Raw genomic sequence first — 55933 nt, forward strand, 5'->3', positions numbered from 1 at the left:
ATGGCCTCGTTTTCGCCGACGGCGACCTCTCGGGTTTCAGGTTCGGAGTCGGATTCGGATGCAACCCCACCGATCTCGAACGTCGCCTCCCCCTCGAGCACGACGAACACCTCCTCCTGATCCGCGTGAGCGTGGACGGAGCCGCTGAACCGCTCGCCGGGTTCGAGAACGTACCGGACGATCGCGACGTGGTCGGCGTTCAGCGGCGCGGCGATATCGCGCCGGTCAGTGTGCAACTCCTCGTCGTCGGGCTCGGGCTCGAGGTCGTCGATCGAGACGGTCTCCATAGGCGGCGTTCACCGTCGCCGCGCAAAGTCGTTCGGCCGCCGGAACGCTGCCGACGCCGCTGGAAGGTTTATTGACGGGGGTATCGACGACCCTACATGGCGATGTCACCGCGAACGAACGTACTCCGACAGACCCTCGAGGCCGACGAGGTCGCGCTCGGCGTCCTCGAGAACACCTACTCCCCGACGCTGGTCGAGTTCTACGGCGAACTCGGCCTCGATTTCGTCTGGATCGACCTCGAGCACGCCGGCCCGAGTCCGTTCGACGGCGGGCGCATGGAGGAGTTGCTCCGAGCGGCGGACGTTTCCGGCACGGAACTGCTCGTGCGCCTGCCCGAGCCCGATCCGGGGATGGTCCGGAAGACGCTGGACGCGGGCGCCCGAAACGTGTTCGTCTCGCGGATCGAGACGGCCGAGGAGGTCCGGCGGGCCGTCGAGGCCGCGCGGTTCACCTACGACGGCGAACCCGGCAAGCGCGGCTTCGCCGCGCCCCGCGCGAGTCGGTGGGGGACGACCGACGATTACGCGGCGACGGAAGACGAGGAGATCGTCGTCGGCGTCACGATCGAGAACCCGACGGCGGTCGAGAACCTCGAGGAGATTCTGTCGGTCCCCGAACTCGGCTTCGTCTTCGCCGGCCCGCTCGACCTCGCGGTCTCGACGGGCCATCCCGGCGAGCCGACCCACGACGACGTCGAGGAACACGTCGACGAGATCCGCGAGCGGGCGCTCGAGGCCGGCGTCCCCCTCGGCGGGCTCGGATTCGGCATGGACGACGTCAACGAGAAGGCCGAAGCGGGCTACCAGATCCTGAATCTGGGGAGCACGACTGGCGCGCTGCAGGGCGTCGTCCGTTCGTGGTTCAACGAGTACGAGGGCGAACGGTAGCGGGCGGTCGCCGGACGACGGCGAATCGGACTCGAGCGCTCGAGCGGTCCCGTCACGCCTTTTCCCGTTCGGAGACTCACACTCGGATATGCTCCACGGCGAGGGGTTCTGGCTCGTCCGCTTCCTGTTCCAGCGGGGACTCGCCCTGCTGTACCTGCTGGCCTTCCTCGTCGCCGCCTTCCAGTTCCGGCCGCTGGCCGGCGAGAACGGCCTGCTGCCCCTCGAGCGGTACGTCGAGGGCGTCTCGTTCCGGGATCGGCCGAGCCTCTTCTATTTTTATCCGAGCGACCGGGTCATCGGTCTCGCGGCCTGGACCGGCGTCGCGCTCTCTGTGCTGGCGCTGCTGGCCGCGCCGTACTGGCCGATCGTGCCCGACGCCTACGCGACGCCCGCCTCGATGGTGCTGTGGGCCGCGCTGTGGGCGCTGTACCTCTCGTTCGTCAACGCCGGGCAGGTCTTCTACGGCTACGGCTGGGAGTCGATGCTGCTCGAGACCGGCTTCCTGGCGGTCTTTCTGGGCGCCGGGAGCGCGGCGCCGCCGGTCGTCGTGCTCGTCCTCCTCCAGTGGGTGCTCTTTCGCAATATGTTCGGCGCGGGGCTGATCAAGCTCCGCGGGGACGAGTGCTGGCGCGACCTGAGTTGCATGGACTACCACTACGAGACTCAGCCGATTCCGAACCCACTCAGCTGGTTCGCCCACCACCTTCCGGATCGGTTCCACCGCGTAGAGACGTTCGGGAACCACGTCGTCGAGCTCCTGATCCCGTTTCTCTACTTCGCGCCCCAGCCCTGGTCGTCCGTTGCGGGCGCCGCAACGATCGGCTTCATGGGCTGGCTCGTGCTCACCGGTAACTTCGCGTGGCTGAACGCGCTCACGATCGTCCTCGCCGTCGCGACCTTCAGCGACGGCGTCCTCGAGGCCGTGTTCCTACTCCAGCAGCCGATCGCCGCACCCGAGGCGACCGCGACGCCCCTGTACCTCGAGGTGCTTTCGATCCTGCTCGCGGTGTTCGTCCTCGCGCTGAGCGTGCGACCGGCGCGGAACATGCTCTCGCGGAGCCAGACGATGAACACGGCGTTCGATCCGCTGCATTTGGTCAACACCTACGGCGCGTTCGGCTCGATCACCCGCGACCGCTACGAGGTCGTGATCGAGGGGACGACCGACGACGAAATTAGCGAGGACACCGAGTGGCGCGAGTATCGGTTCAAGGGGAAGCCGACCGACCCCGAGCGCCGGCCGCCTCAGATCGCCCCCTACCACCTGCGGCTCGACTGGCAGCTCTGGTTCGCCGCGATGAGCCCGTCGCCGCGGCGCCCGTGGTTTCTGCGCCTGCTCGAGAAGCTGCTCGAGGGCGACGACGCCGTACGGGGACTACTCGCCGCGGATCCGTTCGCGGAGACGGGCGAGACGCCCGAATACGTGCGCGCAATTCGCTACCGCTATCGGTACACGACGCCCGAGGAACGGGCCGAAACCGGACGCTGGTGGCACCGAGAGCGCGTCGGCATCTACGTCTCCGCGGTTTCGTCGTCCGAGGTGCGACTGCGCCGACGGCCGCTTCGGTGATCGGCGAGCGTCGTTCGCAGCGTGTCGCGACTCGAGCCGCCTCGAGACCCGGAATCGTCATCGAATCTACGTGTAGGTCCGAATTGATACCCGACAGTAGAGCGCTAAGGCGCAGCGGCGTCGAGCACCGGTAGTGTGCGGTTGAACGGGACTGCAAAGCGGGCCGCTACGGAACGTAGCCATCGAGTATCAGGCCGGTGAAACGCACCGGAAAATCGTACAGGCGGCTTATCAGTCGGCAACGCGCCCATTTCTTACATTGTGAGTTGCCGTATCGACGGGTCGGATGAAACGACGACGCGTCGTACAACTGACAGCATTGGGCGGACTCACACTCCCGCTGGCCGGCTGCACCAACGAAGCGGCCGAGGACGACGGGAACGAAACGGACAACGAGACCGACACCGACACGGAGACGTCCGCGGACGGAAACGGCGATAGCGAGGATGACGAGGATGGGGAGGACGACGAGTCCACGGACGAACCCGAGGATCAGGAGTTCTCCGGGAGCGGGAACGAGGCCATCGAGGACGTCTCCATCGAGGGCGGCCTCACCGTCATCGACGCAACGTACGAGCGCAGTAGTGACGAAGGCGATGATGGGGAGGCCGATGATAACGAGAGCGAGGACGGTGACGACGAGTTCGAAGTCCGGCTCATTCCCGAAGAACGCCTCGCCGAAGACGATCAAGACGGCTCCGATACCGACGACGAGCGAAACGCGACGGACGACGAGGCGGAAACCGATACCGACGACGCGGAGGCCGCGGACGACGAATCTGAAGACGAGCCGGAGCCCGTCGTGTTCGTCAAATCGGAGTTCGTCGACTCGTCGGGCGAGTACGAGGGGCAGACGGCCCACCCCGTCGTCGAGGGGACGTACGTCCTCAGCGTCGTCGCCGACGGCGATTGGGAAGTGACGATCAGCCAGCCGCGCGACGAGAGCGGCGAGGAGCCGCCGATCTCCGTCGACGGCTCCGGCAACGAAGTCCACGGGCCGTTCGAATTCGACGGTTCGCACCAGCCGTCCGGCGAGTACGACGGGGAGCGGGTCATCGCCGATATCTACCCGATATCGGACGATCCCATCTTCGTGTTCCACGAGAACAGCATCGAGAACCCCTCCGAGTTCGAGTTCGAGGGCGTCGGCTACCTCTCGGTCAAGTCCGACGGCGAGTGGACGGTCGAGATCGAGTAGCCGCTATACCTACTCGAGGCCATTTTTTGGGTGTGCGCTCGAGTGTAGACCGGAAGGTAGACCGATCCACCGGGAGTCACCGCTCGTCGTTCGATTCGGACTCCGACTCCCGCCTCGCCGGCGGCGTCTTCGAGACGAGACGGCCCCACAGATCGCGGTTGTCCGCGACCCAGCGGTAGCCGGTCTCGCGGAGACGGCCGTAATCCTCGAAGTTGCGGACGAAATCGATTACGTCGCGGACGCCGCCGCCTTCGACGCGGGCGAGCGTCTCCTCGATCGAGGCGCCACAGGAGTAGACGCCCTCGTCGGTCACCAGGTGCGAACACGCCTCGTAGTGTTCGGGCAGTTGCTCGCGCAGTTCGGGCGTGAGGTCGCTGAAGCCGACGATACGGATGTCGTTCGTTCGGTCGTCGAAGTACTCGGCCCACCACGTACAGAAGCCGCAGTCGTCGTCGTAGACGAGCGTTGCTTCGGCATCGGATTCGGCCATGGGCGGATACACGGGCCGCGGACACAAACGCTTGACTTCGATTTAACGAGTCCCGACGCGTTCACCGACCGGACCACCGACCTACTTGGACCGCCCTCGAGAAGGCACTCGTATGGAGCGGTTCGTGCAGTTGATCGTCGCCGGCGGGCTCGCCCTGGTCGCCGGCCTCTGGCTCGCTGCGCTTTTCGCTCGCGGCTCGGCCGTCTGGATTTCGGGAGTCGGTCTCGCGCTACTCGGCGCCGCGAGCGTCTTCGCCGGAATCGGCAGCGAACTCGAGTACGGGTGAGCGTTCGATTGAGTAAGTGGCCCGGTGCCCTCAGCCGCCGGGCCGTCTGAACGTGTAGCTCACGTCGTCGCCCTCGACCGTGAGCGAGCCCGCTTCGTGGTCGACGACGAGGTCGACCGGTCCGTCTCGCTCGAAGTCGTGTAACGGCATGCTGGTGCTGACGCGTCCAGTCCGGGAAATTTCGACGTGTGCGGATCCGAATTCGACCCGGATTCGCTCGCCGTCGGCGGTCACGTCGCCGGGTTCGCCGAACCGACGCAGCTGCTCGCGGACGGCGTCCCAATCGCTGAGGTGTACGCGCACTCCCATATGGACCGAGACGATGCGTGGAGACAATAATCCCCGATGCCCGACGGAGAGGAGTCTCGGCCGACTCCGAACCGATCTGCCGCCGGAACATTATTGTGCGGTGTGACGAATCGAGGAGCCATGAGCAGCGCGGCCCGGTCGCTGTCGGAACCGCAAGTGCTGGCCCACACCAAGCGGCGGCTCTTCCCGGACGATACCGACGACGCGGCGCCCTCGTACGTCGTCGCTGACACGCAGTTCTCGCAGAACGAGTGGCTGCCCGGCCAACCCATCGAACCGGCGATCCGCGACCGGCTCGCTCCGTTCAACCACGTCGAGATCGGCGGCGGCTTTCCCGATCTCGTTGGCGTGCGCGACCTCGAGTCCGAACTGGTCGCCGTCGAGCGGGTCGGCGACGAGCCGCCGCTGATCGCCATCGAGGCGAAAGGCGACACCAGCAGCGGCGTCGACACGGAACTCGGGATCGTACAGGCGTACGATCGGCTCCACGAGGCCAACGCGGCGTACTTCGCCGCACCGATCGACACGATCGCGGAGACGGACCGTACGCTCGCGCGGGAACTGAACGTCGGCGTGCTCGGCGTCGACGCGACCGGCGAGGTCGAGGTGCTCGAGACCGCGCGGGTGGTCGGCAATCGGACGTCGACCGAGGCGACGGCGCTTCGCTTCCAGGCCGGCGCGCAGGGCGTGGCCGACGCCTCGTTCGGGCTGAACCATCCGAAGAACTACCTCGGCTATCCGCTGGCGCACTACGCCGACGGCGATACCGCGGGGTTGCTGTCGGCGTACGACGTCGTGAGCGCGGTCGACGCGGCCAAGCAGGGGGCCGCGTTTCTGGGACTGATCGAGGACGGCCCGCGCGTCGAACTGACCTCGCTCGGCCAGGAGGTCGTCCGGTTCGCGACGGCCCGCTACGGATCCGTCGAGTCGGCGCTCGCGGAGTTCGAGGAGTGGTACGGATCGCCGAAGCGGTTCGTCGACCTCGCGCCGCAGTGGGGACAGCTCGCCCGACGCGTCGTGTTCGAGTATCCGGCCACGGAGCTGCTGGTGACGGAACTGCAGCACATGCACGAGGACGGGATTCCGGAGCCGTCGCTCGTGGACGTCGTCGAGTACCTCCACGAATTACATCCGACCTTCACCGTCGAACTGTTCGTCCGCGGCGACGACGATGTTCGAAGCCGCGTGCTGACCGAAGACGGGGAGTTGCGGCGGGCGGCGCTCGAGGACGGCGCGGTCTACCACTCGCCGACGGTGTTCCAGTTGAAGGCGATGCTGTACCACACCGGCATTTTGACGGAGCGCGGGAAGGAGCCCAGTCGGCTCGAGCCGCTCGAGGACGCGTGGGCGCTTCGGGAGCCGGTGTAGTCCGGTCCGATCCAGCATCCGACGAGAGCCAGGGAGCTACTCGAATCCGTGTCGTTCTCGGTGTGCAGCGAGGAATGCTGCGTGCGGGCGTTTATCCTCGTCGGCGGGGAGTTGCAGCGGCTCGTCCTCGAGCGCGGCGAACTCCTCGTAGCCCTCGAGGTCCGGCCGGTCGGCGACCAGTACGCGGTAGTCGTCCGCAATCGCCAGCCAGCCGGCGTCGAACGCCCAGTGGTGGAGCCGACAGAGGGCGAGTCCGTTCCGGACGGCGTCGCGGCCGTTCTCGCGCTTCGGGTAGATGTGCGCGGCCTCGATATCGCGCGTGCCGTCCGGTGCCTCTCGCGAGGTGCCGCAGATCGCACAGCGGTGCTCGTACGCTGATTTGACTTCAGTTCGGAAGGCGCTCGAGCGGACGCGCCGTTGAACGGTCGTATACTCCTCGTCGTCGTCAGTCAGCGGCGGTTCATCGGTATCGTCGTCCACGTCTTCGGTGACCGATTCCGTAAGCGCCTCGAACGCTGCCGGGTGCTCGAGGTCGAGCCGTTCCATCGTGAACTCGTATACCATGCGGCCGTCTCGAGAGACGTACTCGGCGTCGACGACGTCGACCAGGCCCTCGTATCGGAGTTCGTCGCGGTCCGCGGGGTGGTAGAAGAAGTAGACGGGGACGGTCGATCGATCGGCTTGCTCGACGAGCGCGTTGTTCGCGGCCGTCGGGCGCTGGTCGCCCTTTTCGGGCAGTCCCTCACCGATGTAGGTGAACCGCTCGTCGGCGAGGTCGTCGCCGTACGGCCCATCTTCGCGGGCTTTGACGACGATGAATTCGAGGTCGCCGTTCTCGTCCGTTCGGGGGTTGATTCCCTTGATGTACGCGCCGAAGTTCGTACCGAGCGCCGCCTCGAGTTCGGACTGCGTGTAGAACTCGCCGCGCTCGAGATCGGGAGCGTCGGCCGTACGACGGCGGGCCAGTTCTCGCCCGGCGTCGGTGAGCGAGTTCAGGCCGTCGGATCGGTCGACGTAGCCGAGGCTCTGCAGCCAGCCGCGGTGTTGTGCGGGGCCGGAGGAATCGTTCCAGTCGACCTCGGCGTGCTCGGATTCGATCGCGTCACCCAACTCGGCGTCCGTCTCCGGGCCGTCGAGGAGTTCCTCGAGAAGCGTGTCGAACCCGCGAACGTGCTCCGCGAGGAGTTCGTAGAGCACCGCGGGATCAGTCTCGGAGAGCCACGCCATGCCGCGCTGGGTGAGTCGAACGCGGTCGGGGTCGCGCTCGATCTCGAGCAGTTCGATGCCCTCGAGAAACGTGAGTCGGCGCCGAATCCCGTCGTCGCTGGTCGCCCGTGTGTTCGATTCGAGCCAGTCGATCGCCGCCGCTTCGGACGGGGATTCCGCGAGGACGAATTTGCAGAAGCGCTCGAGGACGTCGGTGTAGTTCCCCGCGCCGCCGAAGAATCGAACCGCGATGGTGCGTTTTCCTCCTCCCATCCGTGTTGATACTCGTCCCGTGTGTGGGGGTTCGTATAAAATACGTGGTAACTAGCGAGGGGAGACTGATTTGGAGTGATGAGAGTGGAGTGGTGAGAGGATGAGAGTGGAGTGGTGAGAGATCGAACCGCCGTGCACCGCCTCCAATCGTCGCTTGTGAGAACACACCACCGCTGCAAGTGAATTGTGATTCAGACACAAATACACAAGTACGCGCGACCGATCCCCACCACTCGTTCATGTGAACGACCCACACCACCGATGCACGTGAAACTCGAGTCGAGTCCGCGCGGGGGGAACGCGGTCCGTCCTCGAGTCCGATTGACTCGAGACGGGGAACTCAGCCTCGAGACGTGGAAATTCGGTGCATCGAGACCCCTTCGGAGACACCACTGTTGCAAGTGAAGACCGAAGACAGCGTGGCAGTACGTCCCGTTCACTCGAAAGAGTGGTGTGGCAACGGGGCCGACTCAGGCGACCCCGTTCATCCGGGCGATGTCGCGAATCGTCTCGATCTCGTCGTCGAGGTAGAGCACGTCCGCCATCGCGTCCACGGCGCTCGAGAAGGGAACGTCGAGTTCGTAGCTGTAGTAGTTGCCCCGAGAGCCGCTGCGATTTTCCTTCGCGGAGAGGATGCCGAGCATCCGGAGGTCCGAGAGGTGGTTGTGCACCGAGCGCTGGGCGAGCGAGTCAGTGCCGGAGGACTCGCAGAGCGTCTCGTACTCCTGATAGAGTTCCCGCGTCCGGCAGGGCGTCGACTCCTTGGCCGCCTTCGAGACGACCGCCAGCAGGGCGAGGCGACCGTGGGTCGTCAGTTCCCGCATCCCCTCCTCGACGCGTTCCTGCTCGAGTTTGGAGCGGGCCTGATCGACGTGGTCCTCGCGGATGATCTCGTCGTCGTTGTTCTCCGCGACTTCGCCCGCGAGCCGGAGCAAGTCGAGCGCCTGCCGTGCGCTCCCGCTGTCGCGGGCCGCGAGTGCGGCACAGAGATTGAGGACGCCGGTCTCACAGGCGTCCTCGGCGATGGCGACCTCGGCTCGAGACTCGAGGATGTTGGTCAGTTCGTCGGCCTCGTAGGGCGGAAACTGCAGTTCGCGCTCGCAGAGGGTGTCCTGCACCCGCGGATCGAGCTGCTCGCGGAACTTGAAGTCGTTGCTGATCCCGATGAGGCCGACCTTCGTCGCCTCGAGGTAGCCGTTCGAGCGGGCGCGGGGGAGTTCGTAGAGCAGTTCGTCGCGGTCGCCGATCGAGTCGATCTCGTCCAAGACGATGACGACCGTGCCGCCGAGCGCCTCGAGTTCGCTGTAGAGTTTCTTGAAGACGGTCTGTTGGGGGTAGCCCGTCGTACTGATTTCGGCGCCGTCGGGGCGGAGGGTGTTGACGAGTTCGATCGCGACCTGGTAGGAGGAGTTCAGGGTCTTGCAGTTGACGCTAAGAACGGAGAGATCGACGTCGTCGTACTCGGTGACGTCCTCCTGCAGAACGTCGAGGAGGTATTCGGTGACCGCGGTCTTCCCGACGCCGGTGTTCCCGTAGAGAAAGATGTTGTTCGGTTCCCAGCCGTCGATGATGGGCTGGAGCGCGTCCATGTAGGCCTCGATCTCCTCGTCCCGTTCTTCGATCCGTTCGGGCTGATACGACTCCCCCAGGGCGTCCTTGTTTCTGAAGATGTTCTGCTTCCGCTCGAACCGAGGCATACCCCTACCAAGAGAGAAGTACTATTTAAAACCACTTTTTCATCTGATGCAAGTGAACTCAGACACACCACTGTTTCACGTGAAGCTAGTATTCGAGGGACTAGAAGGAAGAGCAGTCCACGATTTCATCTAAAACGCTGACAAATCCTCGAGAGTGGCCAAACTGTCGAATTAGGCCATACTGGCGCCATATCGTGGCCTTCACCAGTTTCGATAGATCGTCGACCGACCGTCGAACTACCGTCTCCCCCGCTCCCCTACCCACCGTCACACAGTTTCACTTGCAACGGTGGTGTGTCTGGGATGGTTAGTACTCGAGCGGATCCCCGCTCCTGCTAGATCCTTACTCCCGCCGGGGAACCTCGTGGCGACCGAAGCCGTACCGGAGCCGACTCGCCAGACGCCGCGAGAAGCGCCCGTCGTCGGCCCGCGAGCCGAACCGTTCGGCGAGGGCGGTGTAGATCAGCGGCAGCGGCACCTCCTGCTCTAAGGCCTCCTGGACGGTCCAGGTGCCGGTCGAGCCGCCCTCGACCCGGTCGGCGACGGTGCCGAGATCCGACCCCTCCTCGCGGAACGCCTCCTCGCAGAGTTCCAGCAGCCACGAGCGGATGACCGCGCCGTTGTTCCAGACGGAGGCGACCGACTCGAGGTCCAGATCGTACCGCCCCTCGTGCAGCAGTTCGAACCCCTCGCCGTAGGCTTGCATCAGCGCGTACTCGACGCCGTTGTGGATCATCTTGACGTAGTGACCCGAGCCCGCGGGTCCCATGCGCTCGTGGCCGTCCGGCCCCGTCGCGACGGCGTCGAAGACCGGCTCGAGTTCCGCGTAGGCCCACTCGGGGCCGCCGACCATCAGCGAGAAGCCAAGTTCCGCCCCCGCGGGGCCGCCGGAGGTCCCGCAGTCGAGATAGGCTGCGGGGCAGGACTCGGCGCGGCGCACGGAGTCCTCGAAGTAGGAGTTGCCGCCGTCGACGACCACGTCGTCGCCGTCGAGGTGGGGCTCGAGTTCCTCGAGCGTCGCGTCGACCGCCTCGCCGGCGGGGACCATCAGCCAGATGCGCTTGTCCTCGCCGAGGCGGTCCGTGAGGTCCTCGATGGAGTCGGCCGGCTCCGCGCCCGCATCGGCCGCTGTCGCGACGGCTTCCGCGTCGAGGTCGAAGGCGACGACGTCGTGGCCCGCCTCGAGCGTGCGATCGACCACGATCTGTCCCATGCGTCCGAGTCCGATTACGCCCAGTTGCATGGGAGGAGTTCCGCGGGGGTGAGTGGTAGTGGTTGTGATTCCGCGTTCGCAAGCCGTCGGTCGGAACCTCGAGGAACTGCACACGAGAAAGAGAGAAGAACTGACGGCTACGAACGGAGCCCGAACGGAATTCCGCAGAACGGTCGCCACCGAACGCGTGCGGACACCCGGCTACCGGACTACTGCAGCGGTTCCTGCAACCGCGCCCAGCCGATCGCGTCGAGCACGACGATCTGATCCTTGTAGTGAACGTAGACGCCGTTGTACTCGTGGCCGCTTCCGTCGTAGTACGGCAGCGAACCGCGAATTCGGTCGACGACCGACCAGGCGCCGTCCTGCTCGAGGGTCACGTGCTCCCACTCGTCGGCGGCGTCGTTGCGAACGGCCCGCTGGAGCGCGCGTCGTGCGCCCGGAATCTCGTCGAGCTGGCGGGACGACGCGTCGACGATGGTTGCACCGTCGGGCACCTCGCTGGGCCCGACGATCCGCGCGCCGAGGTCGGCCTTCGACCGCGCGGCGCCCGTCTGTGATCGCTCGGATTGAAGCACGTAGCCGGCGACCGCGGCCGTCCCGACCGCGAGCAGCGACAGTGCGATTTCTTTGCCCCTGAACATCATGGGAGTACGTTACAGTAACCGACTAAGTATCTTTCGCAAGAATGTTTGATAGCTGTTGAACAGATCGTGCGGAATCCACCGGGCGGTCAGTTCGCTGTCGGACGGTCGTTCGTCGTCCGACGATCGTTTGAACGACTGGCGAACGACTGCCCCAATGTTCGGACCGTGTCCCGGAGCGTTAGAGAGACGCTGCAACGCCCGACGTGATCACGCCCGCGACCACGAGGAGCGCGATCCCGACGACGGCCGCCACGCGGTAGAGCCCCAGCACGTTGGCGGCGGGCTCGCGCAGTTTCTTCCCGTTGAGTCCCGACTCGAGGCGCTTCCCGCCGACTTCGACGAGACCGGTCAGGACCAGCCAGAGGCCGACCATCACGAGCACGAGCCGGCCGTTCGTCGTCCCGGCGAGGCTCTCGAACGTGTATCCCCGACCAGCGAGGTGCCCGCCGGAAAGCAGCAGGACGAGCGAACTGATCCGCGAAATCGTCGTGAGTTTCCCCGAAATCACCTCGAGCGGGCGCGTCGTGTTGAACTCGCCGTCGCGGGCGAGCGGCAGCACGACGAACGCGACGTAGAAGACGCTGCCGGCCCAGAGCGCGGCGAACACTAAGTGTGCCGTCCGTGCGAGAAACGTATCGATCATACCGGTGGCTCGAACAGCGATGGTATCAGCGTTCCGACTTGCGCCGACGATGGCATCGGTGACGGGCGAGGCGCGCGGGTTGCGGCTCACGGCTTCCGCTCGAGAATCGCGACGACAGCGATTCACTCGAGCCAGTTCCAGTCGGCGGTCCAGTCGACCAGTCGGCGCCGAACCAGCGCGTACGCGAGAGAAACGACGATCCCGACGAGTGGCACGGCCGTCACCCAGCCGTCGTAGACGACGAGCGCGGGGACCGCGAGTCCGATCGCGAGCGCAGCGTCCTCCGGGGCGCCGTCGTAGCGGATCCAGCGCTGCGGACGGATCCACCGCCTGCGGGCGTGGTCGTACACCGCCCGCTCGGTGCGCCCGTTCCACGGATCCATCTCCGGGCCGCCGCCGATCGCGTCGCTGGCGGCGTGGAGCCAGGCGGCGACGGCGAACGACGCGAGAGCGATCGTCGCACTCGAGGGAGCCACGGTTGCAAGCACGGTGGTCGGGACGGCGACCAGAAGTCCGAGAACCGGGAAGTGAAAGGTTCGCCGGTGCTCGAGCGGCAGGTCGAAATCGGGCGCGAGACCGCCGAGGACGGCACCGACGGCCAGCGGCGTCGCGAACTCGGGGGCGGCGTAGGCGACCGGCGCGAGGAGAGCGAGCGCGGCGAAGACGTGGGTGGTCGCCATCATGCGATTCGCAGTACGGTCGCGAACGGCAAAACCGTACGCGAGGCGGAAACCCGGACGTTGAGGATCGGAATCGACGGGCGACGAGTGACGAATGACCGGGACGGGCGACGAGTGACGAGTGACCGGGACGGGCGACGAGTCGCGAATGACGTGCAACGGTCGACGAGTGACGGACGACCTGCGACGGGCGGATGGACGACTCGCGTCTCCGTCGAGTTACTCGAGGTTCTCGCCCTGGTAACTGCCGTCGTAGACGCTCTCGTGGTCTGCCTCGGCGAAGACGAGTTGGGCGATGCGTGCGCCGCGTGCGATCTCGATGTCGTGGTGGACCTGCAACAGCCCCTCGCCGCGGCCCTCGTAGCCGGCGTCCCAGACGGCCGTGTTGAGCATGCAGGAGTTGCGCATCAGCGACGAGCGCGGGTAGACGAAACCGATGTGGCCCTCGGGAATCTCGATCTGCTCGCTGTAGCGAGCGACGTAAGCGCCCTTCGGGAGGTAGTACGTATCGGGGTCTTTCTGCTCGAGTTCCTCGAGCGGGCGGGCGACGCGGTCGCCGATCTGCTTGCCGTCGCGGCCGATGCGACCCGGCTCTAACTGCTCGAAGACGATGTCGAGCGTGAGGTCGACGCCGTTTGGTTGGACTTGCTCGTCGGTCGTCGGCGAGACGTGCTCGGCGACGAACGCACCGGAACGGAACATGTCCGTAGTAGCAGCGAGCGTCTAGAAAAGCGTGTCCGTTCGCGTCGGCCCCGTGAGCGGACGACACGCAGGGTGCTGACGGGACCCGTATCGGTTGCCACCGACACGCATTACCGCCTTTCGGACGGGCGTGGTATCCATCGAACCGGTGTGGCAATCTCCGCAACGGGTCATATGGCGGGCCGATAAAACGCGGTTGACGGACGTACAGCTACCCGGCAAAACTTACTCGAAAATTGCCGCGATGGCGGTGATTAACACGGTCGTTCCTCATGGAAACACGCTGGATTTATCAGGACGGACAGCCGAGTTCTGGGTGCTATGGGACAGACTCTCACCGAAAAGGTTCTCGACGACCACCTCGTCGACGGCGAACTCGAGACCGGCGAGGAAATCGGGATCGAGATCGACCAGGTGCTCACCCAGGACACGACCGGCACGATGGTCTGGCTCCAGTTCGAAGCGATGGGACTGGACGAGGTCCAGACCGAAATCGCCGCTCAGTACTGTGACCACCAGACCTACCAGTTCGACTTCAAGAACACCGACGACCACCGCTTCCTGCGATCTGCGGCCGGCACGTACGGCGCGTACTTCTCCCGCCCCGGTAACGGTATCTGTCACAACGTCCACCGCGAGAACTTCGCGGCGCCCGGCAAGACGCTGCTCGGCTCCGACAGCCACACGCCGACCCCCGGCGGCCTCGGCCAGCTGGCGATCGGCGCCGGCGGGATCGACGTCACCGTCGCCATGGGCGGCGCGCCCTACTACATCGAGATGCCCGAGATCGTCAACGTCCGCCTCGAGGGCGAACTCCCCGAGTGGGCCACGGCGAAGGACGTCATCCTCGAGCTCCTCCGACGGCTGTCCGTGAAGGGCGGCGTCGGCAAGATTCTCGAGTACACCGGCCCCGGCGTCGAGTCGCTCACCGCGCCCGAGCGCATGACCATCACCAACATGGGCACCGAGCTCGGCGCGACCTCGTCGATCTTCCCGACCGACGAGCAGACCAAGGACTACCTCGAGCGCGTCAACCGCGCCGACGACTTCGAGGAGCTCCAGCCCGACGAGGACGCCGAGTACGACGACGAGATCGTCGTCGACCTCTCGGACCTCGAACCGCTGATCGCCCAGCCGTCGATGCCCGACAACGTCGTCCCCGTCCGCGAGGTCGCGGGTCAGGACGTCGACCAGGTCATCGTCGGTTCCTGTACCAACGGCGGCTACGAGGACATCCTCCCCGCCGCGAAGATGCTCGAGGGCCGCGAGGTCAACCCGACCACCGAGATGATCGTCGCGCCCGGTAGCAAGCAGGCCTCCGAGATGCTCGCCCGCGAGGGCTGGGTCGCGGAGATGATGGCCGCCGGCGTCAACTTCTCCGAGGCCACCTGCGGCGCCTGTATCGGGATCGGCCACGTGCCGTCCTCCGATTCCGTCTCGCTGCGGACCTTCAACCGCAACTTCGAGGGCCGCTCGGGTATCGAGGACGACAACGTCTTCCTCTGCTCGCCGGAGGTCGCCGCCGCCGCGGCGATCAAGGGCGAGATCATCGACCCCCGAGACCTCGCCGACGAACTCGGCGACCTCGAGGACCCCGGCATCGAGCTGCCCGACGAGTACGACGGTTCGAAGACGGACCTCATCACGCCCGACGAGGCGCCCGACGACGAACTCGTCAAGGGCCCGAACATCGGCGACGTCCCGCTGAAGGACCAGCTTGACGCCGACATCGAGGGTGAGGCCCTCCTGAAGATGGAGGACAACATCACGACCGACCACATCATCCCTGCAACCCAGGACATCCTGATGTACCGGTCGAACATCGAGAAGCTCTCCGAGTTCACCCTCTCGCGCGTCGACGACACCTTCGCCGAGCGCGCCAAGAACGCCGACGGCGGCTTCCTCGTCGCGGGCGAGAACTACGGCCAGGGCTCCTCGCGTGAGCACGCCGCGATGTGTCCGATGTACCTCGGCATCGAGGCCGTCCTCGCACAGAGCTTCGCGCGTATCCACCGCGCGAACCTCTTCAACTTCGGCATCGTGCCGCTGACGATCGACGAGGACACCTACGAGGACATCGACCAGGGCGACGAGATCGAGATCGTCGACGACGTCTACGACGCCGTCACCTCCGGTCAGGAGGAATTCACGGTCCGCGTCAACGGCGAGGAGTACACCGCCACGCTCGACGCCTCCGAGCGCGAGCGCGACATCCTCGCGGCCGGCGGCAAGCTCGCCTGGACGAAGGAGCAGGCCGAAGAGAGCGGCAGCGGCGCCGCGCCCGCCGACGACTGATCGGGCCGCGCTGACCCGCACTCGCTGAGTTACCGTTATTTTTTGCGTTCATCTCGTCTGCTGCTCGAGTCGCCGGTCGCTTTTCCGCGACGAATAGCCGATCGACCGTTCGCGGCGGGGCGGAGAAGGAAGCCGGCCGCCCATCCGACGGCCGGCGTGAAACTGGCGGCGTATCGGACACCTATTCAACCCGTTCGCTCCAAGACACCGTATGGAATCGACAGCGCGCGACTTTCTCGTCGACCTGCTCGAGACGCCCTCCCCGTCGGGGTACGAAACGCGCGGCCAGCGCGTCTGGCTCGAGTACGTCGACCAGTTCGCGGACGAGGTACGGACGGACGACTACGGTAACGCCGTCGCCGTGCACGAGGGCGAGCCCGACGCACCCGAGATCGCACTGACCGGTCACGCCGACGAGATCGGCTTTATCGTCCGGGCGATCGACGAGAACGGCTTCGTCAGGCCGGGGCCCATCGGCGGCACCGACCCGTCGATCTCCCGCGGCCAGCACGTGACGATCCACGCCGCGGACGGGCCCGTCGACGGGGTCGTCGGCCGGACGGCGATCCACCTCCGCGAGGACGACGACGAACCCGAGGTGTCGGACCTCTGGATCGATATCGGCGCCGAGAGCGAGGCGGAGGCGACCGAACGCCTCGCGATCGGCGATCCGATCACGTTCTCCTCGACGGTGTCGTGGCTCTCGGAGACCCGTCTCGCCGCCCGCGGCATCGACAACCGCGTCGGGACGTGGGCCGCCGCCGAGGGCTTTCGGGCAGCCGTCGAAGCCGAGGCCGAGGCGACCGTCTACGCCGTCTCGACCGTTCAGGAGGAGGTCGGCGTCAAGGGCGCACAGATGGTCGGCTTCGATCTCCAGCCCGACGCCGCCGTCGTCGTCGACGTCGGCCACGCGGTCGACTACCCCTCCGCACCGAGCGACAAGACGAGCCAGATGGCCCTCGGCGAGGGTCCGGCGCTCGGCCGCGGCAGTTCGAACCATCCGGTGCTGTTCGACGCCCTCCGGTCGGTCGCCGACGAGCGCGGGATCGACGTGCAGGTCGAAGCGCTCGGGCGCGGCACGGGGACGGACGCCGACGGCTTCTTCACCGCCGCGGGCGGGATCCCCTCCCAGGTCGTCAGCGTCCCCAATCGGTACATGCACACCCCCGTCGAACTGATCGACACCGACGACCTCGAGGGCGTGGCGGCGCTGCTCGGCGGCTTCGCGAGCAACGCCGCGGCGTTCGCGCCGTTCTCCGTCGAGATCTGATCGCTCGCCGACGTCGAGCGCCGGGGACCGGGCCGGTGCGAAGCCGCTTCTTCCGAACCGGTACCGACATCGACATCCGCCCGGAGCCGATAATTCGAGCGAATGCCGACTCGAGGACACGAAAACGCCGGTTATCGACGCTTGTTCGAGGCGGACGGGCTGACCTTCGGCGCCGGATTTCCGATCACGGGCGCGAACCGGTCGACGCCGGACGTCGATCGGGAAGTCCACCTCGCGAAACGCGCGGAGGAACTGGGGTTCGACGGCCTCTGGGCGCGCGACGTCCCGACCTACTGGCCGAAGTTCGGCGACGCCGGCCAGACGTTCGACACGTGGCCGTGGCTCTCCCACGTCGCCGCCCACACGGACGAAGCGGCGCTCGGGACCTCGAGCATCGTCCTGACGCTCCGCCATCCGATTCACGTCGCGAAATCGGCCGCGACGGTCGACCGGCTCTCGGACGGTCGGCTCGTCCTCGGCGTCGCCTCGGGCGATCGCGACCCCGAGTACCCGGCCTTCGGCGTCGATCGCGAGGCGCGCGGCGAGGCGTTCCGCGAGCGGTTCGACGCCGTCCGAACGCTCTGGCGCGAGGAGTTTCCCGACCTCGAGGGCGAGTGGGGCTCGCTCGACGAGCAACTCGAGGTCGTTCCGAAGCCGACGACAGAGACGATTCCCATGCTGCCGACCGGCAACGCCCGCCAGACGCGCGAGTGGATCGCCGAGCACGGCGACGGCTGGCTCTTTTACCACCTTCCGGAGCGCACGCTCGAGGACTACCTCGAAGACTGGCGGGACAAGGCGGGCGACAAGCCGTACGCGATGGCCGTCCGCGTCGAGTTGACCGACGATCCCGCGGCACAGCCCGAAAAACTGCACTTGGGGTATCGGGCCGGCGTCGAGTGGTTCCGCGACTACTTCCACCGACTCGAGGAATACGGCGTCGACCACGTTATCGTCGGCCTCGAGAACGACGACAGCGAGCGGGCGCTCGAGCGGTTCGCGGACGAGATTCTCAACTCGTAGTTGGGGCTGTAGCCGAGACGCGATTTTCGAGTGGTAAAAGGGTCTCTCGAGTAAAGAGTATATCACCCTTAGGTAGGGGCACTTCGTTGTTCTCCAGTCATCGTGAACTCGACTGCGACGACTCGTCGATTAGAGCTTTTCTCGGTGTGTACTCGAGAATAACTGTTTCCAGCAAGAGCAGTGCAAGAGGCCGTTGACCAGCAGTCAACCGCCGCTGGACAGAACCGAGACTTGTGCTTCCCGCTATTGACCGAACGTAGACGAACCCAGAAGAGGGGGACATCGATTATTGAGTCAGAGTCGACGTGAGGTCAACTTCACCCCGACTATCTTCTAATTCAGTCAGCGTCGAACTGACGAATAATTATCGACTCCTGAAATTCATCCACGTGTGTATTACAATACTGCTTTCTGCCGACCGATAACCTGTGATCCCCCAGTGGGGATTCGGGTAAGCGATGAGTCGACGTGTAATTGGTGGACAGTTGCCCAGGATAGTTTACACAGCACGTCTGGATGTTGCGTTATATCGGCGCAAATATTCCAGTAATTCATATAATAGAGGAGAGTTATGAATCGACGCAAATTCATCGCAGGAGCGGGAGGTATCGTTGCGGCAGGTGTCACCGGTGTTGCCATGACTGGCAACGCTGCTGCACAAGTTGAAAATTATCAGTTTAATGGTACGACCATCGAGGGTGCAAGCGACGACGGCTCGCTCTCGGAAATTCGGGTATGGGTAGAGAACGGCACGTTCGGCTATGAAGGCCTCGAGAACGCCGCCACGACGGCGACGGTCGAACTCCAAGCCGTCTACAACGGCTCGACCCACACGATCGCCAGCACGACACGCGAGGACATCAGCGGCCAGAGTCAGCACGATCTCGCGTTCGAGCGCCTTGAGGGCGACGTGCTCGCCCATCCCGACCTCTCGGCGTCGAAATTCGAGTCCGGCACCGACGGTGAGACGGTCACAACCGACGACGTCGACCTGCAACTTACGGTGACGGTCACGACAACCACTGACGCCACCGTCTCGGGCTCGGTCGCGTCGAATCTCACCGTCGTCATGACGAATACGGAATCGACCGCCAGCGGCGGCGGGTCGACCGGCGGGTCGGTTCGGTCCTATGAGACGATCGCCCAGTCCGACGACGGCTGGCAGACACTCAAAGCCGATTTCGGCGAGGTCACGCACTTCAAAATCGAACTCGACCCCGACCACTACGAGGACGGCGTGCCCGAGGGCAACAACGGCACCGAATGGCCGGACAACCCTGACGAGTATTTCCAGGAGGTCATCGTCGACCACGGCGCCGACGGGCCGACCGACGAGTATCGGTTCGGCTTCCACGGCCCTGGTGGTCTCGGCAGCACGGACAACACGGAGGGCTACATCCGCGCGAACTACGGTACCGACGACTCGCCGGATCGCAAAGACTTCGGCGAGAACGAAGACATCGAGGGCTTTACCGCCAGCGAGAGCGACGACAAGCTCACCTACACGTTCACAGTCGACTGGACGACCCTGGGCGTCGACGGCGATCTCGCAGCGCCCGGCAAGCCTGGCGAAGTCTATCTCGAAGCCTTCGGCGGTGACGGCGGCGAAGGACGCATGGGCTCGACGGGCACCGTCTACTACAACGTGAAGTAAGATGCGACGGCGGAGCCTGCTCGTCGGGCTCACCGTCGCTCTAGCTGGCTGTTCGTCGCCGGACGAACAGGACGGCTCAGAAAACGACAATATTTCTGACGGTCCTGAACAGCCAGATAGTACACCTGGAGAGACGGATGAGCCGGACGACGAGACGCCGGATGAGCCCGAAGATGAGTCCGGCAAGGATCCCGAGACGGAGCCTGGTAAGGAACCAGACGACGAGACGCGTGAGCCCGATATCAAGTATAGCGTCTCGGTCGATCGACCCACCCCGACGCGAATCCATCACTCGGTGGATGTTGCCGTCACGATTGAGAACACGGGAGGTCAGACAGGTACATATAATTACACACTCACCCTCTCTAACGGGGGTGACGAGGAGGTTTCAGACTCCGGGAAGATCGATCCCGGTGAGAGAAAGACGACCACCCACACGTTCGACCTCGATCGGACAGGGGAGTACGAGATCGCCTTCAACGGCGAAACCGTGGCCGAATTCCTCGTCCGCTCCTCCAGCTCCGGCGGTGGAAGTGGGGGCGGAGGCGGAGGTAGTGGCGATGGTGGAGATGAAGATGACGACGAGTCAGAAGGAAACGCCACAGTTGGTGGCGAAGTGACCGGTTGCATCGAGACAGACGAAACCCCCTGCAACTAGCTGACCTCCGCCTTTTTCGCTGGCTCACGCAGACTGAGTAGCCTCCGGCTCGAGCTCACGACTCCATCCAGGTCATGTTGGACTCGAGTCCGTAGTGGTCCTTTCCCATCGGAGAGAGTGCCACAGCCTGACGAATGCGCAGGAGGGCTCGTTCCGGCAGACGAATTCGCGAGGAAAGGTCTCCTCAAGGTGGTCTACGACGGAGAACACGAGGAATTCATTCCGGCAATATCAGTAACTGCATCGGTCTGGAGGGATCTGACAACGTCACTGAGAAGAAGGGACACAGAGTGACTGTAGCTAACACTCTGTCTGAAGCGTCAGCGTCCGTTCGGTCTCGATATGCGTCGTCTCTCCGGTCGCCTCGATCTCGAGTGCGGTCGTGATCGACTCGCCGACGGACTGGTCCGAGCGGAGATCCAAATCGATCCCGACACTGATCTTATCTCCGGGTCCCAACTCCTCGGTACGTAATCGACCATCGTCGATTTCGACATTATCTGCGTCGTCGACGAACCTGAATCGATCATCCTCGAGTTCGATTGCGAGGGAAAGCGACTCGGGAAGCTGGTTGATAACGTCGAACGATACGATCGGACACCGTTCCGCGCCGTTTTCGAACAGAACACCGCCGGTTTCGACGTCTTCGGACGTGTTAGCCTCTAGTCCGAGATACGCATTCTCGTCGCTGGCCACGTCGACGTCGACGTTCCGCTCCACCTTGCTACTCGAGAAGCTGAGCGTTTCGACGGCTAATAGCCCGCTCGAGCCGGCGATCATCGCGAGCGCGGTACGTCGCGTCGGTTTCATGATCGTCGTCGCTGCTCCCGGTGCCAGTGTCGGTGTCGATCTGCCATCAGACTGCGATCACCCGTCTACCTGCGTTATTCGTATGCAACATACGTCGGCCGAATCGGAACTCACCCCCTCACCGGTCGTTCCTGGCCTCAATCGAATCCTGATACTCGAACTCGAGATCCGACGACGGCGGTTCGTCGGCGATCCCCAGTCGATTTCGACGGGCGTAGTATCGGTGTGCGAGCGCCGAGACGCCGAAGGCGACGACGACGAAGACGCCCCACGCCGACTGCGAGACCGCGCCGAACGGACCCAGACCCGTCGAGACGGCCGCGAGCAGCAGGCCGGACAGCCCCGTCAGCCCCAGATAGTAATCGCTCCAGGGAATTTCGCGCCCGCGTACGATATCCATGTAGATCTCGACGTCCTCGAGTACCGGCGTCGGCGAGACCGTCCCCCGGTCCTGATTGAAGTCGACGACACCTGCCTCGTCCATCTTCGGCAGGTGCGACTGGTGCAAGGCGGTGTAGACGCGCTTGCGGTCGCTGCTGGTCACTTCGTGCATCTCGAGGCCGTCCTCCCAGGCGGCGATTTGCTGGGAGAGCGTCCCGATGTCGAGCGTGTCCTGCTCGCGCATGAGCTCGTGGAGGATGTGGCGTCGCCGCCGGTTCGAGAGGATCTCGAAGAGTTCGTCCTCGGTGAGTATGTGATCGGGTTCGGTGTCGGTCGCATCCGATTGGTTGCCTGCCCTGTCGCCTGCGTCCGTCCCCAGTTCCGTGTTCGATTTCGCGTCCGCGTTCGCTTTCGATGAGTCAGTTCCCCCGGACGGTTTCGCGTGAGTCGCCCCCATTACGGATAGGCGGTATCACATCATGGAACAAAAGTATTGGCCTCTCAATAAATAATTGCGTCTGATCAATACGAAACTTATCGGAACGGGTGTTCGTTCGGAATCCTATTCAGTTCGTCAAGCAGACCAATACCGCATCGATACGTCGTTCAACCGACGGTATACCGGGCCGAGATGGCCCGTCAGCCCCGGTTGACTACGGGTCAACCACGGCCATGCGGGCCTCGATCGGGTCGGCGGAGGCGATTGACCGTCAGTCAACGACGGCTGGACTGCGATTTACGGGCCGCTGAGACGAGGCGGACTCGAGTCAACCCGTCGAACACTCAGTCCGCCGGTCGGTCGGTGCAGGATTGACCGATCGCCATCTGATCCTGAAATTAACTCCACGAGCGTATTACAATATCCGTTGCCGGACACCGATGCAATGTGATCCCCGAGGCGGGGATCGGGCGCGACGAGGTGGCGTGCGACGCGACGTGCGGTCGCTCGCGGTAAGACGACAACCACGACAACGGAGCATCCAATCATGGAACGACGCAAATTTGTCATCGGACTGGGATCGCTCGCCGCTGGTTCAGCGGCTGCAATGGGTACGGGCGCGTTCACGAGTGTTGAAGCCGACCGTAGTCTCTCCATTGATACCGCGGGAGACGCGAACGCTTTCCTCGCCTTCTCACGGGCGACTGATGATGACGGTAACGTTTACCCGAACGCGCAGGAATATGTCGAGGGAGACCTAAGTAGTGGTCAGTTCAGTCTCGACTTTACGCAGTCCGACGACACTAACGGTGCGGCGAACGGCATCAACAAGAATGCGAAGACGATTTTCGACAACCTCTTCGACATCACAAACAACGGTACGCAGGACGTTGTTCTCTCCGTCAAGTCCGACTTGATCGCCTCCCAGGGCGGTTTTCTGGGAATTTACGCCGAGAACTCTCAGGGCGATGACTCGGACAACACCGGGCTGAGTTACAACGGCGACTCCACCGACGATACTTACTGGGGCACTACCACTCTAAGTCCCGGCGAGTCCGCGTCGAATGTGGGTATTTACATTCCGAAGGGTCACAGCACCGGCGATCTGAGCGGCGGAACGCTCACCTTCATCGCCGAAAAGACCGGCGGGAACCAGGACTAACATATCAGAGATATGAGACGGCGTAGGTTCCTCGCGAGCGTTGGTGGGCTCGCCGCTGCCGGGAGCATTGCTTTCGGTAGTGGCGCGTTCACCAGCGTTGAAGCCGAGCGAAACGTCTCCATTGCCGTCGCCGCCGACGCCTACGCGTTCCTCCGGATGCATCCGATTCCGGATGAAGGAATCGACGGTGAGGATACCCGTCGTTCCTTCACGACCGGGGGTGAAGTCGAGTTCGAACTTCCTGGTACTGGAGACGGTGAGAACCAGAACGCCGAAGGCGTCGGACTGGACTCGGTCTACGAGTTCCACGACCTGGTCACAATCAGTAACCAGGGAACGCAGCCGGTGACGCTGCAGAGCACGTACGACGGTAACAACCTCGACGATCTCGCACTCGTCAACGACGACGGAGTGCTCCGGGATAACCCACCGGAACTCAACGTCGGTGAAGGGATTGACGTCGGGCTCTACGTCGACACTCACGGGTCCAGCCTCGGAGAGTTCGACGAGACGCTCACTATTGTTGCCGAGCGCGTCGGCGGAAATCAAGACTGACGGGCCACACCCGTTAACCCACCCTGATTGGTTTCTTTCGCCCGGTTCGATTCTGGCGGTGGGTCTTCTGCGGGAAAGTCTAGTATGAAACGACGACTCTTGCTCGGTGTCGCGTCCGCCGCCGGAGCTGGCAGGCTTCTCGGGTCGGACGCGTTTACGAGCGTGGAAGCCGACCGCATGGTCACTGTCTAGGTTGCACACGACGACCGTGCGTTCCTCATGCTGAAACAACACGTACAAGTAACTAGGTAACCGAACCAGGTATTCTCCTACCACGAGGACGGCCAGCGAGTATACCATCCCTCGACGACGCAGGCTCCGACTTCGGTATGAAAAGCAGTGAACTAGTTATTGACCACTGCCAAAACCGCGGTCAACAACTATATTACAATGACCGTCGCTCCACACCGCCTATTCGGGTAGCGACGATGTCGAGTGATCCGACCCAACTACGACGGCCTCGAGCGCCTAGGGGGATGTCTCGAGGCGGGACCCGCGGAACGGCTGCACCCGTGTTCCGTGGGACGCTCCGATGCACCCGAATTCGGACACGCATTCGCACCCGAGCCCGAATCCGATTTCGACTGCACGGTCGACATCGCAGCTACCCCGTATCGCACACCCCGAACCCGATCACCAAGGCGGTATCGGCGTCGGTGCCAGGCAGATCGCCGTGTCCGACGGGGGTGGGACGTGGCGAGCCCGAGCCGACGCCGACCGCACGCAGTTCCGATTCCGACCGCTGCTATCCGATCGGCGCTCGCAGTTCACAGTGGGGCGAAACCGCACTGCCACCTGTTTCGATACCGGCATCAGTCACCGGCACGACCGGGCGCAGTCGCCGTCGACGGAGAAGAGGCGAACGCGACCGAGTAACCGACGGCGGACCGTCGCTCGTCGAGTGACGATTCTCTCGAGGACGAATTTACGTATGGCACCACCACAGATCGATACCGATTCCGAACCCGACGACGAGGCGCACGATCGCGACCGCGACCCGACCATCGAGGCGACGTACGACCATATTTCGCTGTACGTCTACGCGGCGGGGACGAACGAACTCCTCGAGACGGTCTACGAGGCCGATACGCTGGCGATTCCGGCGGTCGGCGACCGGCTTTCGGTTACCGAGGCACGTGCGGAGGGGAGCCTCGAGAACCGGGCCGTCAGCTATCAGGAAGAGCGGGAGCCGCCGACGTACGTCGTCGAGGAGCGGGAGGTCACCTACCTGCACGTCGACTACGACATCGACGGCGTCGACGAGGATCGACAGCTCGTCTCGGAGGTTCGGGTGTGGGTGAGCGAAGCCGACGACGGCGAACGCGGCGACTGATCGATGTACGATTGAACCGGCAAGCGAGAACGGACAGGCGATTCGAACGACTGAACCGATCGACGACTATGCGCACGCGAGCAATACTGAACTGGGGCGCTGACGGCGATGAGTAGTGCCACGACAAGTCGGTGGCTCGTTCTCGGCTTCCTCGCGATCGGCCTCGTCTGTACGGGCGCCGTCGCTACCGATGCAGGGCTTCTCTCGGCCGCTGACGAGCCAGAAGTGCGCACCGGACCACACGAGCACGATAACCTCGGGAACGACACCGGCGTCGTCGCCGAGCCACACGACGGGCCGAACGGCGCCTACGCGTACCTCGACGGCGACGGCCAACTCGTAATCGACCTCACGATCGACAACGACGCCCTCGAGGGAGATGGCATCTCCGCGGGGGCGGTGACCGGTATCGACGACGTCGTCGCGCTCAGGAACGCGGGCAACGAGTCGGCGAAGGTCTGGCTCGAGCACGACGCGGCAAACGTCACCTTCAGAACCGGCGAGGGCGACTCGATCGAGGGCGCGAACGACGCCGCCGTCCTCGAGCCGGAAGAGTCGATTTCGATCGGGTTCGTCGTCGACGCTCGCAACCTTGAGGCCGGGGAGGCCGTGATCGAATCGCTCCGGTTCCGGACGACGGCCCTCGAGCACGGAGATAAACGAGACTCGTCCTCGGACTCGAGTGCCAGCGCGGGGACGAACACGTCGCCCTCGAGTCCGTCGCCGGCAGTGGAAGTCGTCGAACCGGACTCGAAGACCCGAACTGTGACCGTCAGCGGCGGTCGCGGACGGACGGTTCCGATCGACCTCGGGTCACTCCGGGTCGGCAAGGGTGTCATCCTCGAGGGCGTCACGATCCAGTTCGGCGACATCGAGGATTCGACCCTCGAAATTCGGGCCGATCGCGACCGCAAGACGGGAGACGGGCTACCGGCCGACGTTGCGACGGTCGGTGCCGTTACCGTCGAAGATGCACCGGCGGCCACAGCTATCGAATCGGTCGAGTACCGGTTTACCGTCGATCGGGACCGATTTGCTGACCGCGCGTCGCCGAGTGCCGACGACTCCACCTTCGAGTTCTACTCCCGTCTAGACGGCACGTGGGAGCATCACGCGTTCGAGGCGGCCAGCGAAATAGAACCCGGAGAGGGTGACGAACCGACAGGGACCGATCGATACACTGCGACCGTCACGACCGATTCCCTGAAGGGCGGTATCGTCGCCGGTCCGAACGCGACCGATGCGTCTTCCGAGGGTGCTCTCGAGTCGAACGGCGATTCCGACGGATCGGGCGATGACGGTGTCACGACCGGCGACGACGACACAAACGCCGATTCCGGCCCGTCCGAACGCGCCGACGGCAGCGGCAGTCAGGTAGGCGTTTCGGTCGTCGGACTGCTGGCGCTCATCGCGTCACTCCGAAAACGGGCTCGAGGATGAGATTCGCTCGATATCTGCAGGCGGATGGCGACGCGAAAACCGGTTCCGATCACGGCTCACGAGTAGTGGCGAAACAGGTCGCCAACCCTAACAGACAAATAAAACGACATAATTGGCACAGGTGCACACGATGATTCGACGGGGGGTCGTCCGGGGGGCGCAAGCGCTGGTACTCGTCACCGTCGTCGCGCTGGTCGCCGGCCAACTGCTCGGACAGCCGGTTCTGCTGGGGTTCGTCGAGACCGGGAGCATGGAGCCGACGATCGAGACGGGCGACGGGTTCGTCGCGATCCCGGCGGAACTGACCGGCGACCCGCAGCCGGACGACGTCGTCGTCTTTCAGGCCCAGGAGCTCCACGGCGGCGGGCTGACGACCCACCGGATCGTCGAGGAAACCGACCAGGGGTACGTTACGCGGGGCGATGCGAACCCCTTCACCGACCAGGACGGCGACGAACCGCCCGTACAGGACGGCCAGATCGTCGCGACCGCCCTGCAGGTAAACGGCGAGGTCGTCACGATTCCGAACCTCGGGACGGCCGTGATGACGGCCAGTGACGGCCTCGAGCGGATCCAGCGCTGGCTCGCGGTCACGTTCGGCGTTCGGTCGTTCGTCGGCACGAGCGGTCTGGCGTACCTCCTGCTGGGCGCGTCGCTCGCCCTCTACGCGATCGAGACGATTCGAGAGCGCCGCGAAACGACGATTCGATCGTCGCTGGAACGTGACGGCGACGAGACCGAAGCCGAGGAACTGGATCCGCGGCTGATCGCGGGCGCGCTCGCGCTCCTGGTCGTCGTCGCGGCCGTCGCGGCGATGGTCGTCCCGGCCGGCACCCAGTCCTACGACGTTATCAGCGCCGAGTTCGACTCCGACCGGCCGCTGGTGATCGAACAGGGGACGACCGACGAAATTTCCTACCCGATTTCGAATCAGGGATTCCTGCCGGTCGTGTCGTACGTGGAACCCGGAAGCGACAGCGTCGCCGTCGATTCCGGCCCCTCGGTCGTCGGTCCGCGCGACGAGACGACCGTGACGCTGTCGATTACGGCGCCGGACGAGACCGGCTACTATCCCGCGTACGTCACGGAGTACCGGTATCTGACCGTCCTCCCGCCGTCGGTCATCGACGCGCTGTACGCTATTCACCCGTGGGTACCCTACGCCGCGATCGTCTCACTGCTGGGCGGGGGGTTCTACGGACTGGGTCGGCTCCTGCTCGGGCCGGGGGATCCGCGCTCGAGACGGGATCGGGCTCGTCGGCGGGGCGGACGCGGACGACTGCGATCGATCGTTCGGAGGTTGTACTGACATGAATTCGCCTACTGACGCGACCGACGGATCGACAGCACCGGGGGATCGGGAACCGAACGCAACGACGGAGCGGCGACTGCGGCTCCGCGCACTGTTCGCGACGTACGGACCGCTCCTGCTGGTCGGCTTCGTGCTCGTGGCCGCGTTCGGCGGCTGGATGACCTACGGCGCCTTCGCCGATTCTGGCACGGAAACCGACCAGCGACTCGAGCACCGCTGGACCGCGACGGGGTCGTTCGCCCACAGCGCGACCGTTCCCGAATCGACCGCGATCTACGACGCCGGGACGGTCCTCGAGAACGAACCGCTCTACTACACGAGCGTCACGCCGACGGTCGACGGCGAGTTCGTCGGCGGCTACGACGCCGACGCGGGCGAGAACGTCAGCGTCGATCTCACCGTCGACGTTCGCTACCGGGCGGTCGCTCCCGAGGAGGACGTCGTCTACTGGAGCGAACGGGAGCGGCTCGCCGCGGCGAGCGAGGACGATGTCGCACCCGACGACGCCGTCGCCGTCCCGTTCTCCCTCAACGTCTCGGCGGTCGACGCCCGAATCGCCGAGATCGAGTCCGATCTCGGCGCGAGTCTCGGCGAAACCGAAATCGCGATCGAAGTGCACCGAGAGATCGAGGGGACCATCGACGGCGAGCACCGGACGGCGAGCGACCGCTTCCGGATTCCAGTCGCACACGACGGCGCCACGTACCAGATCGAGGCGGCGGAGACGTACGACGAACAGTACGAGACCTACGAGACGGTCGCCGTCGCCGGCGACGAGTCCGATCCGCCCCTCGCCGGTCTGGGGCTCCTCGGACTCGGCCTCGTCGGAACGCTCGCCGCCGGAATCGCGACAGCCCGCGTTCCCGAACCGACGGCCGCCGAACGCGAGTGGCTCGACTACCGCGACGACCGAGCACAGTTCGAGGAGGTCGTCGCGTCGATCGCGCTCCCCGAGTCGGAACTCGAGGGCGAACGCGCGCGGGTCGACACGCTCGCGGACCTCGCGGAGTTCGGGATCGACGTCGACGAACCGATCGTCTTCGACCGGCGGACGCGACAGTACGTCGTCCGCCACGAGGGGGTCGTGTACACCTTCGAGCCGCCGGCGCTCGAGGCGGAGACGGGGGCGACGGCAGCCGATGCCGACGTCGAATCCGACGCGGAATTCGTCTTCGACCGGACGCAGGCCGAGGGGGAGGGTGGAGTCTCGAGCACGGCCCCGCCCACGGCGGGTGAGTCCGGCCCGTGGGACACCATCGCTGCGCGGCTCTACTCGGTGCTCGGCCTCGAGCGAGACACAACGTCGACCGACGGCGGGGACGCTGAACCCGCACTCGAATCGGCTCCCGATTCCCCGTCCGAAAGCGAGGCGGACCGCGGCCCCGCAACTGCGACGGCAGCAGCGACGGCGGACCGAGCGGCCGAACAGCCGGACCGCGACTCGAGCGACGAGGACGACGGAGAACCGTAGCGAACTCGCCGGCAGCTAAAAGCGGTCGATCGAGAAGCGCTCGATCTCGTGGTCGGTCTCGCCGTCGACGGTGATGTCGGTCAGGATTTCGCCGACGACGGGTGCGAGTTTGAATCCGTGGCCGGAGAACCCGGCTCCCACGACGACCTGCGGGTGGGCGGGGTGGGTATCGAGAACGAAGCGTCCGTCGGGCGTATTGGTAAAGAGACACGTCTGCAGGCGCATCGTCGGGCCGGCACCGTCGGGAAAGTACTGTTCCGCGAAGTCCCGGAGGAGTCGCTCGTCCGCCTGCGTCGGCTCGCGCTCGAAAGCATCGGGATCGACGGTCTCCTCGCGGTGGTGGTAGCGGCCGACCGCGAAGCCGGGCACGCCGTGGACGGGGAAGCCGTAGAACCGGCCTTCGGGAACTCGCAGGTTCCAGACCGGAAATCGGTCCGGCTCGAAGTGGGCTGACACTTCGGGCTGAAACCGGGCGAGAACCTGCCGTTCGGGCTCGAGGACGTCCGCAAGCGGCTCGACGAATCGCGCGGTCCACGCTCCCGCGGTGATAACCAGCCTGTCGGTCTCGTAGGTGTCGCGATCGGTCTCGACGCGGACGCCGTCGTCCTCGAGGGGGCGCCAGTCGACGACGCGTTCGCGGGCTTGGATCGTCGCACCCGCATTGTGGGCCCGGTTGACGTGGGCGACGATGCACTCCTCGGGGACGAGGTAGCCGCCGTCGGGCTGGTAGATCGCCTCGTAGTCGTCCGGGATCCGGTAGCCGGGATACCGCTCGGAGAGGGCGTCGCTCGAGAGGCGGTCGTACTCGAGGTCGTGCTCCTCGCAAGCGCGTGCAGCCCCGTCGACGAGCGGCTCATCGGGCGGGCCGGCGTCGATCGATCCCGTCCGGTAGAGCAGTTGGCGGTCGTGGTCGGCCTCGAGGGCCGCCCACAGCTCCTCGGCGCGCCGTAAGAGCGGGACGGAGGCCGGATCCTCGGCGTCGGCGAGCCGGAAGCTGCGCGCGATCCCGTGGGACGAGCCGTAGCCGTGGGGAACGTCGTAGCGCTCGAGGCCGAGGACGTCGACGCCGCGCTCGGCGAGGTGGGCGACGGTCGCGCTGCCCATCCCGCCGACGCCGAGGACGATGGCGTCGTACCGTTCGCTCATGCTCGAGCGTATGCGAACCGCGGCGAAAATACTTCTCACTCCCTCGCTCGAACTCGAGGCCGGCGTGACGCCGGGAGCTCGCGATTAGTCCGGCGACTCGTCGGATTCGGGTCCGCGAGCCCGCTCCCGCAGCGCGCGTTTCTGCTGTCGTTCGGTTACGTGATCGATCCCGTCCGCCAATTCGTCTCTGACCGTCGCCTCGAACTCGTCGACGTCCTCGAGGAACTCGGTCGAGAACTCCTCGACGAGTTCGAACGTCCACTGGTCGCTGATCGCACCCGCGGGGAGGTGGTCGTCTCGGAGCCGGTTGGCCCACTCCTCGTGGCCGGCCTCGCGCAGGGCGTCCTCGGCGTCGCTCATCCGATCCATCGCGTGGCCGAGTTGGTGATGGAACTCCAGCAGGGTGCCGTAGGCGCGGTGAACGTGCTCGATTCCGAGTTGCAGGTCGTGAAGGGCGTCTTCTTCGGCGTCGGTCAGGTCGAGTTCCTCGGGATCGACGTCCGAGTCGGGTCCGCCGTCGTTCGTATCGGGCATGCGCGCCGGGTCGACGGGACAACGGAAAATCGTCCGCGTTGCGGTTGCCGGATCCTAGACTGTGAGGCGCTGTCCGAGTTCGGGCGCGCGGGCGTCGAACCCGTCTGCGCGCAACTCCTCGGCGAACGCCCCGCAGCGATCGCCGTGGTTGACGAGCACCTCGCTCCCGCGGTAGGCCTCGAGGAAGTCGAGCAGTCCCTCGCGGTCGGCGTGGGCCGAGAAGTCGTACTGCTCCGTTTGGGCGCTGACGCGCAGCATTCGCCCGTCGATCTCTGCGCTGCCGGTCTCGAGCAGTTCGCGCCCGGGGGTGCCCTCGACCTGGTAGCCGGTCATGGCGATCTTGTTCGTCGGGTGCGAGCGGACGGCGGGGACGTAGGTCATCGCCGGACCGCCGTGGAGCATCCCGCTGGTGGTGACGATGACGGTATTTTGTTCGGCGATCCGCTTGCGCTGCCCGTCGCGGCCGTCGACGAATCGGGCGTTGCCCTTGGCACGGCGCAGCAGGTCGGGATCGCGCAGGAACTCGCGATTCGGCTCGCGCAGGAACAGTTCCGTAACCCGTTTGCCCATCCCGTCGACGTAACACTCGAGGTCGTATTCCTCGCAGAGACAGAGCACCTCCTGCGTGCGGCCGATCGCGAACGCGGGGACGACGACGGTGCCGCCCTCCCAGATCGTCGTTCGGAGGCTCTCGGCGAACTCGCGTTCGATGTCTTCGCGGGGCGGCCGGGTCGTGTCGGCGTACGTGCTCTCCGTGATCACGACGTCGGCGTCGGGCCGAGCGCTCGTCCCGGCAAGCAGCCGCTGACCTTCGGTGTGGAAGTCGCCGGTGTAGAGCAGTCGGGTCTCGCCGTCGGTGACCAGAACGTGGGCGCTGCCGGGGACGTGGCCGGCGTCGAAAAACGTGATCTCGTAGCCCGCGACCTCGAACGGCTCGCGGTAGCCGTGGGTTTCCGAGACCTGCGTCACGCGGGCGAGTTCCGCCTCGGTGAACGGGCAGTCGTAGGTGCCGCCGTGAAGCTTGAGCGTGTCCCGCGCGAGCGTCATCGTGAGGTCGTACGTCGGCGGCGTCCAGTGGATCGACGGGCGCGAATCGCCCGACAGCAGCGCGGGGATCGAGCCGACGTGGTCGAGGTGGCCGTGGCTGACGACGACCGCCTCGGGATCGACGTCGCCGACGGGAAAGGACGGCGGGTTGCCGGAGTCCATCCCGTAATCGAGCAACAGTGTCTCGTCGATCAGGACCGCACTCCGGCCGATTTCGCCGGCCCCGCCGAGAAACTCGACATCCATTACCGCTTCGTAGTGCCTCGAGCCCTTTGCCGCCGTCGGTTCCGCGGCGGTTGCACTCGTCGACCCGTCAGTCGCGCCGGTCCGCTACCGATTCGTCCGGTCGAAATCCTTCGTCCGCGAGCGATCGACTTCGGATGGGGTTCGACCGCTGGGTCCGCGCCCGTCGTCGGACTCGAGCACGCGATCGAGTTCCCGTTCGAACTCGGCCTCGCTCAGTTCGCCCGCGACGTAGCGGTCCTGGAGTTGAGATTTCGGATCGCGTGCGCGGTCGGTAGACTCGTACGTACCGGTGCTCGATTCTGTCGACGCCGACCGATCACGAAGCATCGAGAACAGTCCGATAGCACCCAGCACGAGCAGTCCGAGCACGGCGACGGTGACGAGCAGCGAGACGATCGTCGCGACGACGGAGAAGAGGATCCCCACGATCGTCGCGATCACGCTCAGCGCGATAAACGCGAGTACGAGAACGCCGGTCCCTTTCAGAATGAGGCTCCCGAGACGGCCCATACCGACAGTTCGACCCGCAGCTACAAAAGCAGCCCGTCGTGTTACTGAACTGGAAAATGAGCGGATCGACTGCGAGATCAGCGACACCGTATGGCAAACCGACGGCGACGAACGCACACCGCGATCACGAGCCGTTCGACTGCGGCTTCGTCTGTGGCCGCGACCCGGTTCGGCGGGCCAGGCCGATCAGATAGACATCGAGCAGACAGACCAGTAGCACTGCGAGCGGAATCGCGACGTCGACGTAGTCGACGGTCTCGAACTGCAGCGCCGTCACGACGAACGGATGGCCGGGCTCGAGCGCGTCCGAGAGCGTCCGTGCGCTCAGAAACGCGAGCGCGAGTCCGTACAGCGCGAACCAGCTGAGCCCGCGCTTCCAGTGACCGAGATAACAGTGACCGAGTCCGGCGACGAACGCCGAGAGCGGGTACGCGGGCCAGATCGGTCGTGAACGGTCGGTCATCGTCTTCTCACCTCACTGTTCGTCCGCGAACGGAATACGTGTTGCCCGCTCGAGACGGGCGAGCGGGGCGGGGCCGGGAGTTGTGGAGTCAGTGCTGTTCTCGGTCCCAGCCGTGGCCGCCGTCTCGGACCGATCCACGAGCGGAGCGAGCGCGTCGCGAGCGCGTTCTATATGTCGAGCAATCCCCGGAGAAGCGACGGCCGCCCCGTCCGAACTCGAGGATGCGTCGGCTCGTCCGGACAGCACTCGAGCGGCCGTTTCCCGGGGATCAGTGCCAGCGCGGGCCGCTGTCGACGCGGGCACGGCGCCCGATTCGGAACTCGAGGCCGACGCCGTCACCCGACACAGTGCTGTCGATAGTGACCGCGCGTACGCGTTCATCGCCGCTCGCGTCTCGTCAGCGGCACCGACAGCCGTTGCACCGAGCGTTGTCGCCGTCTCAGCCAGCACTGCACGCGGATGCACGGAACTGTCGTCCGACGGCTGCGCTCGAGGGGTGGCGTCGGCGCCGGTATCGTCGTCGGGTCCAGTCGGCGTCAATTCCGCGAACTCGGCGGCCAGCGCCGACGACCCGGCAGCCAGATGCCGGTATAGCTCGAGAGAGCGCCCATCGGGAACCGGTGCGTCCGTGATGGTCGCGTACGCGGCTGCGTGGAGGTGATCGCTCGCCAGCACCGCCGCGTCCCGCTGCTCACGACCGGTGTAGCGATCCGAGTACAGGAGGTCGTAGCGGAGCTGTACGTATCCCTCGAGCAGCGCAACGGCCTCGGCGACTGACGAGAGAATTTCGTCGGGCTGGCCCTCGTGTTCGTCGAACGTGAGTGCGGTATCGGCCTCAGCGTCGGACTCGGCCACGGTGGGGGTTCTCCGGTCGGTCGTCGCGGCGACTTCGCCGGCGATCGTACAGAGCGATGCCTGGAGCGATCGATCGCACGGGAGCACGACCTCGGAAGCGATCGATCGCACGGTCGACGAAAGGTTCGAAAACGATCGATCGAACGTCGTCGGCTCGCGTGCAGAGAGATGTTCGCTCATTGTAACTTCGAACTGGTGGCGGCTACGAATCCCTTACGGTGGGACGGGGTGGCCGACTCGAGGAGCGGTTAGGCATCGTCATCGTGGGCATCGTCCTCATCCCTGTTCTCATCCGCAGCCGATTCGCCGTCCGCCGACGCCTCGTCAGGGGCCGAACCGAACAGTTCCTGCTGAATCTCGGACGGGAACGACGCATCGTCGGCGAGAAGATCGTCGATGACCTGTGTGATGACGCCCGATCGGACCTGACTCAGGTACTCGTCGCGGTTGAACGCCAGTTGCCGGGTTCGTGCGCCGTCGAGCGCGGCCAGCAGTAACGCGGCCGTCTCGGCCGTATCGTGGTCGACGAACTCGCCGGCGTCGATCCCGTCCTGCAGGATCCCCTCGAGCGTCGTCCGGAGTTGCTCGTCGCTTCGCTGGAGTTGTTCGCGGTAGCGCTCGTTGTGCGGCGCCTGCGTCCGCAACTCGAGCAAAGCCGTGTGAAAGGATCGGCGCTCGTCCTCGCCGCTCGAGCCGTAGAGATACCAGTCGATGAACATCGCCAACCGGGTCGTCGGCGCCACCGTCCGGGTCGTCTTGATCCCCTCGTCGAACCGCTCTCGGAGGTACGCGAGAAGGTCGGCGACGAGGTCGTCTTTCGAGTCGTAGTGGTAGAACAGCAAGGACTTGCTCTTGTCCGTCCTGTCGGCGATGTCCTGTGCGGTCAGATCGGTGTAGCCGTGCTCGCACAGCGCCTCGTAGGTCGCTTCCATAATCGCCTCGCGAACGTCGGGATCGGTCACTACCTGACTACTTGGTCAGGAAGACATAAAAGTCGTTTCGTTCCCAGCGACTGTCACTTCGGATACTGTCTGATTCCGAACCGCTCGTATCCGCCGTAGGCAACCTCGAGCGAGCCGATCCACCAGTTCCACCGCTCGGACGGCGTCCCGTCGGGCGCGTCGGCGAGTTCCTCGAGGACGGCGTCGGTCGTCAGCGGCGTCCCGATATCGTCCTCGTACTGCCCGGAATCGGCGAGATCGACCGCCTGCCGGACGACGACGCGGGATTCGCCCTCCGTCCCGTCGAACTCCTCGCGCAGGCGCGTCTCGAGGCGGCCGGGATCGATGAACACGCTCGGGGCTACGCAGGCGATGTACTTGAGTCTTCGAGCCGACGCTGTCCGCTCGAGGCGAACGGATTCGGCGAATATACGAGATTGAACGGCCGGGAGCGCGTTCGCCGAGCGACGGCGAACGCGCGACCCGGGGGAGGGCAGGCCCTCGCACCGTCTCCGACCGCGAGCGACCATTGGGAGCGAGCGGGCCGACGACCGATATGAGCGAGCGCGCGGCGCGCCGCAAGCAAGCGAACAGAGGGAGGAGTGCTTTTGATCGACCTTTTACCGAAGGACATCGCGCTGTGCGGCGGCAACGCCGCCGTCAGCGCGACAGACTGCAGCGTAAAAGGTCGGTGTGAAACGATGTTCTTTTGAGCGGCGACCGTCTTCCGTCGGGCATGGCAAGTTTCACTGTCGTCGTCGGCGACCCCGACTCCGGGTCGTCCTACCAGCTCGAGGCGGAAGACCAGGACGCAAACCGATTCATCGGCAAGTCCATCGGCGAGGAAGTCGACGGAAGCGCCGTCGGCCTCGACGGCTACACGCTCGAGATTACGGGCGGCTCCGACGATGCGGGCCGACCGCTCAACCCCAACGTTCCGGGTGCGAACCTGACGGAAGTCCTGATGGAGGGGCGCCAGACCGGCTACAAGCCGTCCCGTGACGGCGAGCGTCGCCGCGTCACCGTCCGTGGGAGTGAGGTCTCGGATGCCGTCGCCCAGATTAACGCCTCGATCGTCGACCGTGGCAGCACGGACGTCGACGAGCTGCTGGGCGAAGGCGAGGACGACGAATAACGGATCGACTTCGATCATACGTACTTCTATGGCAGATAGAGTCTCGAGCGATCACCCGTCGGTGCAGACGGTACGAGCGACGTGTACCGAAACGGCGACCGGCGCGTACGTGGCGATTCCCGACGACGATAGCAATGGGTTTCCGACCGGCGAAGTCGTGCGGATCGTCCTCGACGGCGACGAACTGTTCGCGAAGATCGATCGACCCCTGGGCGAAAACGGAGTCTCGATCCCCGGCGTCTACGAGACGCCCGACGGCGCACGCGACCCGAGCAGCGGCACCGATCAACTGCCCGCGTGGATCGACGACCGCGGTATTTCGGCCGGCGGCTCGGTGCTGGTCGACATCGTCGAACCCGACTTCCTCTACGGACTCCGCGAGCCCGGCGCAACGGCGTACTACGACGCCCACGAACCCCCGAGCGATAGTCTGAACGAGATCGCGAAGAATCTCGAGGACGAATAGCGAGGCGGCTGGACTCGGCGTCGGATTTCGTCGTTGGCTCCGCGAGGCTGCGCTTCTCGAGAATCGATTCGTCCGTAACCCACGGCTATCGCGGTGAAACGTAACAGAAGCGAGAACGCGGAAACGCTGGAGCGACGGCGAGCGCGGGCCGATGGAGAGGCGACGACCGGCCGCCGTTAGTGGCGGGCGAGGAAGGCGTACAGGAGGAGTCCGAACGCCATGTGTTGGCGCATCGTCTGCTCGACGGCCTCGCGGACGTACGCCTCATCGTCGATCGAGTACTCCTTCGTTCGCACCTTCGTGTGCATCGCCAGCACGTCCGCTTCCTTGAGGTCGTGGAGCGCCGGATAGACGGTCCCCGGACTGAGCGTCGCATCGAAGAGATGCGTCAGATCCGAGAGCAACTCCTTCCCGTGGGTCTCCTCGCGAAGCGCGATGAGCATCAGGAGAACCTCGTCGAGGTTCTCCTTGATGAGCGCCTCGTCGAACTGGATGTCGTCGGTCGACAGGGCGCCCTGTACCTGCTCGAGCAAGCGATCCAGTTCCCGCTCAACCGAGTCCCCAGCAGCAGCATCAGTGCCGGCGTCGGTTCCCGTCGCCGCCTCGCGAGTAGTTTCGTACGATTCTGATTCCGATTCCGACTGCCTGTTCGCGGCTGCGTTCGACAGTTCGTCGAACACTGACCGCGTGTTGGTTGTATCCTCACGCATTGTTCCGATCACCGAGTGGGGGTGTTCGTGGGTAGAACCGCCTCACGCACCATCGGCCACACACTGCCGACGAGTATTCGCGCGGTATCCCTCACGACGAGTTAACCGCTGGAACTGGCAGATATTAAACCCACATGGAAGTGACCGTCACGAAATACGATATTTTAACCCACCTGGAATGATATAATAACGGTGAGGTGTCGTGATGCGCTCGATTACTGCCCTGGACCCAACAATGAATGGATTTTGTCCCTCATTCATCCCAAGACCGAATCATATGTAGTGTTCTGACTGCCTCGAACATACATACAATAAAGTTGCGGCCGATTCGGATACGAGACCATCACGAAGCGACTGGAACGAATCGTCTACGCGCCCCGTCCGGACCGCGCGGCCGATGCCTATGAAACCCCGCGAGCGAATGCGGCTCGTATGAACCGCATCGATCTCGAGGGCGGGTTCAGCATCCACGACTACCGGGCGAAGCTGAAACTCCTGAACGATTCCGGAGCGACGCGCACGCTCGAGAACCGACAGGAACTGCGCTGTCCCGCGTGTAACCGCCCGTTCGATCGACTGTTCGTGAGTGAGCGAGCGACGGCGACGTTCGAGACGGCACCGGATCGCCCGTTCTGTCTCGCGCGGACGGACGAGAAACTGCTTCTGCTAACCCACTAGTCGGGGATCTGCGGGTCCGGATCCGGGGTAGAACCGAACCGCGACCGAACCCAGTTGCTTACAGCGCCGTAATCGTGATCCCGTCCGGCTGGAGGACGATACCGACCTCGCCGGTGCCGCGCTGGAACGTCTCCTCGTGGGCCGCGATATCGTCGACGCCGGCGCCGACCTCGAACTGGTCGGCGTCGGGCAGACACTCGAGGGTCCGCTGTTCGTCCTCGTCGAGCTCGAAGTCCTCGAGGAACAGAATTTCCTCGTTCGATCGAACCCGAACCCGGATAAGCGCCGTTCGGGGGAGGTCGTTTTGGACGACGACGGAGCCGCTTCCGCCGTTGGAGACGAGATTCCGGGCGTTTCGCGCAGCCTGTTGGAGTTTTTGTGCGGCCGGCTGGAGGGCCGTCATCCCGCTCATCCGTTCTTGTAGTTCCTGAAGGTCGCCCGAATCCGTCCGGTAGCCGACGACGACCGCCCCGACCAGCACGACACCGAGCAGCGACGCCGCGAGAAGTGGGAGTCGAGAGCCGTTCAGGGAAATAGTATCCTGAACCGACCCGACGACCCCCGGCGAGTCGTCCGCTGCCGGTTCGACGGTCGTCGTGTCCCGAACGGAATCATCGTCCGTCGTGACGCCGTAGGAATACGTCCCCGTTTCTGCCGGATCGACAGTCCCCGAAAGCGTCCGTTCGTCGTCGGGCTCGAGCGAGACCGACTCGGTCGCAATCGATTCGTCGTCGAACGTAAGCGTCACGTCCTGCGTCCCGGCGGCACCGCCCGTGTTCCGAATCGTTGCGGTGACGGCAGGGGTCGTGCTGTCGGAGCCCGAATCAACCGACACGGTTTCGATCTCGAATCGCGATTCGTTGTCCCGGATCTCGACCGTCCGCACCTCGCTGGCGTGGGTCGTCGACGCCTCGAGATCCAGATTCGGCGGTGCGTCCTCGGTGACGTCGAACGTGACCGTTTCCGTGAACGACTCCGACGGCGCCAGCGGTGCCGAAGCGGTATACGTGCCGTCGGACTCGACGGCATAGGGGTTCTGGGCCTCGATCGTCAGCGTTTCCTTCCCCGGCGTCTCGCCCCGGTTTTCGACGGTAACCGTCGCGGTCAGCTGGCCGTTTCGCGCAGCGGGATCGGTTATCTCGTCGAACGTAATGGCGGTTTCCTGTTCGAACTCGACCGGCGTAACTCCCGCCGGCGTTTCGATAGTGGCGTTCGCGACTGGCGGTTCCGATTCACTGAGGTCGTGTGTGAACGTCGCGTTCGCCGCTGACGAGCCGGTGAGCGTGATATCCTGTTGGTCGACGACGGTTCCATCAGCCGTGAGATTCGCGGTGAACGCTGTCTCACCGCCCGGAAGATCGCCGCTGTACCAGAAAACGGCCGAAACATCGAACGTATCGCCGAAGCCACCGATCGTCGTATCCGTGACCTCTGTACGAATGTTGTGGTCGTGTTCTAACCGAGAGAGCACCGGTACCGTCGTCGACGCCGAATCGGTCGGACTCGAGACGCGAACGTCGACTTGCGGGACGTCGTCGCGGTCGGTTTCGTACGTAAACGTTTCCGTCGTCGTCGCGTCAGGCGCGAGCGTGACGACGTTCGTTCGAACTTCGGTCCCGTTGATCGAGAGCGTGATCGGATAATCCTGTGCACCCTCCGGAACGGTCCCGAAGCGATCGAGATGGGCAGTTACTTCAAGAGCGTCGCCTTCAACCGTGCCCCGCGTCTCGAGGTCGACGACTGCGGCGCCCGCCGCACCGATAGTGATGTCCGCGGCGTCGGAGTGACCGTCGATAGCGAGTTCGACCTCATCGATCGTGTGATCACCACGACTGGTTTCGTACTCGAAGACTTCGCTGATCTGTTCACCGGCGCCGATGTCGATCGTTCGAGTGACCGTTTCCTGCGGTGTCCCCGAGTCGAGCAATCGCAGGGTCACGTCCCGTTTGCTGCTGCCCCACTCCCGGTTCTCGAATTCTGCGGCGATCTCGATTGTCTCACCTTCATCGACATCGGTGACGTTCTGGATCGTCGGTCGAACGTCGGTTTTCTTGTACTCGGGGTACTTAATCGACGTTCCGTTAACGACGACGTTCGTCCCGCCGTCTTTCGTTTTGACGTACCCGTCGGACCGATCGACGATGATGGTATCCTCTATTGAACCGCTATCGCTGAGTACGACGAGATCCGTTCCGTTGTTAATCCGGGCAATTGGAGGGCCATCGTCGCCGACAGTTGCAACGGTCCCGTCTTCCGTCTGGACGACCGGGTAGTCGTAGTCACTATCCTTATCGACGACGAGTCGCTCCCCGTCATCCGCAGTCTCGACGTACGGCTCGGATGGCATTCGATCTGCAACTGCGGCCGTAACAACGTGATCATCCTCGAGTCGGACGACGACATCGTCTTCGTCGGGCGTATCTGCGTTCGGCTGACTGAACGCGGCGGATCGGAGCGACTGTTCCTCGCGTGTAGTAAGGTCGGACGATCGCTGGGATACTGACTCCAGGACAGCGGGCTGAATCGACGGATCAGCGTCGACGGCAGCGGTGCTCGAAAAATCGGACGTTTCGGAGACGGTTCCGGGACCGATTCCGGCGAGACCACCGAGCAGAATACCGCCGACGATTACGAGCGAGAGGAGTGATAAGGTACGTACTGCAGAAACGGACGAAGATGAAAAACGAGTGCGGAGGTGACGCCCACGCAGGCGCGCAGTGGGAACTCCCAGTTCGGCCAGAAACGACGGCAAAGAGCCGATCAACGCGCGGATAATCGAGGTCACGTACATTAGGGCGGCACCAGTCTGTGGGAAGCGTTTGAGTGGAAGCATAATATACTCTCTGGCAGAGACTTTCAGTTCGTGGGAACTGTTGTCCCGACGGCCGACGCGCTTTTCACGTATTGGTGTGACGGTATCGTAAAGATGCCAACGGGTCCTGAACGTGCGCTTGGTAATTCGAAAACCGAGCGCCGCTGCCGTCGTGATCGAGATGCCACGACAACGAAGACGGCTTCTCAGTCGACGCTGAGCCGACGACAGACCCTCGCCGGCATCGGAACGCTTGCACTCGGTACAACTGCGGGCTGTTTGAACTCGGTGACCTCGCTTACCGGCAGTCGCGTTCCAGTCGAACCGGAGGCGCCGGCAAACTGGGACGACGAACAAGGAACAATCGTCGATACTGCCGAGAATCCGGACGAACGGGCGGCGACGGCCGGCGAACTCTACTTCCTCCTCGAGGAGAACGATATCACCGTCGACGAACTGTACGAGGATACTGGGTCCAACGATCTGATCCTGTTCTACGAGTCGGACGCGGAGTCTCCGGGAGAATCCGACGAAGAAATCGGGTTAATCTATCGAATTTTCAAGGACGGGTTCATCGCACGGGGCGGTGATGTCAATTATCTGTACACCGAGGTCGTTCCCGAAAGCCGGTTCGACGGACAAGTCGGCGGCTGGGCGGTAAACTCGCAGTGGGCCGAACAGCACGCAGCCGGCGAGGCGAACCCGCTCGCGGTGTGGAACAAGATTGCGGATACGAAGGTATACGACGACGAGGAGTCCGCAGGTGGGACGGACGCGAACGAGACGAGCGACGAGACAGCTACTGAGGAGTGATATGGGTGAACAATCCCTCGCAACCAACTGGGGACGAACGCGAACGTCCCACTGTCGAACGAGTACAGACGGAACTACTGCAGATTCAGCGAGTCGGACAGTCGGACCGAATCCAACGGCAACCGATCGGCGGCCCGCGTCGAACGAGTGATCCAGCAACATGACGCTATTCGAACTCGAGCGCAACGTCGAATTCGAGCAACTCATCGAGCACTTAGAAGGTAGCTCGAACTCGAATATTCGACGTCGGTCGGCGGAAATACTCGGTAGTCTGGAGTCCGAAGCCGGTGGGAACCGGTACCCGCGGGACGAAGTCATCGACGCGCTCGTCGACGCCTCACAGAACGACGACGCCGACGAGGTCCGGGCGGCGGCCATCGACGCGCTGGATCAGTACGGCCAGGACGCCCTCGAGCAGTTCATCGGCGAGATATCCGGCCAGGATCTCGACGAAATCGCGGAGTGGAAGAAGGCCAAAGTGCTGGCTCGCGGTCTGCAGGCCGATCGGCCCGAGTTGCGGATGGCCGCCGCCACGGGTCTCGGACGGATCGGCGAGGACAACGTAGTCAGAGCCCTCGTTAATCAACTGGACGACTCGGATCCACGCGTTCGGAAACGAGTCGCACGCGCGCTCGGGCGAATCGAATCGCCCGAACCCGTGCCGGCGCTCTCGAAAAAGCTCCACGAGGATCAGTACGGCGTTCGGGTCGAAATCGCGTACGCGCTGGCGGATATCGGGACGGACAACGCCCTGCGGGAACTGGTCGACGTCGCCGACGACGAGGACGAGACGGTTCGTCGGATCGCCGTCGACGCGCTGGGACGACTCGGCAGCGTCGAGGCAGTCGAGATTCTCGCGGGCGCGTTGCGCGACGAATCCGATTCCGTTCGGCGGACGGCGATGTTCTCGCTCGTGCAGTTGCTCTCCGAGGCGCCGGCCTCGGCCAGCCACAAGGTTCGCGAGAAGATCGTCGGCGAACTCGAGCAGGCAAACGCCAGCGAGGCGATCGAGCCGCTGATCGAAATCCTCGATCGGAGTTCGGAGACCGCACAGCGACGCAACGCGGCGTGGCTGCTCGGTCGGATCGCAAACGAGGAGTATCGACAGGCCGCTCAGGACGCCCTGATCGAGACGCTGGCCGACGAGGACGAGATGACCTCGAAGTTCGCCGCGACGAGCCTGTCGCTGTTGGAAGGTGGCGACTTAGAGCAGCGGTTGCTCGATCTGGTCGAAGACGACATCAGGGACGAGGAGATGCGCGTCAAAGCGCTGTTCGTCCTGGGGAAGATCGGCGGCGAACAGTCTCGCAACCGACTCTCGTCGTTCGTCGATCGAACGGAGAGCGACCGACTCCGGAAACGAGGCTTCTCCGCGCTCTCGAAACTGGGCGGCGCTGGCGCGATGAGTGGTGACTTCGCATGAGCCGATCCGAACAGAAACTCGCGGACGTCACCGGCAAGTTCACGCAGGTGATGCGCGACGGGCGCAAGCTGTCCGATACCAACTGGTCGAACGGCCGGATCGTCCTCTCGAACAAGCGACTGGTGATCGCGAGCAACGACGGGAAGACGACGGTGCCGCTCTCGGAGATCAACTCGATCAAGGGCCGCTACGACGTCAACCAGACGGTCGCGAAGGTCTCGGACTACATCAGCATCAACACCGGCGCGGACGTCCACCTGATCTCGATGGCCGAGGTCAACGAGTTCGAGCTCCAGATCCAGAAGGCCATCCTCGACGGCGAGATCGTCCTCATCAAACATCCAGCCGTGAAAGGCGGCGTCGTCCAAGATACCAGCTGGAGCAAGGCCCGCGTCAAGGTCGACACCGGCGTCGCGAACTTCGCCGTCGAGAACGGCTCGTTCGTCCAGATCGAGGTCGACGACGTCGGCACGGTCGAAAGCGAGGAGCGGACGATCCTCTCGAAGGAACGGCCGGTCATCGAGGCCGAACACACCGAGGACGGCTCGAGCGTGCAGACGTACCTCTCGGGCGGCCCGCAGAACTGTGCGGTCCTCAAATCGGTGCTGGACAAGGGTGCCGAGAAGAACGCCTCGCAGATCGACCTCTCCGGAAAGGAAGAGGAAGTGCTGATGGCGATCTACTCCGGTGTCTCTCCGTTCGAAGTGCCGGAGTTTCTCGACATCGACACGGACGAGGTCGAGGAGATCTACGAGCGACTGATCGAACTGGACGTCCTAGAGGAGGTACGGGTTCGGCGGGAGGTCGCGTTGAAGCCGCGCGGGCGTAACATCGCGAGCGAAGCGATGAACAGTAAGTAGTACAGCGGTTGCGGTGTCGTTACGGTACTGATTCTCGGTTCTCGAAGCGCTGGCTACACAGCTATTCGGGCTGCTCGAGACGATCGTTCAGCGTTTGGCGAAGGAAGAAGACTGACTTCAGTAATAGCGTCGTATCGATAGTCGCATCAGATTGTGTCCGTTCCGCAGTTGATTGGCCGTACCGCTTCGATTATTCTTCCTTGAGGTAACTCACGTCGCGCTCGAGCTCGTACCCCTGTGGGACGCCGACGTTCTGAAGACAGTCGTCGCAGAGCGGCTTCGCGTACGATTTGTTGTGAGTTTTGCCGAGAACGTTCGCATCGTCCAGCGAGATGAGTTCATCACAGCGGCTGCACTCGACCTTGGTGCCGTCGACGATATTCATGCGGAAAGTATCGTCGGAGGGGCCAGATAAGTATCCCGGCCGACGGTAGGAAGCGAAACAGCACGATCGGGGTTCGGCCACCAAAGCTAAATACTCGGTATCAATATCGGCCACTAAGTTTAAATCGTATAGTATTCGGCGAATAGAGTTAAGTAATGTAAATTTCGGCAAGTAGACTTAATAACAGGTAGTCAGAACGTGTCTTCACTGCCCCGGCAACAGCCGGGTGCAAGACCAATACATGTTCGAACACACAGACGGAGACCGCGGTCAAGTGGGGATCGGTACCCTCATCGTGTTCATCGCGATGGTGCTGGTCGCCGCGATCGCCGCAGGCGTCCTTATCAACACGGCTGGCATGCTGCAAACGCAGGCCGAAGCCACCGGTGAAGAATCGACAAGTCAAGTGAGCGATCGACTCGAGATCGTGAGTACGTCGGGTACTGTCACTGACAATAACGTCACTGACATCGAGTTCGTGATGGCAATGGCGCCCGGATCGAACCCGATCGACCTCAATAAGACGACAGTCCAGTTTATCGGAGCAGGTGGTGAAGAGAGTCTCGCAACGCAACACGACGAGGAAGGAGTCACTATATCAAACATTCAGGGTGTGTCGGACCCTGAGACTAATCCTGTCCTGACAGACAGCAGTGACCGTCTCAAACTGAATGTTTCTCTAAATGACGCTAATGTTAACAGGGACGAGATAGGCTATCCTGAATTAGAAGAAGGAGATCGTGTAGCGGTCACCTTCACAACAGACTCTGGCGCGACGACACAAGAGGAGATCCGTGTCCCAACGACTATTACGAACGAAGATAGTTCCGTGAGGCTATAACAATGATGAGTAACGAATCAGCAGATCGAGGTCAAGTCGGTATTGGGACGCTCATCGTGTTCATCGCAATGGTGTTAGTCGCCGCGATCGCCGCAGGCGTGCTGATTAACACTGCCGGCATGCTGCAAACGCAAGCTGAAGCGACCGGTGAAGAAAGTACGGACCTCGTTTCCGAACGAATCGATGTGACCAGTGAAGTCGGTATTGTCAATGATACCGAGGATCCGTCTAATCTCTCGTCGATTAACATCACCGTGACTGGTGCGGCCGGTGCTGGCGAGATTGACCTTAACGAAACGATCATTCAAGCCGTCGGTCCAAATGGACAGGAAACACTTACGATGAATCGCTCGGATAGAGCCAACGTAAGTGAACTGCAGAGCGGTGAGTTTGCAGTTCTTGATGAAGACGGTTCCTTTATGCCCTCTGATCAGGCTGTCCTCACCGAGGAGAATGATGATTTCACGTTAGTCATGAACCCAGATGAGGAGCCATTTGGTGACGAAAGTGCCACCTTCGGCGAAGGCGACGAGTCGTCGCTGAGCATTGTTTCGCCATCTGGTGCAACCACGGAGGTCGAACTCCGGGCACCCGATCTGTTCACCGACCGTGGCGGAGCAGTCCAACTCTAATTCGGCGGCCACTGATTAACCATATTTTTCAGGACGATTGAGCGGTAGCTGATTGCTCTCAAAGAGTTTTGACGAGTGAACAGTAGTGACAATCATTTACTCGATCGATTCGAACCTCCGATCAGCAACTCTACGGCAAATGGCCAGAGGGCTTTTAAGAATCTGTTACATCAAGAGAATACAATGGGGTTCAGTACGAGCGGCGCTATCATTGTCATACTCATCGGCGTTCTCGTCGCCGTCAGCGCCATCGTCCCCACAGTTTTCAACATTACCGGTACGACCGGCGACGCGTTTTCGGCGAAGAACGACCAGTTTCGCGAGCAAACGAACACGGAAATCGCTATCGAATCGTTCGAGACGGGATCGACTGCCGATGCAGTCGTCAACGTGACCAACGACGGCGCAAGGTCGCTCTCAGTTGAGCAAACTGACGTCGTGGTGAACGGCGAGTACTACCCGACGAACGCATCCGATACGGAGACGACAATCGTTACAAATGACAGTACGCGTCCGAGCAGCGACGTCTGGTTGCCCAGGACCGTACTGCAGATCGAGCTCGACAACGCGAAACTCGAGAGCGACAGCGAAATCACCGGCGACGGCGACCACGTCCGGATCACGACAGAAAACGGGATCGCTGCGACGGCCGAGATCAACGGAGGGGCCTGATAGATGTCGAGCGTCACGGCGACGCACTTGATTATGTTTATCGGCAGTCTCGTGATCGCGTCGGCGGTCGCGGGAACGGTGATCATGGAGGTCGATCAGGTGAGTAACTCGATCGAGACGCGGGGCTCGGCGGTCGCCGAGGAGATCGAAACCGACATCGCGATTATCAGCGATGAGTCGCAGTCCGATGCAATCGTCAACGGAAGCAACAATACCACGACGGTACTGGTGAAAAACATCGGCGATCGGGACGTCCCTGCGCACCCGAACTATGTCGACGTCCTCGTCGACGGCTCCTACGATCCCGTAACGAGCGTCGAGCGGGTCGACGCCGACAGCAATCGCTGGGCGCCCGGCGGAGTTGTCGAAGTCACCGCATCGTTTGGGGACCAGCAGGTCCAGAACGACACGGAGATCACCGTCATCGTGAACGGAAACGAGGACAGCATCGACATCTACGTGTAGTGAGACGAATGATCACGAGCACCCTTTCAGCCGCGACGGCGGCCGCGACCACACACAGGAGATGATAATGAGCATACTCGACGGAGACGACGACGAACTAGAGGACGAGAGCGCCGACGACGACCTGCTGGGCGGTGCCGACGACGGCCTGATGGGCGGCGAAATGGGATTCGCCGACGATGACGACGGCGGCTCCGACGACGAAGAGCTCTCCTACCGGCTCGACGAAATCGAGAAGGAGATCGACTCCCTCGAGGGACAGGTCGAAACCGTCCGCGGCGAAAACGAGAAGATCAGCGACTCGATCCAGACGGTCGAGCGGAACGTCGACCGGCTCGTCGATATGTACGAGATCGTGACGCAGGGGATCAACCCCTTCGTAGGTGATCAGGAGATCGGCGACGCGTTCGAAACTGCGACGGGCGACGGCGGCGTCTTCGGCGGCGACGATCCCGCCGACGATATCGACGACGATATCACGAACGCCGAAGCCGAAGACTTCCTCGACGACGACCTCGAGGAGGACGACGACGAGGACGACTTCGTCGCCGACGAGTTCGACGAGGGTGGCGAAATCGACGATCCGCTCGAGGAGGACGAGGACGGGTTCGACGACAGTTCCGAAGACGAGGCGCTCGAGGACGATCCGTTCGCGGACGAGTTCGACGACGGCTCCGAAGACGACGGTGAGCTTGGGTTTGACGAGGAAGACGAAGAACTAGCGGACGAAAACGACGATCTCGAACTCGAGGAGGAAGCAGCCGACCCTGAACCCGAGCCGATACAGACGGAGGTGGTGGCTGACCAAACCACGGATACCGAAGATACGACCCAGACAGGATCGGAGACGGCCGCGCTCGGCGAGAACGGGGAAATGGGCGACCCGCCGTATCTGGTTCGGCATCCGTCGCGAACCGACGCGGAACTCGTAACGATCGAGTGGCTACAGTACCTCATCGAGACGGCCGGGATGGACGGTGCGGCGCGGACGATCGCCTACTACGAGTCGATCGACTGGATCTCCGACCCCGTCGAAACGTACCTCCAGTCGCTGCTGAACGGATTCAGCGACGCGCCCGTGGCGGACGACGAGATCGAACCGCGGTCGGTACTCACCACCGACGAACACAAACGGAGCCTACAGTACATCGCGAATATCGCGACTCCGGAGAAAGCGACGGAGCTGTCGATCGAGCCGCCGGTCGAAGCCGACACCGCCGATCCCTCCGCGGAATAGCGGGTGGTCAGGAGGCCAGAAGTTTTGTATGGAGTGCATAAGTACGTAGCGCGTACCCGACGGTCCGCGCCGCCCGCGTCGAAGAGCCGGCAGCGAAGGCAGCGACGACCGACGAGAACGGAGATCTGGAACCTCTATGGGGATTACCGACCGCACCGCGGGAGCAGCCGACCTTACGAAGTCCATCATTCAGGCGTACGACGAGATGGAACTTCCCGCGAAGATCTATCTCCCCGCAATCCTGCTGCCGGCGGTGCTGATCTTCCTCGGGACGATCGTCGCGGCGGTCGTCGCCGATCTGTTTCTGTTGGCCCGACTGCTGCTCCCGGTGCTCGGGCTCCTGATCGTCCTGGCTGCGATCGGTTATCCACGACTCGCCGTCGACAGACGCCGCGTCGAGATGGAAAATCGGTTTCATCTCTTCGTGATTCACATGACGGTGCTGTCGACGACCAACATCGACCGGATGGAGGTTCTGCGCCAGCTCGCCCAGGAGGAGGAGTACGGCGAACTCGCGGACGAGATGCAACGTATCGTCGATCTGGTCGACGTCTGGCACCTGAGCCTCGACGACGCGTGTCGCCGACGCGCGAAGGCGGTTCCCAGCGAATCGGTCGCGGACCTGTTAGAGCGGATGGCCTACACGCTGAGCGCCGGTCAGGAGTTGGCCGAGTTCCTCGAGCAGGAACAGGACGTGCTGGTCGAGAAGTACTCGACCGTCTACAGGCAGTCGCTCAGCAACCTCGACGTGCTGAAGGACCTGTACCTCTCCCTGATCATCTCGACGACGTTCGCGCTGGTGTTCGCGATCGTTCTCCCGCTGCTGACCGGGAACGATCCGACGATCACCGTCAGCATCGTCATCGTGATGTTCACGTTCGTCCAGATCGGCTTTTTTTTCGTTATCAAGGCCATCGTCCCGGACGACCCGATCTGGTACCTCGAGGACGGCTACCGGACGACGACCAAGAAACTGCTGCTCGGCTCGACGGTCGTCGGCATCGGGGGGAGCGTCCTGCTGATCGGAATATTGTTGTGCATGTTCTTCGGCATCTTCCCCGGCACGGGGTTCGTGAAGTCGCTGCCGATGTTGCTGTACATGCCGATCGCGACGACGCCGCTGTTGATTCCGGGCATCGCGTTCTGGCACGCGGAGCGAAAGACGTTCGATCGCGACCGGGAGTTTCCGAACTTCATCCGCGCGCTGGGGACCAGCGAGAGCGCGAAGCAGAGCACGACCTCGGAGGTGCTGGCGACGCTTCGCGATCAGGATTTCGGGCCGCTCACGGAGAACGTCGACGACCTGTACCGCCGGCTGAACATGCGCCTGAGCACCGAGAAGTCCTGGCGCTATTTCACCGGCGACGCACACTCCTTTTTGATCCAGAAGTTCAGCGAGATGTACCTGATCGGTCGCGAGATGGGCGGCGGACCGAAGCGGCTCGGCGAGATCATCAGCCAGAACATGAGCGCGATCGTCAACCTGCGCGAGGAGCGAAAACAGCAGACGACGACACTCGTCGGCGTCATCTACGGGATTACGGCAGCGGCTTCGTTCGCGTTCTTCATCGGGTTGGAACTGGCAGCGATGCTCTCGAGTTTCAACATCGATACGCAGGGCCAGCTCATGGCAGGGTCGTTGATCCACACGGATCAGTACAACATCTACGTCCTGCGCTATCTCATCATCCTCGTGCTGATTTTCAACGCGTTCATTTCGTCACTGTTGCTCCGGGTGGCGGACGGCGGCCACTTCGGGAACTCCTACGTCCACTTCACGGCGCTGCTCTGGATGGGAGCGGTTACCGGCGCGATCACGGAGCGGTTGATCGACGCGATCATCACCGTCGACCTGTGACCGCGACCGAACGCCCGGCCGCAAGAACAATCAGGTGGCCGGCGGAACGAACGACGAGATGAAGCCGAGGCTCGAGCGACCACACGTGTGCCGCGACCGCGGCATCGAATCGATCCAGAGCGGTCTGTTACTGTTCGGGTTTACGCTCCTGCTCGCGCTGTTTATGGGGGCCGTGGTCTTTCTGAACGGCACCGGCTGATACCGCCGCGAGAAGAAAACGAACCGGCCGCGACCGTCTACTCGAGCGCTTCGAGAAGCTCCGCGAGGCTGCTCGACTCGTCGAGTCCGTGGTTGGCCATCGCGGTTCGAACCTGGGTTTCCGTGAGTTCCGGCGTGAAATCGGATTTCGCGAGCAGCAGGGAGGCGGCGCGGTTCGTCGGCGTGTTCCGCGAGACGTGGCGCGCGTACCAGAAGACGAGGCTGTTGAACGTTCCGACGACGTCGTCGGAGGTCATTCGGTGTCTGACGGTATCCTCGCCGAACCGCGAGACGATATCGATCGCAAAGCGCGTGTCGACGCGCTCGAGTTCGTTCGCGAGGAGCGTTCGGGCGGCTTCGGGACTCTGGATCCCGGTCCCGGCAGCGCCGCTGTGGGGATCGGCCGCTGCGGGTGCGGATTCGTTCGGGTCTGCATCCGTTGCGGGGGCTGTCTCCCTACCGGCGTTCGACCGGGACGCGGGGGCCTGAGACTGCGACTGGCCTTTGGTTTGGGGAAGCGACTGTGACGAGGCCTTCTGCTCGTCCGGGACGTTCGGCGGCGACCGATCCGCCGAGACTACGTATCGCCCGTCGTCGATCTCGTCTACGTACGGACTCTCCGTGAAATCGAGGTCATCGGGCGAGAGGGCGCCCCTTGCATCCCCCGACGATTGTTGTTCACTCGGGAGTACGGGCGGAACGTCGGCCTTCTCTTTGGGATCCCCTCCCTCGTTACCTGTTGTCATTAGCTGCCAACTCTAGACGAGTTTCACAGCGAATAGAAAGAAATCTTTTGATGACTTCCAGTAGTCTCTGCTGTGAACGAAAGTCCAAATAGCCATAATTACTTAATAGGTTGGTTCGTATAGCTTTCATCGATGACTACTCGTCGCAGCCCGTATCGAGACGAACATATCTGGTCTGGAGCGGTCACCAGCCTCGAGGGGCTGCGAGCAAACGAACGGCGGGGACGGTGGTGAGTACACGATGCTATTGTCCATAATCGGGAATTTACTCGGCGACGGCGACGAGCAAAACACCGACGGGAACGACGGCGGTTCCGGCGGTGGGAACGACCTCATGGGCGGTGACCTCTCGGGCAGTACGAGCGACGAGGGGCTGATGCCCGGCACGAACAACTCGAACGCCAGTGGCGACGACGATATCCTCGCCGACGGCAGCAACGGCGGCATGGGCGGGATGGACGACATGGGCGGCGATGACGACCTGCTCAGCGACGACGGCGGGATGGGCGGCATGGATATGGACGGCGAGATGTCGCTCGACGGCATGGACGACGGCGGGGGTGACGACGGACCCTCCAGCGAGCTCGAGTCCCGCGTCGAGGAGATCGAAAACAACGTCGGCTCGCTTTCCTCGACGGTCAACACCGTCCAGAGCGAGAACGAGAAGATCAGCGACTCCCTCGAGGAGATCGAGGAGGACATCCGCAAGCTGCTGGAAGTCTACGAGATGGTGACTCAGGGGGTGAACCCGTTCGTCGAGGGTGACTCCCTGAGCGACTCATTCGAGCACGGCAGCGGCGGCGGCAGCGCCCAGGGAACGGGCAACTTCGGCGACGAGAGCCTGTTCGACAGCGACGTCGAGGACGAGGAAGACGAGGAGATCGACGACGATATCGCCAACGCCGAAGCCGAGGACTTCCTCGACGACGGAATGGACGAGATGGACGACGAGGACGACCTCGAGTTCGACGACGTCGGGATGGACGACGAGTTCGACGAGATGGACGACGACGGTGAGGATGACTTCGAACTCGAGGACGGAGACGACGCGAGTGCCGGCTCCGACTCGGCCGACGGGGACCTCTCGTTCGACGAACTGAAATCCGAGTACGAGTCCGGCGACGCCGACTGGGACGGAGACGACGCGAGCGAGGCCGGTGCTGACGATACCGACGACGCCGAGGACCCGTTCGCGGAGGCAGACGACGCGGAGGGCGACGACCTCGGATTCGACGACGGGGCTGACGAGGGCGAGGACGAGCTGTTCGCCGAGGACGCCGCCGAGACAGGTGCCGCTACCGCCGAGACCGAGCCCGCCGCGACGATCGACGACCTCGAGAACGAGTCGACGAACACCGAGCCCACCGGCGACATCGCCTGGGACGACGGCGGCCGACCGTACCTCGAGTCGATCCCCTCGGAGTACGATACCCAGTTCGTCGTGATGGACTGGCTGGACTACCTCGTCAGCGAAGCGGGGCTCAACGGCGCCGCTCGAACCATCAAGTTCTACGAGTCGATTCGATGGGTGAGTTCGCCGGTCGAAGCCCACCTCCAGACGACGCTGAACGGATTCGGCGGCGGGCCGGACGTCGAGGAGCCGGAGCCGCGGTCGGCACTGGGCGTCAACCACAAGCGCAGTCTCTGGCGGATCAGTCAGATCAAAACGCCGGAGAAAGAACGGAAACGGTTCGAGGAGTGGCTAGCCCAGGAGGGGCTAGACGGTGCCGAGGGCGACTTTGCGGGCACCGAGGCGGACACGGACGAGGACGAACTCTCGATCGACATCGAAGGCGCCGAGGATGCGGCCGACGACCTCGAGATCGATTCGGCCGACGACGCTGATGACGAAGCCGATGCGGACGCCGGTGATGCCGACGAGCTTGATACTGGCGTCAACACCGGGAACGCAGGGACTGACGACGAAGCCGATGCAGACGGCGACTCGGGCGAAGAACTCGTCTACACCGCCGTCGACGACGTCGACGAGCCGGCGACCGACGGTGCCGACGCGAGTTCCGACGACGCGGACACGACCGCGACCGCAGACGCGTACGCGAACGAACCCGAGCAGGCCGAGCAGGTTGCCGACGACGAGTCCGGTGGGACGACGTTCGAGCACGTCGACATCGATCACGACGACGAGGCGGAGGCCGACACCAACGGCGCCCAGAAGATTCTCATCGACGAGTCGGGATCGGAGGACGACGCGAACGCAGCCTCGAGCGCCGAGACGAGTCGAACTCGAGAGGCCGCACCGGACGCCGGAACCGAGACCGACGCTGTCTGGACGGACGGCACGAACGCGACCGTCCTCCGCGAGAACCACAGCCGCGTCGCTGACGACGAATTTAACGCCGACAACGGTCAGATGATCTGGGTCGACTCGGACGTCGTGCTCTCGGAGGCCGGGGCCGACCTCTACAACACGGGCGGCTACGCTCGAGCGTCGGGTGCCGAGACGGCGGATGAAAACGGTGACGACTCGCTCAAACCGCTGTTCATCCCGGACGAGGACGGGAACCTGACGATCGAGCCCGTCCAGTTGCTCCTCGTCCACGACGACGAGACGGATCGGAGCTGATGCACTATGAGTAAGCTTAACAATATCTTCTCTATCGGGTTGGACGACCGCGACCGACTCAACAAGGAACTCGGTGGCGGCATTCCGACCGGCAGTATCGTTCTCATGGAAGGCGACTACGGGGCCGGCAAAAGTGCGATCTCCCAGCGGTTCGCCTACGGCTTATGCGAGACGGGCAAGTCGGTCACGTTCCTCTCGACGGAACTCGAGGTGAAGGGCTTTATCGACCAGATGGACTCGCTGAACTACAACGTCGAGGAACACCTCCTGTTCGAGAACATGCTGTTCCTCCACGGCGATCTCGACAGCGGGGGCGTCCTCTCCTCGAACACCGACGAGGACAACCGGCAGGATCTCCTGACGGATCTGATGGAAGAGGAGACGCTGTGGTCCGCCGATATCGTCATCATCGACACCTTCGACGCGATCCTCCGTAACGATCCGAAGTTCGAGGCGCTGGTCCGGCAAAACGAGGAGCGCCAGGCCGCCCTCGAGATCATCTCGTTCCTCCGCGATATCATCTCCCAGGGGAAAGTCGTCGTGCTGACGGTCGACCCCTCGACGGTCGGCGAGGAGGCGATCGGGCCGTTCCGATCGATCGCCGACGTGTTCATCGAACTCGAGATGATCGAAGTCGGGAACGACATCCGCCGCCAGCTGTTCATCAAGCGGTTTGCGGGGATGGGCGAACAGGTCGGCGACCGGGTTGGCTACTCGGTTCGGTCCGGAACCGGAATCGTCATCGAGAACCGGAGCGTCGCCTAAGACGGTGGTCGCCGCATGACGGAAATGGGGACGCCGAAGCCGTCGGACGAGCTTCAGGAAATAGCCGCGCGTCGGCCGCACCTCCGCGAGCATCTGAAGAAGTTCCGACAGATTACCGGCGAGTTCCCGATGTTGATCGACGAGCCGACGGCCGAACACGAGGTCGCGCACCCGAACGTTCTCTACCCGGTCGGCGGGCCGATTTACAGTCACGTCTACGGCGACGTCGGGACGAAGATGCAGTACTTCGCCGTCGAGCCGACGCTCTCGGAAGAAGAACAGGAGGTCTTCGAGAGCGTCAAAGACTCCCTGCTGCGCCGCAGCGCGACGAAGAAGGCCCCGGAGAAGGACGCCGAGTACGACGACCGGATCGAAGAGTTGCTCCAGGAGACGACCCACATCAAGGGCGAGGAGACGGACAACCTCCTCGAGGAGCTGAAGGTTCGGTTCCACCCCGGCATCGAGGAGGTGCCCCAGGAGACCTACGAGAACATCCGCTACCGCCTGAATCGGGATATCGTCGGATTGGGGCCGCTCGAGCCGATCATGCGCGACCCGGAGAACGAGGACATTCACGTGATCGGCCCCAACGAGTGTTACGTCGATCACGGCGTGTTCGGGATGGTCGAGACGTCGGTCGACTTCGGGACGCGAGAGGCGTTCGACCGCTGGCTCTCGAACATGGGCGAGCGGATCGGCAACCCGATGACCGACGCGGAGCCGATCGTCGACTCGACGCTGCCCGACGGCTCGCGTCTGAACGTGATCTACAGCGACGACGTGAGCGTGAAAGGGCCCAGCCTCACGATCCGTCAGGGCGACGAGGTCCCGCTTTCAGTGACTCAGATTACGAACTGGGGGACGCTCTCGCCCGAACTGGCCGCGTACCTCTGGCTCTGTCTCGAGAACGAGCAGACCGTGTTCGTCGTCGGGGAGACGGCGTCGGGGAAGACGACGACGCTGAACTCCATCATGTCCTTCATCCCGCGGGACTCGAAGATCTACACCGCGGAGGACACCGCCGAGGTGCTGCCGCCCCACGATACGTGGCAACAACTCCTCACTCGAGAGAGCCAGAGCGAGGACAGCGTCGACGTCGACATGTTCAAACTGGTCGAGGCCGCGCTGCGTTCCCGCCCCGAATACATCGTCGTGGGTGAGGTTCGTGGTGAGGAGGGTCGCATGGCGTTCCAGGCGGCCCAGACCGGCCACCCGGTCATGCTGACCTTCCACGCGAGCGACATCGTCTCGATGATCCAGCGCTTTACCGGGGACCCGATCAACGTCCCCGAGACGTTCATGGACAACGCCGACGTGGCGCTGTTCCAGAACCGCGTCAAGCAGGGCGACGACGTCCTGCGTCGCGTCACGTCGGTCCAGGAGATCGAGGGCTACTCCGAGCAGATGGACGGGGTCGTCACCCGCCAGGTGTTCTACTGGGACCCCGTCGAGGACGAGATCGTCTTCCAGGGGATGAACAACTCCTACGTGCTCGAGGACCAGATCGCGACGCTGCTCGGCTACGCGGAGACGCGGGACATCTACGACGACCTGCGATTCCGCGCCGACATCATCGAGCGGATGATCCAGGAGAACATCCTCGAGTACCACGAGGTGAACTCGGCGATCGAGTCGTTCCAGCGCGACGGCG

At 63.6% G+C, this 55933-nt stretch carries 56 protein-coding genes (2 of these 56 only partly in view); 32 read left to right on the forward strand and 24 right to left on the reverse strand.

Going from position 1 to position 55933, the window contains the following annotated elements; genetic code table 11:
- On the reverse strand, positions 1-287 hold the 5' portion of the coding sequence (locus ATJ93_RS12955) for a cupin domain-containing protein (protein WP_120245029.1). It extends 241 nt beyond the left edge of the window; only the first 287 of its 528 coding nucleotides appear in the window; the start codon lies at positions 285-287; its stop codon lies off the left edge, out of view.
- Between the two features lie 96 nt (positions 288-383).
- Here ATJ93_RS12955 and ATJ93_RS12960 point away from each other — a divergent pair, with 96 nt between their 5' ends.
- The 3 genes from ATJ93_RS12960 (at position 384) to ATJ93_RS12970 (ending at position 3943) form a co-directional block, all read left to right on the forward strand.
- The gene (locus tag ATJ93_RS12960) at positions 384-1175 is read left to right on the forward strand and encodes an HpcH/HpaI aldolase family protein (protein ID WP_120245030.1); all 792 of its coding nucleotides are present in this window, start codon (positions 384-386) and stop codon (positions 1173-1175) included.
- A gap of 88 nt (positions 1176-1263) precedes the next feature.
- Positions 1264-2745 (forward strand): lipase maturation factor family protein, encoded by a 1482-nt coding sequence (locus tag ATJ93_RS12965; RefSeq protein WP_120245031.1) that lies wholly within the window; start codon positions 1264-1266, stop codon positions 2743-2745.
- Positions 2746-3064: 319 nt separating this feature from the next.
- Entirely contained in the window at positions 3065-3943 is an 879-nt protein-coding gene (locus tag ATJ93_RS12970; protein WP_245977558.1) for a hypothetical protein, read from the forward strand.
- Positions 3944-4019: 76 nt separating this feature from the next.
- Here the strand turns inward: ATJ93_RS12970 and ATJ93_RS12975 are convergent, their stop codons facing one another.
- Complete coding sequence (locus ATJ93_RS12975; protein ID WP_120245033.1) at positions 4020-4433, reverse strand: DCC1-like thiol-disulfide oxidoreductase family protein; 414 nt, start codon at positions 4431-4433, stop codon at positions 4020-4022.
- A 112-nt stretch (positions 4434-4545) separates the two neighbouring features.
- Between ATJ93_RS12975 and ATJ93_RS23690 the strand changes: the two genes are divergently transcribed.
- Complete coding sequence (locus ATJ93_RS23690; protein WP_170155569.1) at positions 4546-4719, forward strand: hypothetical protein; 174 nt, start codon at positions 4546-4548, stop codon at positions 4717-4719.
- 30 nt (positions 4720-4749) lie between these two features.
- Here the strand turns inward: ATJ93_RS23690 and ATJ93_RS12980 are convergent, their stop codons facing one another.
- Entirely contained in the window at positions 4750-5028 is a 279-nt protein-coding gene (locus ATJ93_RS12980; RefSeq protein ID WP_120245034.1) for a hypothetical protein, read from the reverse strand.
- Between the two features lie 120 nt (positions 5029-5148).
- Here ATJ93_RS12980 and ATJ93_RS12985 point away from each other — a divergent pair, with 120 nt between their 5' ends.
- Positions 5149-6396, forward strand: coding sequence for a hypothetical protein (locus ATJ93_RS12985; RefSeq protein WP_120245035.1), 1248 nt, complete (start codon positions 5149-5151; stop codon positions 6394-6396).
- A 36-nt stretch (positions 6397-6432) separates the two neighbouring features.
- Here ATJ93_RS12985 and ATJ93_RS12990 read toward each other — a convergent pair whose 3' ends face one another.
- The 7 genes from ATJ93_RS12990 to ATJ93_RS13020 all read right to left on the reverse strand — a co-directional run bounded on the left by ATJ93_RS12990 (position 6433) and on the right by ATJ93_RS13020 (position 13457).
- Positions 6433-7875, reverse strand: coding sequence for an HNH endonuclease (locus ATJ93_RS12990; protein WP_120245036.1), 1443 nt, complete (start codon positions 7873-7875; stop codon positions 6433-6435).
- A 470-nt stretch (positions 7876-8345) separates the two neighbouring features.
- A complete protein-coding gene (locus ATJ93_RS12995; RefSeq protein ID WP_120245037.1) occupies positions 8346-9572 on the reverse strand; it encodes an orc1/cdc6 family replication initiation protein in 1227 nt (408 codons plus the stop codon).
- Positions 9573-9915: 343 nt separating this feature from the next.
- On the reverse strand, positions 9916-10815 hold the full coding sequence (gene gnd / locus ATJ93_RS13000; RefSeq protein WP_120245038.1) for a phosphogluconate dehydrogenase (NAD(+)-dependent, decarboxylating): 900 nt from the start codon (positions 10813-10815) through the stop codon (positions 9916-9918).
- A 179-nt stretch (positions 10816-10994) separates the two neighbouring features.
- Positions 10995-11429, reverse strand: coding sequence for a hypothetical protein (locus tag ATJ93_RS13005; protein ID WP_211334064.1), 435 nt, complete (start codon positions 11427-11429; stop codon positions 10995-10997).
- Between the two features lie 181 nt (positions 11430-11610).
- Positions 11611-12075, reverse strand: a complete 465-nt coding sequence (locus ATJ93_RS13010) for a copper resistance protein CopD (RefSeq protein WP_120245039.1) — start codon at positions 12073-12075, stop codon at positions 11611-11613.
- A gap of 122 nt (positions 12076-12197) precedes the next feature.
- A complete protein-coding gene (locus ATJ93_RS13015; RefSeq protein WP_120245040.1) occupies positions 12198-12758 on the reverse strand; it encodes a metal-dependent hydrolase in 561 nt (186 codons plus the stop codon).
- Positions 12759-12974: 216 nt separating this feature from the next.
- On the reverse strand, positions 12975-13457 hold the full coding sequence (locus ATJ93_RS13020) for a deoxyuridine 5'-triphosphate nucleotidohydrolase (protein WP_120245041.1): 483 nt from the start codon (positions 13455-13457) through the stop codon (positions 12975-12977).
- A 321-nt stretch (positions 13458-13778) separates the two neighbouring features.
- Here ATJ93_RS13020 and ATJ93_RS13025 point away from each other — a divergent pair, with 321 nt between their 5' ends.
- The 5 genes from ATJ93_RS13025 to ATJ93_RS13045 all read left to right on the forward strand — a co-directional run bounded on the left by ATJ93_RS13025 (position 13779) and on the right by ATJ93_RS13045 (position 20357).
- Entirely contained in the window at positions 13779-15752 is a 1974-nt protein-coding gene (locus ATJ93_RS13025) for an aconitate hydratase (RefSeq protein WP_120245042.1), read from the forward strand.
- 211 nt (positions 15753-15963) lie between these two features.
- Entirely contained in the window at positions 15964-17022 is a 1059-nt protein-coding gene (locus ATJ93_RS13030) for a zinc-binding metallopeptidase family protein (RefSeq protein WP_120245043.1), read from the forward strand.
- 102 nt (positions 17023-17124) lie between these two features.
- Positions 17125-18045 carry an LLM class oxidoreductase gene (locus ATJ93_RS13035; protein ID WP_120245044.1) on the forward strand — a complete coding sequence of 307 codons (921 nt, stop codon included), beginning with the start codon at positions 17125-17127 and terminating at the stop codon, positions 18043-18045.
- 637 nt (positions 18046-18682) lie between these two features.
- Entirely contained in the window at positions 18683-19699 is a 1017-nt protein-coding gene (locus tag ATJ93_RS13040) for a hypothetical protein (protein WP_245977559.1), read from the forward strand.
- 1 nt (position 19700) lies between these two features.
- Positions 19701-20357 carry a hypothetical protein gene (locus ATJ93_RS13045; RefSeq protein ID WP_120245046.1) on the forward strand — a complete coding sequence of 219 codons (657 nt, stop codon included), beginning with the start codon at positions 19701-19703 and terminating at the stop codon, positions 20355-20357.
- Positions 20358-20657: 300 nt separating this feature from the next.
- On the opposite strand, the gene ATJ93_RS13050 is transcribed toward ATJ93_RS13045, so the two are convergent.
- Both ATJ93_RS13050 and ATJ93_RS13055 read right to left on the reverse strand, forming a co-directional pair.
- Positions 20658-21167 (reverse strand): hypothetical protein, encoded by a 510-nt coding sequence (locus tag ATJ93_RS13050; protein ID WP_120245047.1) that lies wholly within the window; start codon positions 21165-21167, stop codon positions 20658-20660.
- Between the two features lie 118 nt (positions 21168-21285).
- Positions 21286-22005, reverse strand: coding sequence for a DUF7344 domain-containing protein (locus ATJ93_RS13055; RefSeq protein ID WP_120245048.1), 720 nt, complete (start codon positions 22003-22005; stop codon positions 21286-21288).
- Positions 22006-22534: 529 nt separating this feature from the next.
- Here ATJ93_RS13055 and ATJ93_RS13060 point away from each other — a divergent pair.
- From ATJ93_RS13060 to ATJ93_RS13085, 6 genes are all read left to right on the forward strand, one after another.
- Positions 22535-23149 carry a hypothetical protein gene (locus ATJ93_RS13060; RefSeq protein WP_120245049.1) on the forward strand — a complete coding sequence of 205 codons (615 nt, stop codon included), beginning with the start codon at positions 22535-22537 and terminating at the stop codon, positions 23147-23149.
- Between the two features lie 12 nt (positions 23150-23161).
- A complete protein-coding gene (locus ATJ93_RS13065) occupies positions 23162-23704 on the forward strand; it encodes a hypothetical protein (RefSeq protein ID WP_147376654.1) in 543 nt (180 codons plus the stop codon).
- A gap of 931 nt (positions 23705-24635) precedes the next feature.
- Positions 24636-25037 (forward strand): hypothetical protein, encoded by a 402-nt coding sequence (locus ATJ93_RS13070; protein ID WP_211334057.1) that lies wholly within the window; start codon positions 24636-24638, stop codon positions 25035-25037.
- A gap of 108 nt (positions 25038-25145) precedes the next feature.
- Positions 25146-26477, forward strand: coding sequence for a DUF1102 domain-containing protein (locus ATJ93_RS13075; RefSeq protein ID WP_120245051.1), 1332 nt, complete (start codon positions 25146-25148; stop codon positions 26475-26477).
- 130 nt (positions 26478-26607) lie between these two features.
- Positions 26608-27786, forward strand: a complete 1179-nt coding sequence (locus ATJ93_RS13080; RefSeq protein WP_120245278.1) for a signal peptidase I — start codon at positions 26608-26610, stop codon at positions 27784-27786.
- Between the two features lies 1 nt (position 27787).
- Positions 27788-29260 (forward strand): DUF5305 domain-containing protein, encoded by a 1473-nt coding sequence (locus ATJ93_RS13085; protein ID WP_120245052.1) that lies wholly within the window; start codon positions 27788-27790, stop codon positions 29258-29260.
- A 15-nt stretch (positions 29261-29275) separates the two neighbouring features.
- On the opposite strand, the gene solA is transcribed toward ATJ93_RS13085, so the two are convergent.
- The 8 genes from solA to ATJ93_RS13125 all read right to left on the reverse strand — a co-directional run bounded on the left by solA (position 29276) and on the right by ATJ93_RS13125 (position 35355).
- Positions 29276-30406, reverse strand: coding sequence for an N-methyl-L-tryptophan oxidase (gene solA / locus ATJ93_RS13090; RefSeq protein WP_120245053.1), 1131 nt, complete (start codon positions 30404-30406; stop codon positions 29276-29278).
- 84 nt (positions 30407-30490) lie between these two features.
- On the reverse strand, positions 30491-30940 hold the full coding sequence (locus ATJ93_RS13095) for a hypothetical protein (RefSeq protein WP_120245054.1): 450 nt from the start codon (positions 30938-30940) through the stop codon (positions 30491-30493).
- Between the two features lie 54 nt (positions 30941-30994).
- Positions 30995-32233 (reverse strand): MBL fold metallo-hydrolase, encoded by a 1239-nt coding sequence (locus ATJ93_RS13100; RefSeq protein ID WP_120245055.1) that lies wholly within the window; start codon positions 32231-32233, stop codon positions 30995-30997.
- An 84-nt stretch (positions 32234-32317) separates the two neighbouring features.
- Positions 32318-32743, reverse strand: a complete 426-nt coding sequence (locus ATJ93_RS13105; protein ID WP_120245056.1) for an SHOCT domain-containing protein — start codon at positions 32741-32743, stop codon at positions 32318-32320.
- Between the two features lie 124 nt (positions 32744-32867).
- A complete protein-coding gene (locus ATJ93_RS13110; RefSeq protein WP_120245057.1) occupies positions 32868-33206 on the reverse strand; it encodes a hypothetical protein in 339 nt (112 codons plus the stop codon).
- Positions 33207-33218: 12 nt separating this feature from the next.
- On the reverse strand, positions 33219-34241 hold the full coding sequence (locus tag ATJ93_RS13115; protein ID WP_120245058.1) for a hypothetical protein: 1023 nt from the start codon (positions 34239-34241) through the stop codon (positions 33219-33221).
- Positions 34242-34309: 68 nt separating this feature from the next.
- Positions 34310-35023: a TetR/AcrR family transcriptional regulator gene (locus ATJ93_RS13120; protein WP_120245059.1), complete on the reverse strand. Its 714-nt coding sequence runs from the start codon at positions 35021-35023 to the stop codon at positions 34310-34312.
- A 53-nt stretch (positions 35024-35076) separates the two neighbouring features.
- The gene (locus ATJ93_RS13125) at positions 35077-35355 is read right to left on the reverse strand and encodes a hypothetical protein (RefSeq protein ID WP_120245060.1); all 279 of its coding nucleotides are present in this window, start codon (positions 35353-35355) and stop codon (positions 35077-35079) included.
- Positions 35356-35738: 383 nt separating this feature from the next.
- Between ATJ93_RS13125 and ATJ93_RS13130 the strand changes: the two genes are divergently transcribed.
- A complete protein-coding gene (locus tag ATJ93_RS13130) occupies positions 35739-36137 on the forward strand; it encodes a 30S ribosomal protein S6e (RefSeq protein ID WP_120245061.1) in 399 nt (132 codons plus the stop codon).
- A 28-nt stretch (positions 36138-36165) separates the two neighbouring features.
- Positions 36166-36603 (forward strand): DUF7112 family protein, encoded by a 438-nt coding sequence (locus tag ATJ93_RS13135; RefSeq protein WP_120245062.1) that lies wholly within the window; start codon positions 36166-36168, stop codon positions 36601-36603.
- Between the two features lie 176 nt (positions 36604-36779).
- Here the strand turns inward: ATJ93_RS13135 and ATJ93_RS13140 are convergent, their stop codons facing one another.
- A complete protein-coding gene (locus ATJ93_RS13140; protein WP_120245063.1) occupies positions 36780-37313 on the reverse strand; it encodes a helix-turn-helix transcriptional regulator in 534 nt (177 codons plus the stop codon).
- Positions 37314-37745: 432 nt separating this feature from the next.
- Between ATJ93_RS13140 and ATJ93_RS13145 the strand changes: the two genes are divergently transcribed.
- Entirely contained in the window at positions 37746-37991 is a 246-nt protein-coding gene (locus ATJ93_RS13145; RefSeq protein ID WP_120245064.1) for a DUF7385 family protein, read from the forward strand.
- A 58-nt stretch (positions 37992-38049) separates the two neighbouring features.
- On the opposite strand, the gene ATJ93_RS13150 is transcribed toward ATJ93_RS13145, so the two are convergent.
- Positions 38050-40338: a CARDB domain-containing protein gene (locus tag ATJ93_RS13150; protein WP_120245065.1), complete on the reverse strand. Its 2289-nt coding sequence runs from the start codon at positions 40336-40338 to the stop codon at positions 38050-38052.
- Between the two features lie 753 nt (positions 40339-41091).
- Here ATJ93_RS13150 and ATJ93_RS13155 point away from each other — a divergent pair.
- The 3 genes from ATJ93_RS13155 (at position 41092) to ATJ93_RS13165 (ending at position 43899) form a co-directional block, all read left to right on the forward strand.
- Complete coding sequence (locus ATJ93_RS13155) at positions 41092-41616, forward strand: hypothetical protein (protein WP_120245066.1); 525 nt, start codon at positions 41092-41094, stop codon at positions 41614-41616.
- Between the two features lie 160 nt (positions 41617-41776).
- Positions 41777-43039: a HEAT repeat domain-containing protein gene (locus ATJ93_RS13160; protein ID WP_120245067.1), complete on the forward strand. Its 1263-nt coding sequence runs from the start codon at positions 41777-41779 to the stop codon at positions 43037-43039.
- Entirely contained in the window at positions 43036-43899 is an 864-nt protein-coding gene (locus ATJ93_RS13165; protein WP_120245068.1) for a CheF family chemotaxis protein, read from the forward strand. Before ATJ93_RS13160 ends, ATJ93_RS13165 begins: the two co-directional genes overlap by 4 nt.
- 190 nt (positions 43900-44089) lie before the next feature.
- On the opposite strand, the gene ATJ93_RS13170 is transcribed toward ATJ93_RS13165, so the two are convergent.
- Positions 44090-44284 carry a hypothetical protein gene (locus ATJ93_RS13170; protein WP_120245069.1) on the reverse strand — a complete coding sequence of 65 codons (195 nt, stop codon included), beginning with the start codon at positions 44282-44284 and terminating at the stop codon, positions 44090-44092.
- Between the two features lie 241 nt (positions 44285-44525).
- Here ATJ93_RS13170 and ATJ93_RS13175 point away from each other — a divergent pair, with 241 nt between their 5' ends.
- The 7 genes from ATJ93_RS13175 (at position 44526) to ATJ93_RS23695 (ending at position 50188) form a co-directional block, all read left to right on the forward strand.
- Positions 44526-45125 carry an archaellin/type IV pilin N-terminal domain-containing protein gene (locus tag ATJ93_RS13175; RefSeq protein WP_120245279.1) on the forward strand — a complete coding sequence of 200 codons (600 nt, stop codon included), beginning with the start codon at positions 44526-44528 and terminating at the stop codon, positions 45123-45125.
- A 2-nt stretch (positions 45126-45127) separates the two neighbouring features.
- A complete protein-coding gene (locus tag ATJ93_RS13180) occupies positions 45128-45757 on the forward strand; it encodes an archaellin/type IV pilin N-terminal domain-containing protein (RefSeq protein WP_120245070.1) in 630 nt (209 codons plus the stop codon).
- A gap of 183 nt (positions 45758-45940) precedes the next feature.
- Positions 45941-46429 (forward strand): flagellin, encoded by a 489-nt coding sequence (locus tag ATJ93_RS13185; protein ID WP_120245071.1) that lies wholly within the window; start codon positions 45941-45943, stop codon positions 46427-46429.
- A 3-nt stretch (positions 46430-46432) separates the two neighbouring features.
- Positions 46433-46894, forward strand: coding sequence for a flagellin (locus ATJ93_RS13190; RefSeq protein WP_120245072.1), 462 nt, complete (start codon positions 46433-46435; stop codon positions 46892-46894).
- 67 nt (positions 46895-46961) lie between these two features.
- Positions 46962-48131 (forward strand): FlaD/FlaE family flagellar protein, encoded by a 1170-nt coding sequence (locus ATJ93_RS13195; RefSeq protein ID WP_120245073.1) that lies wholly within the window; start codon positions 46962-46964, stop codon positions 48129-48131.
- 136 nt (positions 48132-48267) lie between these two features.
- The gene (gene flaJ / locus ATJ93_RS13200; RefSeq protein WP_120245074.1) at positions 48268-49989 is read left to right on the forward strand and encodes an archaellar assembly protein FlaJ; all 1722 of its coding nucleotides are present in this window, start codon (positions 48268-48270) and stop codon (positions 49987-49989) included.
- Between the two features lie 58 nt (positions 49990-50047).
- A complete protein-coding gene (locus tag ATJ93_RS23695) occupies positions 50048-50188 on the forward strand; it encodes a hypothetical protein (protein WP_170155570.1) in 141 nt (46 codons plus the stop codon).
- A 37-nt stretch (positions 50189-50225) separates the two neighbouring features.
- On the opposite strand, the gene ATJ93_RS13205 is transcribed toward ATJ93_RS23695, so the two are convergent.
- Positions 50226-50933: a DUF7500 family protein gene (locus ATJ93_RS13205; RefSeq protein WP_120245075.1), complete on the reverse strand. Its 708-nt coding sequence runs from the start codon at positions 50931-50933 to the stop codon at positions 50226-50228.
- A 241-nt stretch (positions 50934-51174) separates the two neighbouring features.
- Here ATJ93_RS13205 and ATJ93_RS13210 point away from each other — a divergent pair, with 241 nt between their 5' ends.
- The 3 genes in view from ATJ93_RS13210 to ATJ93_RS13220 are tightly spaced (at most 15 nt apart) and all read left to right on the forward strand, a layout consistent with a single transcriptional unit that may run on beyond the window.
- Positions 51175-53517 carry a FlaD/FlaE family flagellar protein gene (locus tag ATJ93_RS13210; protein WP_120245076.1) on the forward strand — a complete coding sequence of 781 codons (2343 nt, stop codon included), beginning with the start codon at positions 51175-51177 and terminating at the stop codon, positions 53515-53517.
- A gap of 6 nt (positions 53518-53523) precedes the next feature.
- Positions 53524-54282 carry an ATPase domain-containing protein gene (locus ATJ93_RS13215; RefSeq protein ID WP_120245077.1) on the forward strand — a complete coding sequence of 253 codons (759 nt, stop codon included), beginning with the start codon at positions 53524-53526 and terminating at the stop codon, positions 54280-54282.
- 15 nt (positions 54283-54297) lie between these two features.
- A protein-coding gene (locus ATJ93_RS13220; protein ID WP_120245078.1) for a type II/IV secretion system ATPase subunit crosses the window boundary here: on the forward strand, positions 54298-55933 show its 5' portion. It continues 38 nt past the right edge of the window; 1636 of the gene's 1674 nt are visible here — the first part of the coding sequence; its start codon is at positions 54298-54300; the stop codon falls past the right edge of the window.

Origin of the sequence: Halopiger aswanensis, assembly GCF_003610195.1 — an archaeon.
Classification (GTDB): Archaea; Halobacteriota; Halobacteria; order Halobacteriales; family Natrialbaceae; genus Halopiger; species Halopiger aswanensis.

Bases quoted from the DNA above. Each gene is read 5' to 3' on its own strand.
- ATJ93_RS12960 (WP_120245030.1), top strand. From the start codon at position 384: ATGGCGATGTCACCGCGAACGAACGTACTCCGACAGACCCTCGAGGCC.
- ATJ93_RS12965 (WP_120245031.1), top strand. From the start codon at position 1,264: ATGCTCCACGGCGAGGGGTTCTGGCTCGTCCGCTTCCTGTTCCAGCGG.
- ATJ93_RS12975 (WP_120245033.1), bottom strand. From the start codon at position 4,433: ATGGCCGAATCCGATGCCGAAGCAACGCTCGTCTACGACGACGACTGC.
- ATJ93_RS23690 (WP_170155569.1), top strand. From the start codon at position 4,546: ATGGAGCGGTTCGTGCAGTTGATCGTCGCCGGCGGGCTCGCCCTGGTC.
- ATJ93_RS12980 (WP_120245034.1), bottom strand. From the start codon at position 5,028: ATGGGAGTGCGCGTACACCTCAGCGATTGGGACGCCGTCCGCGAGCAG.
- ATJ93_RS12985 (WP_120245035.1), top strand. From the start codon at position 5,149: ATGAGCAGCGCGGCCCGGTCGCTGTCGGAACCGCAAGTGCTGGCCCAC.
- ATJ93_RS12990 (WP_120245036.1), bottom strand. From the start codon at position 7,875: ATGGGAGGAGGAAAACGCACCATCGCGGTTCGATTCTTCGGCGGCGCG.
- ATJ93_RS12995 (WP_120245037.1), bottom strand. From the start codon at position 9,572: ATGCCTCGGTTCGAGCGGAAGCAGAACATCTTCAGAAACAAGGACGCC.
- gnd (WP_120245038.1), bottom strand. From the start codon at position 10,815: ATGCAACTGGGCGTAATCGGACTCGGACGCATGGGACAGATCGTGGTC.
- ATJ93_RS13005 (WP_211334064.1), bottom strand. From the start codon at position 11,429: ATGTTCAGGGGCAAAGAAATCGCACTGTCGCTGCTCGCGGTCGGGACG.
- ATJ93_RS13010 (WP_120245039.1), bottom strand. From the start codon at position 12,075: ATGATCGATACGTTTCTCGCACGGACGGCACACTTAGTGTTCGCCGCG.
- ATJ93_RS13015 (WP_120245040.1), bottom strand. From the start codon at position 12,758: ATGATGGCGACCACCCACGTCTTCGCCGCGCTCGCTCTCCTCGCGCCG.
- ATJ93_RS13020 (WP_120245041.1), bottom strand. From the start codon at position 13,457: ATGTTCCGTTCCGGTGCGTTCGTCGCCGAGCACGTCTCGCCGACGACC.
- ATJ93_RS13025 (WP_120245042.1), top strand. From the start codon at position 13,779: ATGGGACAGACTCTCACCGAAAAGGTTCTCGACGACCACCTCGTCGAC.
- ATJ93_RS13030 (WP_120245043.1), top strand. From the start codon at position 15,964: ATGGAATCGACAGCGCGCGACTTTCTCGTCGACCTGCTCGAGACGCCC.
- ATJ93_RS13035 (WP_120245044.1), top strand. From the start codon at position 17,125: ATGCCGACTCGAGGACACGAAAACGCCGGTTATCGACGCTTGTTCGAG.
- ATJ93_RS13040 (WP_245977559.1), top strand. From the start codon at position 18,683: ATGACTGGCAACGCTGCTGCACAAGTTGAAAATTATCAGTTTAATGGT.
- ATJ93_RS13045 (WP_120245046.1), top strand. From the start codon at position 19,701: ATGCGACGGCGGAGCCTGCTCGTCGGGCTCACCGTCGCTCTAGCTGGC.
- ATJ93_RS13050 (WP_120245047.1), bottom strand. From the start codon at position 21,167: ATGAAACCGACGCGACGTACCGCGCTCGCGATGATCGCCGGCTCGAGC.
- ATJ93_RS13055 (WP_120245048.1), bottom strand. From the start codon at position 22,005: ATGGGGGCGACTCACGCGAAACCGTCCGGGGGAACTGACTCATCGAAA.
- ATJ93_RS13060 (WP_120245049.1), top strand. From the start codon at position 22,535: ATGGAACGACGCAAATTTGTCATCGGACTGGGATCGCTCGCCGCTGGT.
- ATJ93_RS13065 (WP_147376654.1), top strand. From the start codon at position 23,162: ATGAGACGGCGTAGGTTCCTCGCGAGCGTTGGTGGGCTCGCCGCTGCC.
- ATJ93_RS13070 (WP_211334057.1), top strand. From the start codon at position 24,636: ATGGCACCACCACAGATCGATACCGATTCCGAACCCGACGACGAGGCG.
- ATJ93_RS13075 (WP_120245051.1), top strand. From the start codon at position 25,146: ATGAGTAGTGCCACGACAAGTCGGTGGCTCGTTCTCGGCTTCCTCGCG.
- ATJ93_RS13080 (WP_120245278.1), top strand. From the start codon at position 26,608: ATGATTCGACGGGGGGTCGTCCGGGGGGCGCAAGCGCTGGTACTCGTC.
- ATJ93_RS13085 (WP_120245052.1), top strand. From the start codon at position 27,788: ATGAATTCGCCTACTGACGCGACCGACGGATCGACAGCACCGGGGGAT.
- solA (WP_120245053.1), bottom strand. From the start codon at position 30,406: ATGAGCGAACGGTACGACGCCATCGTCCTCGGCGTCGGCGGGATGGGC.
- ATJ93_RS13095 (WP_120245054.1), bottom strand. From the start codon at position 30,940: ATGCCCGATACGAACGACGGCGGACCCGACTCGGACGTCGATCCCGAG.
- ATJ93_RS13100 (WP_120245055.1), bottom strand. From the start codon at position 32,233: ATGGATGTCGAGTTTCTCGGCGGGGCCGGCGAAATCGGCCGGAGTGCG.
- ATJ93_RS13105 (WP_120245056.1), bottom strand. From the start codon at position 32,743: ATGGGCCGTCTCGGGAGCCTCATTCTGAAAGGGACCGGCGTTCTCGTA.
- ATJ93_RS13110 (WP_120245057.1), bottom strand. From the start codon at position 33,206: ATGACCGACCGTTCACGACCGATCTGGCCCGCGTACCCGCTCTCGGCG.
- ATJ93_RS13115 (WP_120245058.1), bottom strand. From the start codon at position 34,241: ATGAGCGAACATCTCTCTGCACGCGAGCCGACGACGTTCGATCGATCG.
- ATJ93_RS13130 (WP_120245061.1), top strand. From the start codon at position 35,739: ATGGCAAGTTTCACTGTCGTCGTCGGCGACCCCGACTCCGGGTCGTCC.
- ATJ93_RS13135 (WP_120245062.1), top strand. From the start codon at position 36,166: ATGGCAGATAGAGTCTCGAGCGATCACCCGTCGGTGCAGACGGTACGA.
- ATJ93_RS13140 (WP_120245063.1), bottom strand. From the start codon at position 37,313: ATGCGTGAGGATACAACCAACACGCGGTCAGTGTTCGACGAACTGTCG.
- ATJ93_RS13145 (WP_120245064.1), top strand. From the start codon at position 37,746: ATGAACCGCATCGATCTCGAGGGCGGGTTCAGCATCCACGACTACCGG.
- ATJ93_RS13150 (WP_120245065.1), bottom strand. From the start codon at position 40,338: ATGCCATCCGAGCCGTACGTCGAGACTGCGGATGACGGGGAGCGACTC.
- ATJ93_RS13160 (WP_120245067.1), top strand. From the start codon at position 41,777: ATGACGCTATTCGAACTCGAGCGCAACGTCGAATTCGAGCAACTCATC.
- ATJ93_RS13165 (WP_120245068.1), top strand. From the start codon at position 43,036: ATGAGCCGATCCGAACAGAAACTCGCGGACGTCACCGGCAAGTTCACG.
- ATJ93_RS13170 (WP_120245069.1), bottom strand. From the start codon at position 44,284: ATGAATATCGTCGACGGCACCAAGGTCGAGTGCAGCCGCTGTGATGAA.
- ATJ93_RS13175 (WP_120245279.1), top strand. From the start codon at position 44,526: ATGTTCGAACACACAGACGGAGACCGCGGTCAAGTGGGGATCGGTACC.
- ATJ93_RS13180 (WP_120245070.1), top strand. From the start codon at position 45,128: ATGATGAGTAACGAATCAGCAGATCGAGGTCAAGTCGGTATTGGGACG.
- ATJ93_RS13185 (WP_120245071.1), top strand. From the start codon at position 45,941: ATGGGGTTCAGTACGAGCGGCGCTATCATTGTCATACTCATCGGCGTT.
- ATJ93_RS13190 (WP_120245072.1), top strand. From the start codon at position 46,433: ATGTCGAGCGTCACGGCGACGCACTTGATTATGTTTATCGGCAGTCTC.
- ATJ93_RS13195 (WP_120245073.1), top strand. From the start codon at position 46,962: ATGAGCATACTCGACGGAGACGACGACGAACTAGAGGACGAGAGCGCC.
- flaJ (WP_120245074.1), top strand. From the start codon at position 48,268: ATGGGGATTACCGACCGCACCGCGGGAGCAGCCGACCTTACGAAGTCC.
- ATJ93_RS23695 (WP_170155570.1), top strand. From the start codon at position 50,048: ATGAAGCCGAGGCTCGAGCGACCACACGTGTGCCGCGACCGCGGCATC.
- ATJ93_RS13205 (WP_120245075.1), bottom strand. From the start codon at position 50,933: ATGACAACAGGTAACGAGGGAGGGGATCCCAAAGAGAAGGCCGACGTT.
- ATJ93_RS13210 (WP_120245076.1), top strand. From the start codon at position 51,175: ATGCTATTGTCCATAATCGGGAATTTACTCGGCGACGGCGACGAGCAA.
- ATJ93_RS13215 (WP_120245077.1), top strand. From the start codon at position 53,524: ATGAGTAAGCTTAACAATATCTTCTCTATCGGGTTGGACGACCGCGAC.